Source organism: Denitromonas halophila (assembly GCF_007625155.1).
Lineage (GTDB): Bacteria > Pseudomonadota > Gammaproteobacteria > Burkholderiales > Rhodocyclaceae > Nitrogeniibacter > Nitrogeniibacter halophilus.
In genome coordinates, this window is the sequence record NZ_VMNK01000016.1 from 55,368 (window position 1) to 99,652 (window position 44,285).

At 63.8% G+C, this 44,285-nt stretch carries 44 protein-coding genes, 1 tRNA gene and 1 rRNA gene; 13 read left to right on the top strand and 33 right to left on the bottom strand.

Going from position 1 to position 44,285, the window contains the following annotated elements:
• The first annotated feature begins 56 nt into the window (after positions 1 to 56).
• On the top strand, positions 57 to 350 hold the full coding sequence (locus tag FHP91_RS17255; protein WP_144310772.1) for a GYD domain-containing protein: 294 nt from the start codon (positions 57 to 59) through the stop codon (positions 348 to 350).
• 48 nt (positions 351 to 398) lie between these two features.
• Here the strand turns inward: FHP91_RS17255 and FHP91_RS17260 are convergent, their stop codons facing one another.
• The 14 genes from FHP91_RS17260 to FHP91_RS17325 form a co-directional block, all read right to left on the bottom strand.
• Positions 399 to 647 (bottom strand): DUF2789 domain-containing protein, encoded by a 249-nt coding sequence (locus FHP91_RS17260; protein ID WP_144310773.1) that lies wholly within the window; start codon positions 645 to 647, stop codon positions 399 to 401.
• Between the two features lie 178 nt (positions 648 to 825).
• Positions 826 to 1,452 (bottom strand): PEP-CTERM sorting domain-containing protein, encoded by a 627-nt coding sequence (locus FHP91_RS17265; protein ID WP_144310774.1) that lies wholly within the window; start codon positions 1,450 to 1,452, stop codon positions 826 to 828.
• A gap of 200 nt (positions 1,453 to 1,652) precedes the next feature.
• Positions 1,653 to 1,853 (bottom strand): DNA gyrase inhibitor YacG, encoded by a 201-nt coding sequence (locus tag FHP91_RS17270; RefSeq protein ID WP_144310775.1) that lies wholly within the window; start codon positions 1,851 to 1,853, stop codon positions 1,653 to 1,655.
• Between the two features lie 5 nt (positions 1,854 to 1,858).
• Complete coding sequence (gene zapD / locus FHP91_RS17275; RefSeq protein ID WP_144177713.1) at positions 1,859 to 2,614, bottom strand: cell division protein ZapD; 756 nt, start codon at positions 2,612 to 2,614, stop codon at positions 1,859 to 1,861.
• 70 nt (positions 2,615 to 2,684) lie between these two features.
• Positions 2,685 to 3,341, bottom strand: coding sequence for a dephospho-CoA kinase (gene coaE / locus FHP91_RS17280; RefSeq protein ID WP_144310776.1), 657 nt, complete (start codon positions 3,339 to 3,341; stop codon positions 2,685 to 2,687).
• Positions 3,293 to 4,042, bottom strand: coding sequence for an SPOR domain-containing protein (locus tag FHP91_RS17285; RefSeq protein ID WP_144310777.1), 750 nt, complete (start codon positions 4,040 to 4,042; stop codon positions 3,293 to 3,295). Before FHP91_RS17285 ends, coaE begins: the two co-directional genes overlap by 49 nt.
• A gap of 10 nt (positions 4,043 to 4,052) precedes the next feature.
• Positions 4,053 to 5,420: a TrpB-like pyridoxal phosphate-dependent enzyme gene (locus tag FHP91_RS17290; RefSeq protein WP_144310778.1), complete on the bottom strand. Its 1,368-nt coding sequence runs from the start codon at positions 5,418 to 5,420 to the stop codon at positions 4,053 to 4,055.
• 87 nt (positions 5,421 to 5,507) lie between these two features.
• Entirely contained in the window at positions 5,508 to 6,236 is a 729-nt protein-coding gene (locus FHP91_RS17295) for a type III pantothenate kinase (protein ID WP_144310779.1), read from the bottom strand.
• On the bottom strand, positions 6,233 to 7,054 hold the full coding sequence (locus tag FHP91_RS17300; RefSeq protein ID WP_144310780.1) for a biotin--[acetyl-CoA-carboxylase] ligase: 822 nt from the start codon (positions 7,052 to 7,054) through the stop codon (positions 6,233 to 6,235). The genes FHP91_RS17295 and FHP91_RS17300 overlap by 4 nt, the downstream gene beginning before the upstream one ends.
• A gap of 82 nt (positions 7,055 to 7,136) precedes the next feature.
• Positions 7,137 to 8,567 (bottom strand): nitrogen regulation protein NR(I), encoded by a 1,431-nt coding sequence (gene ntrC, locus FHP91_RS17305; protein ID WP_144310781.1) that lies wholly within the window; start codon positions 8,565 to 8,567, stop codon positions 7,137 to 7,139.
• Between the two features lie 43 nt (positions 8,568 to 8,610).
• A complete protein-coding gene (gene glnL / locus FHP91_RS17310; RefSeq protein ID WP_144310782.1) occupies positions 8,611 to 9,675 on the bottom strand; it encodes a nitrogen regulation protein NR(II) in 1,065 nt (354 codons plus the stop codon).
• 45 nt (positions 9,676 to 9,720) lie between these two features.
• On the bottom strand, positions 9,721 to 10,200 hold the full coding sequence (locus FHP91_RS17315) for a DUF4124 domain-containing protein (protein ID WP_313791162.1): 480 nt from the start codon (positions 10,198 to 10,200) through the stop codon (positions 9,721 to 9,723).
• A 134-nt stretch (positions 10,201 to 10,334) separates the two neighbouring features.
• Positions 10,335 to 11,744, bottom strand: a complete 1,410-nt coding sequence (glnA, locus tag FHP91_RS17320) for a type I glutamate--ammonia ligase (RefSeq protein ID WP_144177743.1) — start codon at positions 11,742 to 11,744, stop codon at positions 10,335 to 10,337.
• Positions 11,745 to 11,930: 186 nt separating this feature from the next.
• Positions 11,931 to 13,109 (bottom strand): cation diffusion facilitator family transporter, encoded by a 1,179-nt coding sequence (locus tag FHP91_RS17325; protein WP_186301608.1) that lies wholly within the window; start codon positions 13,107 to 13,109, stop codon positions 11,931 to 11,933.
• Between the two features lie 49 nt (positions 13,110 to 13,158).
• On the opposite strand from FHP91_RS17325, the gene FHP91_RS17330 reads away from it, so the two are divergent.
• Together FHP91_RS17330 and nadA are read left to right on the top strand one after the other, a co-directional pair.
• On the top strand, positions 13,159 to 13,611 hold the full coding sequence (locus FHP91_RS17330) for a rhodanese-like domain-containing protein (protein WP_144177745.1): 453 nt from the start codon (positions 13,159 to 13,161) through the stop codon (positions 13,609 to 13,611).
• Positions 13,612 to 13,665: 54 nt separating this feature from the next.
• On the top strand, positions 13,666 to 14,766 hold the full coding sequence (nadA, locus tag FHP91_RS17335; RefSeq protein WP_144177747.1) for a quinolinate synthase NadA: 1,101 nt from the start codon (positions 13,666 to 13,668) through the stop codon (positions 14,764 to 14,766).
• Positions 14,767 to 14,834: 68 nt separating this feature from the next.
• On the opposite strand, the gene FHP91_RS17340 is transcribed toward nadA, so the two are convergent.
• From FHP91_RS17340 to FHP91_RS17350, 3 genes are all read right to left on the bottom strand, one after another.
• Positions 14,835 to 16,529, bottom strand: a complete 1,695-nt coding sequence (locus FHP91_RS17340; protein WP_144310784.1) for a methyl-accepting chemotaxis protein — start codon at positions 16,527 to 16,529, stop codon at positions 14,835 to 14,837.
• 123 nt (positions 16,530 to 16,652) lie between these two features.
• The gene (locus FHP91_RS17345) at positions 16,653 to 17,102 is read right to left on the bottom strand and encodes a cupin domain-containing protein (protein ID WP_144310785.1); all 450 of its coding nucleotides are present in this window, start codon (positions 17,100 to 17,102) and stop codon (positions 16,653 to 16,655) included.
• Entirely contained in the window at positions 17,095 to 18,195 is a 1,101-nt protein-coding gene (locus FHP91_RS17350; protein WP_144310786.1) for a RuBisCO large subunit C-terminal-like domain-containing protein, read from the bottom strand. The genes FHP91_RS17345 and FHP91_RS17350 overlap by 8 nt, the downstream gene beginning before the upstream one ends.
• Positions 18,196 to 18,292: 97 nt before the next feature.
• On the opposite strand from FHP91_RS17350, the gene FHP91_RS17355 reads away from it, so the two are divergent.
• Both FHP91_RS17355 and clsB read left to right on the top strand, forming a co-directional pair.
• Positions 18,293 to 19,042, top strand: coding sequence for an endonuclease/exonuclease/phosphatase family protein (locus tag FHP91_RS17355; RefSeq protein ID WP_144310787.1), 750 nt, complete (start codon positions 18,293 to 18,295; stop codon positions 19,040 to 19,042).
• The gene (gene clsB, locus FHP91_RS17360) at positions 19,039 to 20,229 is read left to right on the top strand and encodes a cardiolipin synthase ClsB (RefSeq protein ID WP_144310788.1); all 1,191 of its coding nucleotides are present in this window, start codon (positions 19,039 to 19,041) and stop codon (positions 20,227 to 20,229) included. The genes FHP91_RS17355 and clsB overlap by 4 nt, the downstream gene beginning before the upstream one ends.
• A gap of 8 nt (positions 20,230 to 20,237) precedes the next feature.
• On the opposite strand, the gene FHP91_RS17365 is transcribed toward clsB, so the two are convergent.
• Complete coding sequence (locus FHP91_RS17365) at positions 20,238 to 20,729, bottom strand: CoA-binding protein (RefSeq protein ID WP_144310789.1); 492 nt, start codon at positions 20,727 to 20,729, stop codon at positions 20,238 to 20,240.
• Entirely contained in the window at positions 20,719 to 21,639 is a 921-nt protein-coding gene (gene gluQRS / locus FHP91_RS17370; RefSeq protein WP_144310811.1) for a tRNA glutamyl-Q(34) synthetase GluQRS, read from the bottom strand. The genes FHP91_RS17365 and gluQRS overlap by 11 nt, the downstream gene beginning before the upstream one ends.
• Before the next feature lie 133 nt (positions 21,640 to 21,772).
• On the opposite strand from gluQRS, the gene FHP91_RS17375 reads away from it, so the two are divergent.
• Entirely contained in the window at positions 21,773 to 23,725 is a 1,953-nt protein-coding gene (locus tag FHP91_RS17375; RefSeq protein ID WP_144310790.1) for a sensor domain-containing diguanylate cyclase, read from the top strand.
• 97 nt (positions 23,726 to 23,822) lie between these two features.
• On the opposite strand, the gene ychF is transcribed toward FHP91_RS17375, so the two are convergent.
• The 8 genes from ychF to FHP91_RS17415 all read right to left on the bottom strand — a co-directional run bounded on the left by ychF (position 23,823) and on the right by FHP91_RS17415 (position 30,533).
• Complete coding sequence (gene ychF, locus FHP91_RS17380; RefSeq protein ID WP_144310791.1) at positions 23,823 to 24,914, bottom strand: redox-regulated ATPase YchF; 1,092 nt, start codon at positions 24,912 to 24,914, stop codon at positions 23,823 to 23,825.
• Positions 24,911 to 25,510 (bottom strand): aminoacyl-tRNA hydrolase, encoded by a 600-nt coding sequence (pth, locus tag FHP91_RS17385; RefSeq protein WP_144310792.1) that lies wholly within the window; start codon positions 25,508 to 25,510, stop codon positions 24,911 to 24,913. The genes ychF and pth overlap by 4 nt, the downstream gene beginning before the upstream one ends.
• 32 nt (positions 25,511 to 25,542) lie before the next feature.
• The gene (locus FHP91_RS17390; protein WP_144310793.1) at positions 25,543 to 26,181 is read right to left on the bottom strand and encodes a 50S ribosomal protein L25/general stress protein Ctc; all 639 of its coding nucleotides are present in this window, start codon (positions 26,179 to 26,181) and stop codon (positions 25,543 to 25,545) included.
• 77 nt (positions 26,182 to 26,258) lie between these two features.
• On the bottom strand, positions 26,259 to 27,209 hold the full coding sequence (locus FHP91_RS17395) for a ribose-phosphate pyrophosphokinase (protein ID WP_144177788.1): 951 nt from the start codon (positions 27,207 to 27,209) through the stop codon (positions 26,259 to 26,261).
• Between the two features lie 83 nt (positions 27,210 to 27,292).
• Positions 27,293 to 27,369: transfer RNA gene (locus tag FHP91_RS17400), tRNA-Gln, on the bottom strand.
• 19 nt (positions 27,370 to 27,388) lie between these two features.
• Positions 27,389 to 28,228 carry a 4-(cytidine 5'-diphospho)-2-C-methyl-D-erythritol kinase gene (gene ispE / locus FHP91_RS17405; RefSeq protein ID WP_144310794.1) on the bottom strand — a complete coding sequence of 280 codons (840 nt, stop codon included), beginning with the start codon at positions 28,226 to 28,228 and terminating at the stop codon, positions 27,389 to 27,391.
• Positions 28,225 to 28,791, bottom strand: coding sequence for an outer membrane lipoprotein LolB (locus FHP91_RS17410; RefSeq protein WP_144310795.1), 567 nt, complete (start codon positions 28,789 to 28,791; stop codon positions 28,225 to 28,227). Before FHP91_RS17410 ends, ispE begins: the two co-directional genes overlap by 4 nt.
• On the bottom strand, positions 28,788 to 30,533 hold the full coding sequence (locus tag FHP91_RS17415; protein WP_144310796.1) for a tetratricopeptide repeat protein: 1,746 nt from the start codon (positions 30,531 to 30,533) through the stop codon (positions 28,788 to 28,790). Before FHP91_RS17415 ends, FHP91_RS17410 begins: the two co-directional genes overlap by 4 nt.
• 167 nt (positions 30,534 to 30,700) lie before the next feature.
• Between FHP91_RS17415 and mutM the strand changes: the two genes are divergently transcribed.
• On the top strand, positions 30,701 to 31,513 hold the full coding sequence (gene mutM, locus FHP91_RS17420; RefSeq protein WP_144310797.1) for a bifunctional DNA-formamidopyrimidine glycosylase/DNA-(apurinic or apyrimidinic site) lyase: 813 nt from the start codon (positions 30,701 to 30,703) through the stop codon (positions 31,511 to 31,513).
• Positions 31,514 to 31,653: 140 nt separating this feature from the next.
• Positions 31,654 to 33,609 carry a dynamin family protein gene (locus tag FHP91_RS17425; protein WP_144310798.1) on the top strand — a complete coding sequence of 652 codons (1,956 nt, stop codon included), beginning with the start codon at positions 31,654 to 31,656 and terminating at the stop codon, positions 33,607 to 33,609.
• A 74-nt stretch (positions 33,610 to 33,683) separates the two neighbouring features.
• On the opposite strand, the gene FHP91_RS17430 is transcribed toward FHP91_RS17425, so the two are convergent.
• Genes FHP91_RS17430 through FHP91_RS17450 form a run of 5 tightly spaced genes read right to left on the bottom strand, consistent with a single transcriptional unit; the run spans position 33,684 to position 37,658 of the window.
• Positions 33,684 to 33,935: a YfhL family 4Fe-4S dicluster ferredoxin gene (locus FHP91_RS17430; protein ID WP_144177810.1), complete on the bottom strand. Its 252-nt coding sequence runs from the start codon at positions 33,933 to 33,935 to the stop codon at positions 33,684 to 33,686.
• A gap of 15 nt (positions 33,936 to 33,950) precedes the next feature.
• On the bottom strand, positions 33,951 to 34,442 hold the full coding sequence (coaD, locus tag FHP91_RS17435; protein ID WP_144310799.1) for a pantetheine-phosphate adenylyltransferase: 492 nt from the start codon (positions 34,440 to 34,442) through the stop codon (positions 33,951 to 33,953).
• Positions 34,439 to 34,978, bottom strand: a complete 540-nt coding sequence (gene rsmD / locus FHP91_RS17440) for a 16S rRNA (guanine(966)-N(2))-methyltransferase RsmD (protein WP_144310800.1) — start codon at positions 34,976 to 34,978, stop codon at positions 34,439 to 34,441. The genes coaD and rsmD overlap by 4 nt, the downstream gene beginning before the upstream one ends.
• Complete coding sequence (locus FHP91_RS17445) at positions 34,975 to 36,315, bottom strand: M16 family metallopeptidase (protein WP_144310801.1); 1,341 nt, start codon at positions 36,313 to 36,315, stop codon at positions 34,975 to 34,977. The genes rsmD and FHP91_RS17445 overlap by 4 nt, the downstream gene beginning before the upstream one ends.
• A gap of 11 nt (positions 36,316 to 36,326) precedes the next feature.
• Positions 36,327 to 37,658: a M16 family metallopeptidase gene (locus tag FHP91_RS17450; protein ID WP_144310802.1), complete on the bottom strand. Its 1,332-nt coding sequence runs from the start codon at positions 37,656 to 37,658 to the stop codon at positions 36,327 to 36,329.
• Between the two features lie 231 nt (positions 37,659 to 37,889).
• Here FHP91_RS17450 and ftsY point away from each other — a divergent pair, with 231 nt between their 5' ends.
• From ftsY to FHP91_RS17475, 5 genes are all read left to right on the top strand, one after another.
• Positions 37,890 to 39,011, top strand: a complete 1,122-nt coding sequence (ftsY, locus tag FHP91_RS17455) for a signal recognition particle-docking protein FtsY (protein WP_144310803.1) — start codon at positions 37,890 to 37,892, stop codon at positions 39,009 to 39,011.
• The gene (locus FHP91_RS17460; protein WP_144310804.1) at positions 39,008 to 39,670 is read left to right on the top strand and encodes a cell division ATP-binding protein FtsE; all 663 of its coding nucleotides are present in this window, start codon (positions 39,008 to 39,010) and stop codon (positions 39,668 to 39,670) included. Before ftsY ends, FHP91_RS17460 begins: the two co-directional genes overlap by 4 nt.
• Positions 39,670 to 40,569, top strand: coding sequence for a permease-like cell division protein FtsX (gene ftsX, locus FHP91_RS17465; protein WP_144310812.1), 900 nt, complete (start codon positions 39,670 to 39,672; stop codon positions 40,567 to 40,569). The genes FHP91_RS17460 and ftsX overlap by 1 nt, the downstream gene beginning before the upstream one ends.
• Positions 40,570 to 40,656: 87 nt before the next feature.
• Entirely contained in the window at positions 40,657 to 43,128 is a 2,472-nt protein-coding gene (locus FHP91_RS17470) for a circularly permuted type 2 ATP-grasp protein (RefSeq protein ID WP_144310805.1), read from the top strand.
• A 2-nt stretch (positions 43,129 to 43,130) separates the two neighbouring features.
• Positions 43,131 to 44,093: a transglutaminase family protein gene (locus FHP91_RS17475; protein ID WP_186301610.1), complete on the top strand. Its 963-nt coding sequence runs from the start codon at positions 43,131 to 43,133 to the stop codon at positions 44,091 to 44,093.
• 97 nt (positions 44,094 to 44,190) lie between these two features.
• Here FHP91_RS17475 and rrf read toward each other — a convergent pair.
• Positions 44,191 to 44,285 (bottom strand): 5S ribosomal RNA (gene rrf / locus FHP91_RS21750); the annotation flags it as partial.

Here is a 44,285-nt window from a genome sequence, read left to right on the forward strand (position 1 = left end):
CCACACGGCACACCGGGTGACGAGCACGCGCTGGCCGACATTGGAGGGCACGCAGCATGGCGACCTATATCGCACTATGCACTTTCACCGATCAAGGGATCCGCGCCATCAAGAACTCGGCGGAACGGGCCGACGCCGTCAAGGAGTTGGCCGCGAAGTTTGGCGCGACGATGACACAGCTGTACTGGACGATGGGTCAGTACGACCTGATCGCCACCATCGACGCACCAGACGATGAGTCGGCCACGGCATTTGCCCTGGCCACGGCCTCGGGCGGCAATGTGCGCGTACAAACCCTGCGCGCGTTCTCGCGCACCGAACTGGCGGGCATTACCCGCCGGCTCGACTGACACGCTGATCCCAGGCTTGAGCGGGCGCCGTCCCCCCGCTCAGCAGTGTCAGCTATCCCAGGCGCCTTGCCGCAGACGCGCATTCAGCGTGTCGACAACCTCGGCCCAATCGGCGTCTTCGGCGATCTCCTCACGTAGAAAAGCCGCCTGGGACGGATTCCAGAACGGCGCCGCCGCAAGTGGGATATGCCCGGCCAGTGGGGCGTGACACGCCACAAAGGTGTCGATACTGGCAGCGTCGTTGGGTAAGCCAAGCTGGGCAAACAAGGCGGACAGAGGATGGACTGGGGTTTCCATGAGAAGGTCTCCTTTCGACATGACACAGTGCCACACCCACATAAGTATGCGCCGACACGGCGCTCGAACATACCATCGGCGCCCCCCAACTGGTCACCCCACGCTTTTTCTTAAAGCGTCCATCGCGCGTTGATGGCCAAAAAAAACCGCCTCGAAGGCGGTTTTTTTGACCGAGACATTACGCCTTGCGCTTGCCTCGCACCAGGCCAAGGCCCAGCAGACCGATGCCAAGCAACCCCAAGCTCACGGGCTCGGGCACGCTTGTCGGTGGCATGTCGGCGGTATTGATTAACACGCGCTCAATCACAAAGCCGCTTTGCGCGCCTTGGTTGTGGTTGAAGGAAAAGCTGTTGAAAGGAGTACCAGAGAAGCTGATGGTGCCTTGCCCATCATTTGCCGTCGAAGTAATCGTCGTGCCATCAAAGGTTGTACCACCCTGATTGGTATAGCCAATCGACACGGGACCATTGCTGGTCACAAACCCAAAAAGCGTCTCCACCGGCAAAGAACCAACACTGCTCAGTGCATCAAACTCGATTTCAATGGAGTTGATCATTGTCGAGAAGCTGAGCACGTAGCTGCCGGAGGTATTGTTCCCACCAAGATACAGTCCAGCGAAGGTTCCGCTGGTGATAAACCCGATACTGCCGCCCGTATTGGTGGTCGTCAGCGTCGTGCCCCCCACGGTCACCGGATTGCCGGAGCCCAGATCGGCATCGGAAAAGCTGATCACTGCGGCCTGCGCGACGGCCGAACCGGTCAAGGCCAGCATGGCGACCAGCGCTTTTGTTTTGAATGTTGTCATTTACGATTGCCCCGATATTGAGCGCTTAGCGAACCTAAGCATGGACGATCTCACGCAATATCTACGCCAACAGAACAATTTGATTTAACAACAATCACTTGCGCCAAATTTCAGGCGATTGCCAAGCGCAAAATGTTGCTGATTGTAAATTTATCCGACACTCATATGACACCATGGCGCCGCTTGAAACGGCGACCGCGTTACGCGTCGTCAAGATCTTCCGACATGCCATCCGGCGGCTTGGCGGCCGGAATGCGGTAGCTCTCGGAGGCCCAGGCGCCCATGTCGATCTGGCGGCAGCGCTCGGAGCAGAAGGGGCGGAATTTGTTGTCGGTGCGCCATTCGACAGGCTTGGCGCAGTGGGGGCATTTGACGATGCGGGGGGCGGTATCGCGGGTCATCGGACTCAGAGATTGCACAGCGTGAGTTCGAACTCGACGTCGTTCTCGCACTGGCGGGGTCGGCTGATGGTGTCGGGGCGCATGAAGCGCACGTTGAGCACGTATTTGTTGGCGCTGATTTCGGGCACGGCCTGGGCACCCAGCTGGACGCGGACACGCACCATCTGGATCGGGCGGCCGCCCATGGTCAGCTGGTAGTTGCCGCGACAGGCGGTCTGCATTTCGGGTCGGCCACTGGCGCGCAGCAGGCGTAGCACAATCGCCAGACCGTCGCGGATCGGCAGCATCGGGCGAATCCAGCCTTCGAGGTCGCGCCGGCGCGCTTCGACGTCGCGGTTTTGCCAGTGGTAATACGCGGGCAGGTCGAACTGACAGGCGCCACCGGGGATCGCAGCGCGGCTGCGGATGCCCATGAGCCAGTCGTTTTCGCGCAGGTAGTGGCCGATCTTGCCAGACACCGACAACAGGCCGGCCGTGGCCTGCTCGATTTCGTACAGGGCGCCGCTGAGCGCTTCTTCGGAAATATCGGGGTTGTCGCGGAAGGCGAGCAGCGACTGGCGCTGGCGCTCGAGTTCCTGCAGCAGATCCACCTTGAACTCGGAGCGGCTGGCCACTTCGAGCATTTCGAAGATGGCCGTCAACGTGACGTGATGGTCAATAGGCGATTCACCGCGCAGTGTGTGCGCGATACGGGCAAACAGATCTTCCAGCCGGAGCAGGGTGCGGATGCGCTCGTTGAGTGGGTATTCGAAAGTAATCACCGCATGCGCCTGATGGGTTTGCCAACCTCCTGATAATCCGCGCGATGATAGCACAGGGCCTGCGCCGGCCTCAGGCGCTGGCGAGGCGGAGGTACTGCAAATGCAAGGCGTCGACCTGTTGATGGAGATGGTCGAGATCGCCGCTATTGTCGATCACGTCATCGGCGGCAGCGAGCCGATCGGCCCGCGGCAGCTGCGCCGCCATGATGGCTTCGACTTGCGCGGCGGGCAGACCCGAACGGCGCATGACCCGCGCCACTTGCACCGCCGCCTCGCAATCGACCACGGCGATGCGCTGACAACGCTGGCGATAGGTGCCAGACTCGATCAGCAGCGGCACCACCAGCACCACATAGGGCGTCTCGGCCTCGACGCACTGACGGTCGGACTCCGTGCGGATCATGGGATGCAGGATTGCTTCGAGGCGCTGACGCTCGGCCGGGTGGGCAAACACCAGTGCGCGCATGGCGTCGCGGTCGAGCGCCCCATCGGCGGCGATCACCGCATCGCCAAAGGCCGCGCGAATGGCTGGCAAAGCCGCACCGCCGGGCGCAGTGAGCTGACGGGCGATGAGGTCGGTATCCACGATGGCCGCACCGCGCTCGCCAAAACGATCCGACGCCGCGCTTTTTCCACTGCCGATGCCGCCGGTCAGGCCGACAATCCAGCGCGCAGTGCTCACAGCGCGCAATCCTCGCGGGTGGCACCAGCATAGGCTCCGGCCCATTCCGCCGCGCGCTCGATCAGCGCTTCGGCCGGCCCGCGGATTTCGATGCGGTGGGTGGTGTCGCCCCGCTCTTCGATCGCCACGCCACGCACACCCTTGGCCTGAATGCGACGTACCTGTTCTTTGGCCGACGCCTCCGACTTGAACAAGCCCAGCGAGATGGTTAGCGGCCGGGATCCGTTCTCGCCCACCACAAACAAATCGTTCCAGCCCTTGGCGCGGATCTCGCTGGCGCGGCGCTCGGCCGCGTCTTTGGTGGGATGCGCGGGGATATGCACCCACCAGGAGGTGACATCGGTGGTGGTCTGGTCGCGCGCGGTGAAGTCCGGCTCGCGCAGCGCCTGCCGCGTGAGCCGATCCGCCGCTTCGTCGTCCAGACCGCCAAAGGCCACGCAGGCTTTCGGTACGCTGACCACCGGCGGTGGCGCTTCGACGACGGGCGCCGGTGGCGGTACAGGCGCGGGCGGCGGCACGACGACCGGCGCAGGTGCGGGCGCAGGCGCCGCAGCCGCACGCGCCTCGGCCTGCAAGGCCGCAACCGCGGCGTCATCAAGCACCTGGATCTGCTCGGGCTTGAGCTGATTGGTCACTCGCTCAGGCTCGCTGCGCGTGCCGTCCTGACCAAACCAGCCCTGCCAGGCCGCCAGCGCAATGGCATTGACCAGCACCAGCAAGATGATCAGAAAACGCAGGATCGGCACGCTTGGCTCCTTAACCGACTTTGGGCAGATGCGCCAGCGACGCGGCCACCGCCTCGGCCGGGTACTCGTAGTTTTCGAGTTGGCCTGAGAAGTAGCGGTCGTAGGAGGCCATGTCAAAGTGACCATGGCCCGTCAGGTTGAACAGTATCACCTTGGGCTCGCCGGTCTGCTTGCACACCAGCGCTTCGTCGATGGCCGCACGGATGCCGTGGCAGGATTCTGGCGCCGGGATGATGCCTTCGTGGCGGGCAAACAGCACGCCGGCTTCAAAGGTGGCCAGCTGCGGCACGGCCACGGCTTCGACCAGCTTCTCGTGATACAGCTGCGAGACCAGCGGCGAATCGCCGTGATAGCGCAGGCCACCGGCGTGGATGCCCGGCGGCATGAAGTCGTGGCCCAGCGTGTACATCTTCATCAGCGGCGTAAAACCCGAGGCGTCGCCGTAGTCGTAGGCGTAGGCGCCCTTGGTGAGGGTCGGGCAGGAGGCCGGCTCGACGGCCACGCAACGCAGTTTTTCGGCGCGCTTCTCGCCCGCGATCTGATCGCACAGGAAGGGGAAGGCGATGCCGCCAAAGCTGGAGCCGCCGCCGCAAGGGCCGATGACCACATCCGGGTAGAGGCCGATTTTTTCAAGCTGTTTCTTGGACTCCTGGCCAATCACGGTCTGATGCAGCAGCACATGGTTGAGCACCGAGCCGAGGGTGTACTTGGTATCGGCACGGCCGGCGGCCTCTTCGACCGCTTCGGAAATCGCGATGCCGAGCGAGCCCTGGTTCTCGGGGTCTTTCTCCAGAATGGCGCGGCCAGTCTGGGTTTCGTTCGAGGGGCTGGAGAAAACCTCAGCGCCCCAGGTCTGCATCATCGAGCGGCGGAAGGGCTTCTGCTGGTAGCTCACGTTCACCATGAACACCCGCACATCGATGCCGAACATGCCGCCTGCGAAGGCGATGGACGAACCCCACTGACCGGCGCCGGTCTCGGTGGTCAGCCGCTTGATGCCGGCCTGCTTGTTGTAATAGGCCTGCGGCACGGCGGAGTTGGGTTTGTGTGAGCCGGCCGGCGAGACGCCTTCGTACTTGAAGAAGATCTTGGCCGGGGTGCCCAGCGCCTTTTCGAGACGCACCGCACGCACCAGCGGCGTCGGACGCCAGATTTTATAGATCTCGCGAACTTCATCGGGGATCTCGATCCAGCGCTGCGAGCTCATCTCCTGCTCGATGATCGGATCCGGAAAGATCGCGCTCATCTGCTCGGGCGTGGCGGGCGAGCCGTCTGGCCCCAGCGGCGGCAGCGGCGCATTGGGCATGTCGGCCGCGATGTTGTACCAATGGGTCGGGATGTCCTCTTCGGTCATCAGAATGCGTGTCGGCTCGCTCATCGGCGGTTCTCCATTATGTTTTTGTATTGGCGCCGGGCTGGCCCGACGTTGTCCGTATCCGGCGGGCATCTTAGCCCGTCTGGCGTTTCATCGAAAGCATCCGTGACGCTGTGCCACCGCCACGCCATCGAGCACGAGGTTGTCGATGATCCGCAGCGGCACACCCAGCAGCGGCGCAATCTGCGCCGCCGCCCCGCCATTGAGCAGGCAGCTCGCCCCAGGCAGGTCAGCCACGTGACGATACATCCGCTCGATGGCGCCGGCCTGGGCATGCAGGCACCCCATGGTGATCGCGTCGGCCGTGCAGGTGGGCAGATCAATCACCCGGCCGTCGGCCAGCGGCAGCTGCGCGGTGTTGCCAGCCAGCGCGCGACGCATGAGGTCGACGCCGGGGGCAATCAGCCCGCCGCGAAACACCCCCTCGGCGTCAAGCACGTCAATCGTGGTGGCGGTGCCGGCGGTAACCACCAAGCACGGCGCCGCGCCATGGTCTTGCGCGCCGATCAGCGCGGCCCAGCGGTCGGCGCCCAGTTGGGCGGGGTTCACATAGCTGTTGCGCACGCCGCAGGCCTCGCGTGTGGGCGTCAGCCACTGGGGGGCATGGCCCCACGGTGCGAGCGATTCGGCCACCCGGTGACGCAAGGCAGGCGACACCACCGAGGCGCCAAACACACCGTCGATCTGGCCTGGCGGCGGCAGCACGACGTCAAAAACCCAGGCCTCGTCATGCGCAAAAGCGCCCTGCGCCAGCCATTGATCGGCCTCGCGCAAGCCCCATTTGAGGCGGGTGTTGCCCACGTCCAGCAGCAGGATCATCCGGCGGCTCGCAAGCTCACGTCGCCGGCCAGCACGCGGCGCAGGCCGGTGTCTGTCTGCAGGCGCAAGGCGCCGTCGACATCGACGCCGAGGCAGATACCTTCAAGGCTGTCGGTTTCACCGATCAGCCGCACCGGCAGGTCGGCATAGGCGTTGCGCTGATTCCACGCGCCCTGAAAGGCCGCGAAACCGCTGTTGGCATAGGTATCGAACAGACTGCGCTGCACGCGCAACAAGTCAGCCAGCAGCGCTTCGCGACTGGGCAGCTCATCAATCACCTGATCGAGCGCGGTGACATCGCTGCGCCCGGGGATGCTCGCCTCGCCCGGCAAGGACAGGTTCAGCCCGATGCCGACCACCGCCGCGACCTGCCGCGCCGAGGCCAGCTCGACCAGAATGCCGCCGAGCTTTCGCCCGTGCACCTGAATATCGTTAGGCCATTTGAGTTCGACACCGGCCACGCCAGCGTTTTCCAGCACCGTGGCCACGGCGATTCCGGCCACCAGCGAGAGCCCGGCCGGCACCGGCGCGCCCACGGGGAAGCGCCACATCGCCGAGAAGGTCAGGCTCGCGCCCGACCAGGCCTGCCACTGCCGGCCCCGGCGACCACGGCCGGCGGTCTGCAGTTCGCAGGCGACCACCGGCACCCGGCCGTCGTCGGCGGGCGCACGCTGGATCAGCACGGAATTGGTGGAGTCGCACTCGGCGCGCAGATCGAGCGCAAAGGCGTCAGCGTCTGGCCCCAGGTGGGTACGCAGCGTATCAATATCGAGCGGTGAAGGCGCAGTAGCGGGCACGGGTCGGGAGGCAGCAGTCATAAAACTGCATTATGTCCCAATCGTCGGCCGCCGACAGTCCACCGGCCACGGCCGGCGGTGGGTGCGGCATGAATGGTCCGACTCAGTCGGCCGATGAGGCGGCGGGAGCGTCCTCGCGCGGGCCGTCGAGGCCGAGCTCCTGGATCTTGCGCGTGATGGTGTTGCGACCGATACCCAGCAACTGGGCAGCCTCGATCCGGCGCCCGCCGGTGGTCTCCAGCGCGCGCTCGATGAGGGTGCGCTCGAAGGCCCGGGTGAGCTGCTCGAAGACCTCGCCCGGCACGGCCGCCAGCAAGCGATCGGCTTCACGCCCGAGCGCGCTGCACCAGTCGCCGCCGCCCACTTCGTGCGCCGCGGCTTCGCGGAACTCGACCGGTAGATCGGCCACTTCCACCAGCTGGCCGGGCGCCATCACCGTCAGCCAATGGCACAGGTTTTCGAGCTGTCGGACATTACCGGGGAAGACCTGGGTTTGCAGGTGCTGAAGCGCAGCGCTGGAGATGCGCTTGGTCTCGACATCAAGCTCGCGTGCGCTCTTTTTGAGAAAGTGCTGCACCAACAGGGGAATGTCTTCGCGACGCTCGCGCAGCGGCGGCAGGCGCAGACGGATGACGTTGAGCCGGTGATAGAGGTCTTCGCGAAACAGGCCGTCCTTGACCCGTTCATCCAGGTCCTGGTGGGTTGCTGCGATCACCCGCACATTGGCGCGGATCGGCTGATGGCCGCCGACGCGGTAGAAGTTGCCATCGGAGAGCACGCGCAACAGCCGGGTTTGCAACTCGGCCGGCATATCACCGATCTCGTCCAGAAACAGGGTGCCGCCATCGGCCTGCTCGAAGCGGCCCCGACGCTGCGTGGCCGCACCGGTGAAGGCACCGCGCTCATGGCCAAAGAGCTCGGACTCCAGCAGGTCGCGCGGAATAGCGGCAGTGTTGATGGCAATGAAGGGCGCGTCGCGGCGCGGGCTGTGCCGGTGCAAGGCGCGGGCCACCAGCTCCTTGCCGGAGCCCGACTCACCGTTGATGAGCACCGTGGCATGCGACTGGGCCAACCGGCCGATGGCGCGGAACACCTCCTGCATTGATGGCGCCTGGCCGAGGATTTCGGGGGTCAACACCGATTCATCGGTGTCAACCACCTGCTCTTCGCCCTGCTCCACCGCCCGCCGCACCAGGCTCAGGGCCTGTTCGAGATCAAAGGGCTTGGGCAGGTACTCGAAGGCGCCGCCCTGGAAGGCCGATACCGCGCTATCGAGGTCGGAATAGGCGGTCATGATGATGACCGGCAGATCCGGAAAGCGGGCCTTGGCTTTTTCGAGCAGACTCAGACCGGATTCGCCCGGCATGCGGATGTCGGACACCAGCACCTTGGGCGGACGGCTGAGCGCTTCGAGCGCTTCGCCCGCCTCCACCGCGGATTCGAAACTACGGTGGGTGATGTTCTCCCGCGCCAAGGCTTTTTCAAGCACCCAGCGGATGGAGCGATCATCATCAACGATCCAGACGGTTTCCATATTTATGTATGCACTATTTTGGTGCGAGCTGCACAAAGGCGGTTCATTGACGGTCCGCAATCGGCAACAGCAAGGTGAAACAAGTACGTCCGGGGACGCTATCGACTTCAATCATGCCGTGGTGCTGCTCAACAAAGCCTTGCGCCAACGACAGCCCCAGTCCGCTCCCTCCGTCTCGGCCCGATACCAGGGGATAGAAGATCTGGTCACGAATTTCTTCAGGAATCCCCGGGCCGTTGTCGATCACTTGCAATTCGAGTGCCAGTTTGTGCCGGCGCTTGGCTAGGGTGACCTGGCGGGCGGCGCGGGTGCGCAAAATGATCTCGCCCTCGCCCTCCACGGCTTGCGCGGCGTTGCGCACGATATTGAGGACGGTTTGAATGAGTTGCTCACGATCTCCGGTCAGGTCGGGCAGGCTGGTGTCGTAATCGCGCCGCACGATCACGCCAGGAAATTCAGCCAGGATCAGCCGCCGGACACGTTCGAGAACATCATGGAAATTGAGCGGCGCCGGGCGCATGACCGCGTGCGTGCCGAGCAGCCGCTTCATCAGCGCCTGCAGCCGATCGGCCTCGGCAATGATGACCTGGGTGTATTCCTTGAGCTGCGGATCGTCCAGCTCGCCTTCGAGCAACTGCGCAGAGCCGCGAATGCCGCCCAGTGGGTTCTTGATTTCATGCGCCAGATTGCGGATCAACTCGCGATTGGCCTGCTGCTGCTGCAGCAGCACCTCTTCGCGTGTGACACGCAGCTGCGCTTCGATCGGCCGGAACTCCAGCAGCAAACGAACCCCCGGCGCCTCGACCGGACTGACCGTGCAGTCGACCTCGATCGTGCACTCGCGACCGGGCGGCACGATGCGCAGATCCTTACCGGTGTAGCTCCAGTTGTTGTTGAGGGCGTTGTAGAGCGCTGGCGCCAGGCCGGGCGGCTCGCCCAGCAAGGCGCCCAGCGAGCGACCGGCATGACGACGGGCGCTGACGCCGAAGAGGTTTTCGGAACCTGCGTTGAGGTAGCGAACGATGAGCTTTTCATCGACCAGCACCACAGCGGTCGACAACAGGTCGAGACCGGCAAACTGATTGTTTCGGGTGGCGTCTTGAGTCATATGCAGGAAGTCAGAGCAATTAACGCGCCACTTCCTGCGGCGCGATCAACGCAGATTGGAAAGTTCTTTTTTCAAGGCCTCAATGTTGCGCTCATGCTGCGCAACGGCGTCCTGGAACGGCTTGAGGCGGTCGAGCTTCTTCTGGTAGTTGCGTTCATTGCCGTAACGCACCGCGTCGGCTTCGTCCAGCGCCTTGCGGGCCGCTTCGAGTGACGCCTCTTCGGTCGCCAGTTCGGTTTCGAGCAACTTGCGGCGATCGGCATCGCGTGCGCGCTGATCGTCGGACGACACTTTAGGGAAGCTCCCGCTCGACGGTGACGCGGCCGGCGCCTTGCCGGTCGAGGTGCCCGGCACCGAAGATACCGGCAGATCCCGGCTCAGACGCTCACAGTCTTTGGCGTCGCGCGAATTGGTGTAGGTCACCCGCTTCTGACCGGTGGCCGGATCGGTCTCGACGCATTTATAGACATCGGCCAGCGCCAGCGGGCTGATCAGCGCAGCGGCAAGCACAAGAACACATTTCATTGGCATGTCCATACGATTTGTTGGATGGCCCAGTGTAGCAACCCGCGCGGCGGTTTGCTTCGCCTCCGGCCCCCAAAAAGAAAAAAGGACGGGGCATGCCCCGTCCTTTTACAACGCATCAGCCGAAATTCGGCTTACAGACTGTAGTACAGATCGAATTCGACCGGGTGCGTGGTGATACGCAGACGGTCCACTTCTTCCGACTTCAGTGCGATGTAGGCATCGATAAAGTCATTGGAGAACACACCGCCACGGGTCAGGAACTCACGATCCTTGTCGAGGTATTCCAGTGCCTGATCAAGACTGGTACACACGGTCGGGATCAGTGCATCCTCTTCCGGCGGCAGGTCGTACAGGTTCTTGTCGGCGGCGTCGCCCGGGTGAATCTTGTTCTGGATACCGTCCAGGCCGGCCATCAGCAGCGCGGCGAAGCACAGGTACGGGTTGGCCATCGGATCCGGGAAACGGGCTTCGATACGGCGGCCCTTCGGGTTGGCGACGTACGGAATGCGGATCGACGCGGAGCGGTTGCGGGCCGAGTAAGCCAGCTTGGTCGGCGCTTCGTAGTGGGGCACGAGACGCTTGTACGAGTTGGTCGCCGGGTTGGTGATGGCGTTCAGCGCGCGAGCGTGCTTGATGATGCCGCCGATGTAGTACAGGGCCATGTCGGACAGACCGGCGTAGCCGTTGCCGGCGAACAGGTTCTGGCCGTCTTTCCAGATCGACTGGTGCACATGCATACCGGAGCCGTTGTCACCAACGATGGGCTTGGGCATGAAAGTGGCGGTCTTGCCGTACTGATGGGCCACGTTGTGCACGATGTACTTGAGCAGCTGGGTCCAGTCAGCACGCTGGGTCAGGGTGCTGAACTTGGTACCGATTTCGCACTGACCTGCGTTGGCCACTTCGTGGTGATGCACTTCGACCGGCACGCCGCAGGCTTCGAGGGCCAGGCACATGGCGGCACGGATATCGTTCAGGCTATCGACCGGCGGGACGGGGAAGTAACCGCCCTTGACACGCGGACGGTGACCGGTGTTGCCACCTTCAAACTTGTCGGCGGTCGACCAGGCGGCCTCTTCGGAGACGATCTTGCTGTAGACGCCGGACATGTCGACCGACCATTCCACTGCGTCAAAAATGAAGAACTCGGGTTCCGGACCGAAGTAGGCGGTGTCACCAATGCCGGAGCTCTTCAGATAGGCCTCGGCGCGCTTGGCGATCGAACGCGGGTCGCGGTCGTAGCCCTTGCCGTCGGACGGCTCGATCACGTCGCAAGCCAGCACCAGCGTGGTTTCGTCGTAGAACGGGTCAATGTAGGCAGAGGACGCTTCCGGCATGAGGATCATGTCGGAGGCCTGGATGCCTTTCCAACCGGCGATGGACGAACCATCGAAGGGATGACCATGCTCGAAGTGATCGAGCTCAAAGGCGGACACCGGCACGGTCACGTGCTGTTCCTTGCCGCGGGTATCGGTGAAACGGAAGTCAACGAAGCGCGCTTCGTTGTCTTCGATCATCTTCATGACATTCTCAGGACTCATGGTCACTCCTAGCGTGGTGAGGCGAATTAGACAAAACCTGCCATGACTGGCAAATCAACGGGGTTTTTCTTAGCAGATATCATGCCACGACTTACCCCACGAAACGACGACCCTTTTCGCCCCAATTCGGGGCCAAGCCGGAACGTCAGCGCACCGAAATGGTGCCTCAATTTCTGTTCTGCACCATTACTGTGCAACCAACCCATGCAAGCGCACAGCCCGAATTTCCGGGTGAGTGGGCAAGTGCGCCTTCAGGCGGGCATTCAGCTGCGCGACCCGTCCGTCAGTGGAAAGCCAGTCCAGTGGAAAAAACAATTCAAGCTCAACCCGGCCACCAAGGTGGTGGACCAGCATGCGTTTCGGCGCGGGCGTTTCATCGCCCAGCAGTCCCGGCAGCCAGCCGGCCAGCGTCTGACGATCGGGCATCGGCCCAACGGGGATCACCGGAACATCGAGATCGTCCTCGGCATCGATGTGCACCAGCACATCCTGTACGTTGGCGTGCTGCCGGCACACCCGCAGTCGCACCGCCTCGGCAATGGCGTGCCCCTCGGACACACTGATGCGCGGATCCACCAGCACATGCGCGTCGCACAAAATACGATGCGCCATGCGCCGGGTGCGCAGGTCGTGCACGCCACGCGCGCCGGGGGTGGCCGCGATGGTGTCACGAATCTTGTTCACCACCTCTTCCGACACCGCCGTATCCACCAGCTCGCGAATCGCGGCCGCGGCCAGCATGACACCCATGCGCAAAATCATGAAACCGACCAGCGCAGCCGCCAGCGGCTCGACAAATCGGTAGCCGAGCAAGCCGCCACCGATGCCGATCGCCACCACCAGCGAGGAGGCCGCGTCGGTGCGGGCATGCCAGGCATTGGCCTCGAGCATGCGCGAATCGAGCCGGCGACTGGCCGCGAGCGTAAATCGGAACAAGGCTTCTTTGGCCACCAGGGTGCCCAGCGCCATCCACAACGCGATGGGATGCAGCGGCGGCAAGGCATCGGCGCCCTGAATACGGACACCGGCGCTCCACAAAAAGCCGCAACCGACCACCACAAGCACCAGCCCGAGGAACATCGACACCACGGTCTCGATGCGATCGTGGCCGTAGGGATGGTTGGCGTCGGCCGGGTCCGCACCTTTGCGCGCCGCCAGCAGCACCAGGCCGTCGGTCAGCAGATCCGACAGCGTGTGCATGGCATCGGCCACCAGACTGAAGGCGTTGGAAAAAAGGCCAACAATCAGCTGGAACACGGTCAGCGTCAGGTTGGTCGCCATGGCGACGAGCGTGACCTGCTGGGCTTGGCGCGAGCGCTGGGCGTCGTCAATCGGCATGGGGGTGGGCTTGGCTTCGCCAGTCATGGCTGAACGGGTATACTTGCGAGTCCGCCATTCTAGCCGGATCGCCGCCATGGGCACACTCACCGATATTCTTTCGCTGGCGCAACAACGTGCCCGCGACCTGAACCTCCCCTACGCTGGCGCCCTCACGCCAACCGAAGCGCACCAGGTGTGGCAAGCCGCCCCCGGCGCACGTCTGGTCGATGTGCGTACCCGCGCCGAGTGGGACTGGGTCGGGCGGATTCCCGACGCGGCCGAAATCGAGTGGATGAGCTACCCTGGCAACCAACCCAATCCGCACTTCCTGACCGAACTGAAACGCCAGATCGATCCGGAGGCGGTGGTGCTGTTCATCTGCCGCAGCGGCCAACGCTCAAGCAAGGCGGCAACGGTGGCCACCGAGGCCGGCTACTCGAACAGCTACAACGTGCTCGAAGGCTTCGAAGGTGACAAGGATGCCCGCGGCCGCCGCAATGCCATCGGCGGCTGGCGCAAGGCCGGCCTGCCCTGGCAGCAGGGCTGAGAACCGATTCCCCCGCACACTGTCTGATACGCGTACCTGACCACAAGGAAGGACATGGAAGTCGCTACCATCAATTTCGACCGCTTCAACGCCCTCAAGGACGAGGACGCCCACGCGCGCATCCGCGCGGCCCGCGCCAAGCTGGGCGACAAGGCCGTGCTGCTGTGTCATCACTACCAGCGCGCCGACGTCTATCAATACGCCGACCTCACCGGCGACTCGCTCAAGCTGGCCAAGCTGGCCTCCGAGACCAGTGCCGAGTACATCGTGTTCTGCGGCGTGCACTTCATGGCCGAGGTGGCTGACATCCTGTCCAGCGACCAGCAGATCGCGATCCTGCCCGACCTCGCCGCGGGCTGTTCGATGGCCGACATGGCCAATCTGGCCAAGGTCGAGCGCTGCTGGCGCGAGCTGACCGAGGTGCTCGGCAATCCGGACGAGCTCATCACACCGGTCACCTACATCAACTCGGCCGCCGACCTGAAGGCCTTCTGCGGCGAGCACGGCGGCATCGTGTGCACCTCGACCAACGCACCGACCATCCTCGACTGGTCGTTCAAGCAGCGCGAGAAGGTGCTGTTCTTCCCCGACCAGCACCTCGGCCGCTGGACGGGCTACAAGCAGGACATCCCGCTCGACGAAATGCTGGTCTGGGACCCGGACCAGGAATACGGCGGCCTCACCCCCGAGCAGATCAAGAAGGCCCGCATCCTGCTGTGGAAAGGCCACTGCTCGGTGCACCAGATGTTCCAGGAGAGCCACATCCGCCGCTGGCGCATGCAGCACCCGGACGGGTTCGTCATCTCCCACCCCGAGAGCAACCTCGAGGTATGCAAGAACTCCGATTACGTCGGCTCGACCGAATACATCATCAAGACCATCAAGGCCGGCCCCGATGGCTCGCGCTGGCTGGTGGGCACCGAGCTGAATCTGGTCAATCGCCTGGCCGAAGAAGAAAAGGCCCGCGGCACCATCGTCGAATTCATGGCGCCGACCGTGTGCATGTGCTCGACCATGCAGCGCATCGACCCGCAGCACCTGGCCTGGACGCTGGAAAACCTGGTCGCAGGCAAGGTGGTCAATCGCATCTCGGTACCGCCGCACGAGGCCGAGATGGCCAAGGTCGCGCTGGAGCGGATGCTCTCGGTGTCCTGAGCCCGCGTTACACCAACAACAACGGCGCCTGAATCGGCGCCGTTTTTGTTGTCTGTTGGGCTTAGACCTTAGACCTGGAAGCGGTCCACCGAGGCTTTCAGGTCGGTCGATAGCTGACGCAGCGATTCAGCCGCTTCAGCCGTGCGCGCCACAGCCGCCGCATTTTCGTCGGTCGCGCGTGCGATCTGCTCCACGTGCTGCGCAATGGTATGGCTCGCGCAGGTCTGCTCTTTCACCGACCCCGAAATCTCGGTCATCCCCTGTGCTGCCCGGGTAGCCGATTCGCCGGTCGCCGCCATGATGCCGTTCATGCTGTCCAGATGCACCTTGCCGGCATCCAGCGCGGCCGTGCCCTGGGCCACCGCGCTCTCCACCGACTTGGACTGATCCGCCAGCGAGGCAGTCACGCGATCAATCTCGTGCGCGGCCTTGGCCGATTTCTCGGCCAGCTTGCGCACTTCATCGGCCACCACCGCAAAACCACGGCCCTGCTCACCGGCCCGAGCGGCTTCGATGGCGGCATTCAGCGCGAGCAGATTGGTCTGCTCAGCGATTTCGGTCACCTGCCCGGTCATGTTCTCGATGCTGCGCGTGCGGGCCACGAACTCGGTCACCGACTCGGCAATCGCATGCACCGCCGCTTCGGTACGCACCAACTCCGATGACAGCTCCGCCAGCGTCTTCTGCCCCTGCCTGGCCTGAGACAGATTGTCGCCCGCCAGCCCCGTTACGTCGCTGGCATGGTCGGCCACGGTGCTGACGCTGACCGACATTTCCTCCATCGCCGCCGCGGTTTCGGCCGCCGCATCGGCTTGCGCCGTCGACGCCGCATGCACTTGCTCGGCCGCCGTACTCAAGCGCTGTGCGGAGCCATCCACCGCTTCGGCATTGCTGCGCACGCCGCGAATGATCTCGTTCAGCGAGTCGAGCAGATGATTGAAACTGTCCGATATCCGCGCCAGCTCGCCGGTACCCTCGGGCGCCCGTACCCGCAGGTCACAATTGACCTGCACCTGATGCGCCGCATCGCTGAGCGCTGCAGCACTCATCGACACCCGTCGCGCCACGAACCAGGCCAGCACCGCGACCAGCAGGCCGCCGCCAAGAATCAGCGCCATGACCTGGCCGACACCACCGTTGATCTCGTTGGCGATGCCGTCGATGGGCACCGTCACACCGATCACGCCGCGCAGATCACCCACCTTCCAGTCGTTCTTCGGGGTTTCCGGGTGGCTGTTGTGGCAGCCCACGCAGCCCTCGGCCATCAGGTCGCCCACGGCATAGCGCAGCGACAGCCGACCATTGATGGTTTCAACGCGGCTGAACGGTGTTTTGGGACTCTTGTCCAGCGCATCCAGCGCCGCCTGCTCAAACGCGTCATAGCGCTCCGTCTTGGCGCGATGCGGAAACGGGAAGCGACTGTAGAGCCGCACCTGCATGCCCTCGTGATCCCGCGCGATGCTCTCGCCCAGGGTTTTGACCAGGGTCGCGGGCAGCGGCAACACATTGTTGTGATCGAGAAAATCGTAGTTCAGCGTGGCGCCGGCGGTGCGGGCGCGGGGCACGATTTCCTTGGTGTAGAACGCACGCAGCGAAATGATCTGGTCGGCCACGGCCGACGCAGTATTGATGCCGGCCGCGGTCGCAGTGTCGCTGCGCATCTGGTTCAACAACAGCATGACCGCCGCCATCACCACCAACCCACTGACGACCACCGGAAGCAGAAACTGGCGGGCCAGCCCCATTCGATTGAACCATTGCATGACGCCACCCGATGCCCCAGGACGGGGCCTTAAGAACGATGCCCTTCCTTACGACGGCGCTGCCGCCGACTTGATGGCACTCACCCTATTCGGGCCAACTTTGTGTCGAAAAATTGACAGTGGTCAACTGCGAATGAAGGCCGCGCGCTTCGGGTCTTGTTTGAGCGCCGCCAGATCCTCCGCCGTGGGCAGTTGCGGGCGATCACGCTCGGCGTTAACCATGCACAAGAACCCGAGCGGCTCGGTACCGTTGGCGCGAAACTGGTGCCAGGTCCAGGCCGGGATATGCACCAAGTCATGCGGGCCGATCGACTGAACGCGCTCGCCCACCAGGCAGGCGCCCCGCCCCCGCAACACCATCACCGCATGCGCGTGTTCGTGCCGCTCGAGGGTGGAATGCCCCTCGGCCGCCACCTCGAAATAGCGCAGCTCACACCCCAGATCGTCCGCCTGAAACAAGCGCTGACGCGTCACATCCTTGAAAGGTGCAGCACCCTCAGCCTTGTAGGCCAGTACCTCGACAGCGTCCCAGCGGTAGCCGGGCAGCGCCCGCCGAATCGGCCGCTCATCCATGCTTCACTCCTTCGGCCGCCACGGCCTCGACAAAGCCCCGCATCGCCCGTGCCGGGTCCTGGGCCGCCAACAAGGCGCCGCCGACCAGCAAGACCACGTCCTCGCCATAGCTGGCGCACATCTCCCCCACCCGCTCGGGCGTCATGCCCCCAGCCGGCACCGGCAAGGCCGGCGCATGCTTGCCAAGTGGCATGGACAGAGCGGCGGCGATTTGCTGGCAGCTTGCCACGTCATAGCTGAAGCGCCCGCCGTGGTTGGGGAAGATCACCATATCGGCCCCGATCAAGCGAAACAGCGTACCAAACAGCAATGCCGGATCAATGCGCAGGCCGCCGCCCAGCGCGGGGTGGGCCAACACCGGCACATCAAGTTCATCGCGCACCAGTTCAACCACCTGCGACACGCCCAGCACCAGCGGACACAGCATCACCGCACCCACGCCGGCCGACCGGCAAATGGCGAGCTGGCCCTGCACGGCCCGCGGCCCGCCCGACAGGTTCGGCGCATACACACAGCGCCCGCCGGTGTCACGGTTGGCCGCATCCACCGCCGCCTGAATCGCCGGCACCCGCTCGGCAAAGGGCGCGCTGACCGGGTCGGCCAACCCGTGGTCGTCCTTGATCAGATGAAAGCCCGCCCGCGCCTGCTGGCCAGCCAGCGCGGCCAGCGCGGCCACCGAACTGCCAACCGGTTTGAGCGCGGTGCAGGTGATTGCGCCGCGCGGCACGCCGAGGCGCTCGCGTACACCGGCCACACCAAAACGTGGTCCCGGCAAATCGGGCAGGCCATCCGGCCAGGCCACGTCGAGCACACTCACATCGGGCTGCAGCGAGGCATTGCCAAACAACATGTTGAGCAGCTGGCCGGCGTCATCGCCCACCGTCTCCAGCGCCAGCGCAATACACGCCCGGAAGTGATCCGGCCCATCGGGCCCGATCGCAATCACCTTGCCCATCACCGCCTCGCGCACCCGCACGTCGCGCACGGCAGCGGCCGGACACTCCACGCTTTGCTCACGGGCCAGCGCCTCGGCGCGCGCGTCAATATCGTCGGCCGAGGCCGCAATCCGGTAAGTGACATGCATCCATTTCATGGGAGTCTGGTATACCTTTTCATTCTGAGTCTTCGATCGGTGCTACATCGACCACCCCCCGGATTATGCCGTCTTTGGCCGGGAGCCTCCGACTGTCATGAACTTGCGTATTTGCACCTACAACATCCACAAAGGCTTCTCGCAGTTCAATCGCCGCATGGTGATTCACGAGTTGCGCGACCGGCTGCGCCAGCTTGAAGTCGACATCGTCTTTCTTCAAGAGGTGCAGGGCCTGCATTTTCGCCACGCCACGCGCCACCCGGACTGGCCGGTCGAGCCGCAGCATGAGTTCCTCGCGCGCGACATCTGGCCGGCCAGCGCATACGGCGGCAACGCGATCTACGACCACGGCCACCATGGCAACGCGATCCTCAGCCGCTACCCGATTCTGAGCAGCCACAACCAGGATGTGTCGGACCACCGCTTCGAGCGCCGCGGCCTGCTCCACTGCGAAATTTCACCGGGACCGGACCGGCCAACCATCCACTGTGTTTGCGTGCATCTGGGCCTGATGGCCGGCAGCCGGCGCCGGCAGATGGACGCCCTCGCCCGGCGTATGGAAGCGCTCGCCGGCAATGACGCACCGCTGCTGATCGCGGGCGATTTCAACGACTGGCGCAATCATGCCGAAGATCTGCTGGTCGAGCGACTCGGCGTGCGCGAAGCCTTTGCTGGCGCGGACGGCACACCAGCGCGCAGCTTTCCGAGTCGCCTGCCACTGTTCCGACTCGATCGTATTTATGTGCGCGGGCTCGAGGTCAGCGCCAGTCAGGTGCACTTCGGCCAGCCCTGGTCGCGTATCTCTGACCACGCGGCGCTCACCGCCGATCTGGCTTGGCCGGCATGATTCCGCGCGAGTTGTGGCCGCACTTCAGCGAGGGCAACGCCATCACGCTGCTCGAGACCGGCGCCGAATTTTTTCCGGCCCTGGCCTTGGCCATCGACCACGCACGCAAGGAAGTGTTTCTGGAGACCTACATCTTTCGCCACGACCGCATCGGTGAATTGATCACCGACGCCCTGGTACGGGCCGCCGAGCGCGGTGTGGTGGTCAGTCTGCTGGTCGATGGGTTTGGCAGCCGCGACTTTGTCGCCAGCCATATGAACCTGCTGGTCGACAAAGGCGTGCGCATGCTGGTGTATCGGCGCGAGGTCGGCCGGTTGCTGCTGCGTCGCCACCGCCTGCGACGCCTGCACCGCAAGCTGGCGACCATCGACGGGCGAATTGCGTTTGTGGGCGGCATCAACATCATCGACGATCACAACACCGCGCTGCCCGACCACCCGCGCCACGACTACGCAATCCGGATCGAAGGTCCGCTGCTGCAGCCGATACACGACAGCGCCCGCCGCCTGTGGGAGCTTGTCGCCTGGGCCAGCTTTCGCCAGCGCCTGCGCCTCAAGGACACGCTCGAGCCGCGCACCGATGCCGCCGGCAAGATCAGCGCCGCCTTTGTCATTCGCGACAACCTGCGCCACCGGCGCGACATCGAAACCGCCTATCTCGACGCCATTGCCAACGCCACCGACGAGATCGTGATCGCCAACGCCTATTTCCTGCCCGGCCGTCGGGTGCGCAAGGCACTGACCGGCGCGGCGGATCGCGGCGTGCGCGTCATCATCCTGCTGCAAGGCCGCGTCGAATACGCGCTGCAGCATTACGCCACCAAAGCCCTCTACCCCGCCCTGCTACGCCACGGGGTCCGGATTTTTGAATATCACCGCAGTTTCCTGCACGCCAAGGTCGCGGTCATCGACGGCCACTGGGCCACCGTAGGCTCCAGCAACTTCGACCCGTTCAGCCTGTTGCTGGCGCGGGAGGGCAACGTCATCATTCGTGACGACGGTTTTGCCCGACGGCTTCGCGAGCGCCTGGATCACGCGATAAGCACCGGCGCGACCGAACTGGAGCCCAGCCGTTGGCGCCACAAATCGCTGTTCAAGCGCGGCCTGCACTGGATCGCCTACGCCCTGGTGCGCTTTGCGGTGGGGCTGTCGGGCTACGGCGGCGACCGCGACACGGCGGAGCGCTGATCCACCGGCTAGCGCCGGTCAGTATCGCCGCGCGGCGGCGGCACGGGGCGCTTGCTTGAAATCACCCCGGTATTGACCCCGAACCAGCCCAGACCGCCGAACAGCCGAGCGTATTCGATCTTTACGCAACGATCCATCACCACCTCAAGGCCCGCTGCTTCGGCGCGCGCCACGGCCTCGTGGTTGATCACCCCGAGTTGCAGCCACAGACTGCGCGCGCCGATGGCGATCGCATCATCCACAATCGGCTGCAGGTCTTCGGGTTTGCGGAAGCAATCGACCATGTCCACCGGGCCGGGGATGTCCCGCAGGCTCGGATAGCAGGTCTGCCCCAGCACCGTGTCATAGGCCGGGTTGACCGGAATGATGGTGTAGCCGCGCTGCTGCATGTATTGCGCGGCGAAAAAACTGGGTCGATTCCATTTGGCCGACAAGCCGACCACCGCAATCGTCCGTGTTTGCGCCAACACGCGGCGCAGGCCATCGGCGTCATCGATCATAGTCACTCCTTGCATTGACCGCAGGGCGGCGAGGTACGGCATTCATCGACCAGTGAGCCTGCGCCCACGCCCAGATTTGCGCAAGCGGCGCGCCGCGCAAATCCACAGGTGGCGACTGCCCCAGGCACACCAGCGCATCGAACAGCACCTGCGTATCGGGCAACTCATCGACTGCACGGGCGAGCGACTGCTTCGACAACTTCTGCCCCGCGGCGTCCACCACCACCGGCAGATGCGCATAGCGCGGCGTCGGCAACTTCAGCGCCTGCTGGAGCGCAATCTGTCGCGCGGTAGAGGGTAGCAGATCAATGCCGCGCACCACCTCGGTCACGCCCGCCGCCGCATCATCGAGCACCACCGCCAGTTGATAGGCAAACAGCCCATCGGCGCGCCGCAGCACAAAATCGCCCACATCGGCCAGCACGTCTTCGGCCATCGGCCCTTGCACGTCGTCATCAAAACGCACCACGCCCGGCGATACGCGAAAACGCCACGCCCGCGCCGACTGTCCCGGCAGCAGACCCGCACGACAGGTGCCTGGGTAGCGGGCCGAGCCATCTGCCGCGCGCGGCGCGTCGGCCAGCATCTTGCGCGTACAGGCGCAGCCATACACCCTCCCATGATCACGCAGCGACTGCAGCGCGTCGGCATACGCCTCGAGCCGCGCATGCTGCCACACGATGGGGCCGTCCCACTCGAAGCCCAAACGCGCGAGCGTGACGATAATGCCCTCGGCCGCATCAGGCATCGAGCGCGGCGCATCCACATCCTCAATGCGCAACAACCAACGCCCACCTGCCGCGCGCACGGACAAATAACTGCCAACCGCGGCCACTACCGAACCAAAATGCAGGGGGCCGCTCGGGGAGGGCGCAAACCGGCCGATCAGTAGCGACGACGGGGGATTCATCATGGCCGACATCCTAAACCAAGGCAGCGGAGGGAGCACCTGACAAACCACCTATCACCTATGGTCAATACACAGGCGAGCCCGATACGTCGATAATCAGTCGTTGCACTCCCTTTGGATTCGGGTGGTCTGCATGGAAGCATCACTTCGCCAGCACAGACAAAAACGTGCGCGCGCACAGGATTTAGCGCGGCGCGCGCACGCCGAATCCCTGCGTCTGCTGGCGGTCAACGTCCGGGCCGGCATCCTCGCCCTGCTCGCCGGCACCTTTGGCACCCTGATATGGCTGTGGCCCGCCACCGACCCCTTGCTGCTGCTCGCCTGGGGCGCTGCCATGGTCATCGGCATCTTCACTTCGGCCCGCCTGGTTCGCGCCAGTGCCACCTGGCCTCAGCTGGGCGAGTCGCTGCGCCGGCTCGAATGGTGTTTCGCGGCCAACGCCTTCTTCGTCGGCGCGTTGTGGGGCGCCCTCCCGCTACTCGGTAACGACACCCCCAATAGTGGCGCTCAGACGCTGGTCATCATGCTGCTGGGCATCGTCGCGCTCGGCGGCACGGGCATCTGCGCCCCCAGCCGACTGGTCTTTTTCGCCTTCATCATTCCGGGAGTTGGCCCGCTCATCGCCACACTGGCCGCCGACCCGCCCATGGCGCTGCCTCAAGCCGCCATCGCCACTGGCGTCTTCGCCGCGATGCTTGGCGCACTCCACGAACTGTTTCACCTGACACTCACCTCGACCGTCGCACAGCGACTCAGCAGCGACACCCTCGCCGAAGAGCAACGCGTCATTCTCGACAGCGCCAGCGAAGCCATCCTGTTCACCCGCGGCGAGCGCCTGATCAAATGCAATCGCCGCTTCGCCAACATGGTCGGGGAGTCCGAAGACCGGCTCAGTGGCCGCCCCTTGTGGCAATGGCTGGCCGACCCCGCGGAATGGCATCGCAACGCCGACCGGGCACGCAACGCCCTGGCCAGTGGCCTCACCTTTCGCACAAAAATTCGCCTGCGCCGATCCAGCGGCGAATTGCTATGGGTCGAGTTTACCGCCGAGGCGGTCGACGCCGAACACCTCGACAAAGGCGTGGTCTGGCTTGGCCAGGATCTGACCTCGCGCTTGCGCTCCGAGGCCACGCTCCACGAATCCGAAGCACGCTATCGCCAACTCATCACGCTCACCTCGGACTGGTACTGGGAGTGGGATGACAAGCTGCGCTTCACCCATGTCAGCGGCCCTGGCCTGGAGCGGGCCCAGCTCGGGCCCGCCGCTTACGGCCGGACCCTCGGCGCGCTGCATCATATTTCCGGCGTCAGCGCCGAGCGCTGGTCCGCGCTTCAGCAACAGATCGAGCGCCACGAACCGTTCCGCGACTTCATCTGGCATGGCAGCCAGGACGCACAAGACGTGCGCTGGTTCTCGATGAGTGGCAACCCCACCTTCGACACCCAGGGCAATTTCGCGGGCTATCATGGCATCGGCTCCGAAGTGACCGAACAGATGCGTGGCTCGGAGCAGTTCCGGCAGCTGGCCTATCACGACACGCTCACCGGGCTGCCCAACCGTCGACTGCTCGACGATCGCCTGCACCTGGCCATCGCCCAGGCCTCACGCCGCGACCAGCGCTTGGCGGTGATGGTTATCGACCTCGACAACTTCAAGATCATCAACGACACCGCCGGCCACGCCATCGGCGATGTGGTGCTGGTGGCGGTCGCGCGACGGCTTCAGGGGGCCATTCGCGCCAGCGACACCGTCGCGCGGCTGGGCGGCGACGAATTCGTTGCCATCCTGCCCGACATCGAAGACATCGCGGCCGCCCGCATGGTGGCCGAAAAAATCACCGAGGCGCTGGCACAACCGATTGCGGCCGGTGATCGACAGTATCTGCTCGGCGGCAGCGTCGGAGTGGCCATCTCCCCCGACGACGGCACCAACTCCCGGACCTTGCTGGCACGGGCTGACGGCGCCATGTATGAGGCCAAACGACAAGGCGGCAGTCGCCATGTGATCCACAACGCGGCGGCGCCCACCCAGCACACTGGCGCAAGTACCCGGCCCGTGGCACGTCCTGCCAGAACGGCAAACTAGATGACGGCCGGCGCCGGCATCGGTACCGGAGCAGATAACAAAAAGCCCCGACGATCGGGGCTTTTTATCGGGTAGCGCCGGAACGGCGCGCTGAACGTCAAACGTTGAACAGGAAGTTCAGGACATCGCCATCCTGCACCACGTAGTCCTTGCCTTCAGCGCGCATCTTGCCCGCCTCCTTGGCGCCCTGCTCGCCACCGCAGGCAATGAAGTCTTCGTAGGCAATGGTCTGGGCGCGGATGAAGCCGCGTTCGAAGTCAGTGTGAATGACGCCCGCCGCCTGAGGTGCGGTATCGCCGACATGGATGGTCCATGCCCGCACTTCCTTTACTCCGGCAGTGAAGTAGGTTTGCAGACCAAGCAAGCGGTAGCCGGCGCGAATCAGCCGGTTCAGCCCCGGCTCTTCAAGGCCGAGATCTTCCAGGAAGGCCAGACGGTCTTCGTCGTCCAGGTCGGCCAGTTCTTGCTCGATCTTGGCGCAAACCGCCACCACCGGCGCGCCCTCGCCTTCGGCGAGTGCTTTCAGGCGATCAAGGTGCGGGTTGTTCTCAAAGCCATCTTCGAGCACGTTGGCGACATACATGGCCGGCTTGATCGTCAGCAGGCACAGCGGGCGAATCAGATCGATCTCGTCGGCCGACAGCCCCATCGTGCGCACCGTGCGCCCCTCATTCAGGTGCGGAAGCAGGCGTTCGAGCACCTCGACCAGTTTTTTGGCGTCTTTGTCGCCTGCGCGCGCTTTCTTGTTCTCGCGATGCAGCGCCTTCTCGACAGCCGACATGTCGGCCAGCGCCAATTCGGTGACGATGGTTTCCATGTCGGCGATCGGGTCCACCCGGCCGGACACGTGCACCACGTTCTCGTCATCGAAGCAGCGGACCACGTTCACAATGGCGTCGGTCTCGCGAATATTGGCCAGAAACTGATTGCCCAGGCCTTCGCCCTTCGACGCACCCGCCACCAGCCCGGCGATATCCACAAACTCAACAATCGCCGGCTGCACGCGCTGCGGCTTGACGATGCCCGACAAGGCGCCCAGGCGCGGATCGGGCACTTCAACGATGCCGACGTTCGGCTCGATGGTACAGAAGGGGTAGTTTTCCGCAGCGATGCCCGATTTGGTCAGCGCGTTGAAGAGGGTGGACTTGCCCACATTGGGCAGTCCGACAATGCCGCACTTCAAACTCATGGTGTCGCTTCCTTGCCGCGCGCGGGGCGCGCATTGATCTTCTGTGTGGCCACTTCAAAAGCGCCACGTGCAATATCCGGCCAGGCCGACAGTGCCCGCGCCATGGCGGTGTCGATGGCCTCGTGTTCTTCCTTGCGCGGGGGCTTCAGCACATAACTGACCACGGCGTTGCGATCGCCCGGATGTCCGATCCCGAGGCGCAAACGCCAGAAGTCCTGCGTCCCGCAATGGCTGGTGATGTCCTTGAGCCCGTTGTGGCCGCCCAGGCCACCGCCGAATTTGAGTCGAGCCTGTCCGGGGGGGATATCGAGTTCGTCGTGGATGACCAGAATCTCGTCCGGCGCAATCCGATAGAAGCGAGCCACGGCCCCGACCGACTGGCCGGATCGATTCATGAAGGTGTCGGGCATCAATAGCCACACCCCCTCCGGCCCTTTCCCCACCTGGCCATGAAACCGGCTTTCCCGCGTCAAGCGGACGCCCATCATATCGGCCAGGCGCTCACAAAACCAAAACCCGGCGTTGTGCCGGGTTTCGGTATATTCGGCCCCGGGATTCCCGAGGCCGACGATCAGGCGCGGAGGCTTTGAACTCATGCGTCAATCCAATCCTGTCACGCCCAAGGGCTTCACTCTTCGGCCGCGTCCCCGCCGCCAACCTCAGCTTCGCCGCCTTCCGCTTCTTCGGTGTCGGCTTCCTTGACCTGCGGCGACAGGATGGTGACAACGACCTGATCCGGGTGACCGTGATCGATCACCTCCACACCTTCGGGCAGCTTCAACTGAGCGATGGTGATCGAATCGCCGAGATTCATGCCCGTCAGGTCGACTTCGATGAATTCCGGCAGATTGCGCGGCAGGGTGGACACTTCCACGTCGGTCAGGATGTGCGAGGCGATACCATTCTGGAGCTTCAGGCCCGGCGCAGCGTCTTCGTTGGTGAAGTGCAAAGGCACCTTCATGGTGATGGCCACGCCGGTCTTGATGCGCATGAAGTCCATGTGCAGCACGAGCTGCTTGTACGGGTGCCACTGGGCATCACGCAGCACTGCGCGCTCGACCGTGCCATCGACATCAATGCTCAGGATCGACGCGTGGAAGGCTTCTTTGTGCAGCAGGTGATACATCTGGTTGTGATCCAGGGTGACGCTCACTGCGTCCTGATCCGCACCAAAAAGAATGGCCGGCACCTGACCAGCACGACGCAGGCGGCGGCTCGCACTCGATCCCTGCTCGACGCGCTTGGCGGCTTTGATAACGATATCCATGACAACTCCACTTAAAGACAGGCCCATCCGCGACCAGACGGGCCAAAAAACCTGACGGCAACGCCGTCAGGGAAAAATCAATCCATGAACAAGGAGCTGACAGACTCCTCGTTGCTGATACGCAGCATGGTGTCGGCCAGCAGCGAGGCCACCGATACCTGACGAATACGGCTACAGGCGCGCGCATCATCGCGCAGCGGGATGGTGTCGGTGACCACCAGCTCATCGAGCTCGGAATCGTTGATCCGCGAAATTGCGGCGCCCGACAGCACCGCGTGGGTGCAGTAGGCCAGCACCCGCTTGGCGCCGTTTTCCTTGAGCGCACCAGCCGCCTTGCACAAGGTGCCGGCGGTATCGACGATGTCGTCCATGATCACGCAGGTGCGGTCCTTGACCTCACCGATGATGTTCATGACTTCGGACACGTTGGCTTTGGGACGGCGTTTGTCGATGATCGCCAGATCGCATTCCATGCGCTTGGCAAAGGCACGCGCACGCACCACACCGCCCACATCGGGCGACACCACCATCAGGTCGGAATACTTTTGCTTGTCCAGATCGGCCAGCAGCACCGGCGCCGCGTAGATGTTGTCCACCGCGATGTCGAAGAAACCCTGGATCTGGTCGGCGTGCAAGTCCATGGTCAGCAAGCGCTGCACACCCACGGCCTGCAGCATGTTGGCCACCACCTTGGCGGTGATGGGCACGCGGGCCGAACGGGGGCGGCGATCCTGGCGGGCATAGCCGAAATACGGGATGGCGGCGGTGATACGACCCGCCGACGCGCGCTTGAGCGCATCGACCAGGATCACCATCTCCATCAGATTGTCGTTGGTCGGCACGCAGGTCGGCTGCAGGACGAATACATCCTTGCCTCGCACGTTTTCCAACAGCTCGACGTTGACCTCGCCGTCGGAAAACCGGCCTACCGTCGCCGAGCCGAGCGCCATGCCCAATCGACGAACCACATCCGAGGCAAGTTTCGGGTTGGCGTTGCCGGTAAAGACCATCAGGCTGCCGTGAGCCATACTGCTTCTCCGATGACAATCAGATTCAGATCGTGGTCGCAAAAACACGTCGGGCAGGCATCAAGCCTGCCCGACGTCAATGCTGGCTGGGGAGGAAGGATTCGAACCCTCGAATGCCGGAATCAAAATCCGGTGCCTTAACCAACTTGGCGACTCCCCAATTAATCGTTTCGCGCCGATCACACCGCCCAGTCGTACAGTGGGTGCCGTTGAAGGCTACTCACCGCCCACGCCTGCCACCGTTCGGGGCACTGCGCAACAACCTGTCGGGCCTGTGCTTCAGTCTCCATGGAGGCAAAAACACAAGCTCCCGAACCGGTCATCCGCGCCGCTGCGTGGTGATTCAACCAGTCGATCGCATCAGCGACCTGCGGGTACCGATGACACACTACTGGCTGCAAATCATTGCGAGTGGTGTGTATCGCGAAGTCCGGCATTTTGATGATTTCCGTCGAACGCGTCAACTCCTTCGCACAAAAGATTTCAGCGGTCGGCACCGACGCGCCTGGTGCGATCACCACATACCATGACGGCGGCAAGCACATGGGCGTCAAAGTCTCGCCAACCCCTTCGGCAAACGCATCGCGCCCAAAGATGAAAAACGGCACATCGGCGCCCAGTTCAAGCCCCAGCGCTTGCAGCCGTGCGCGCGACCAGTCAAGCCGCCACAACCGGTTGAGCGCCAACAAGGTGGTCGCGGCATCGGAACTGCCGCCGCCCAGCCCCCCGCCCATTGGCAGCACTTTGTCGACATGGATCTCGACGCCGGCGGACACCCCCGCCGCCGCCTGCAGTCGCCGCGCCGCGCGCACCACCAGATCCTGCTCGGCTGGCACGCCGGGCACATCGGTCATTCGCAAAATCTGGCCATCGTCGCGACAACGAAACTGCAGTTGATCGCCCCAATCAAGCAAGCGAAAGGCCGTCTGCAGCAAATGGTAGCCATCAGGTCGGCGACCGACGACATGCAAAAACAGGTTGAGTTTGGCGGGCGCCAGCGCGCTCAGGGTGTCGCTCATTGCCACTGTTCGACCAGCAATTTCAAACTCACATCGCCGCGGGTCACCTCCACCAGGCGCGGCGCGGCGTTGAAGTTCTCGCCGGCATAGGTGCGATAACGCACCTCCCAGCCCTGCTCGACAACTCGCTGCGGTCGACCGACCGGATCGCGCTCACGAACATCGTCTACCTGCGTGACGCCCGCCTGCAACCAGCGCGGCAAAAGCGCCACCGGCACATCGGCGCCAAGCATGCGCGCGAGCAGCTCGTCCAGCGGGGCAACATGCCGACCGCCGTCCGCCATTTGCAGCACGGCCACGCCGCCCGAAGACGCAAGCTCGGCCACCATCTGCCCTAGCGGTGAAAAGAACTGCCAGTGATCCTGCCCGGCCGCGTGTCGCCACGAGAAGCGGCCGTGCACGGCCTCTTCGCCGCGCTGGGCGGCGAGGCGTCCGGCCACATTGAAGCTTGCCAGCACGGGCCGCGACAACATGGATGCGGGCGGCGGCAAGGTCGGCTCAACGAGCGTGGCGCATCCAGCGATCATCAACGCCGCAATGCCCCCCAGGATGACGCGAATCACAAGCCAAATCGGCGCATGACCGCCTTCAGAGCGCTGCTGTCAGGATGCTTGGCGGCCGCAGCCTGCCAGGTTTCGCGGGCCGTTTTCTGGTCACCAAGTGACCAGAGCACCTCTCCCAGATGCGCGGCGATTTCGGGGTCGGCCCGGAGCGTGTAGGCTTTTTCAAGAATTGACCGAGCATCGGCCAGATGCCCCTGCCGGAAGCGGACCCAGCCCAGGCTATCCATAATGAACGGATCCCCCGGCGACAGTTCAACCGCCTTGCGAATCAATTGCTCCGCCTCATCCAGCCGCAGACTGCGATCAGCGAGCGAGTAGCCCAGCGCGTTGTAGGCATGTGCATAGTCGGGCTTAAGCGCGATCAGCTTGCGCAAGCGGCCCTCCATGGCTTCGATACGCCCGAGGCGCTCGAGCAGCATGGCCGACTCATAGAGCAGGTCGGCATTGTCGGGGGCGCCTTGCAGACCGTCATCGGCCACCTGCAGCGCGGTATCCAGCTGGCCCGCGTCGCGCAGCATTTGCGCTTCAAGCAAAAGGTAGTTCAATCGCTCGTCGGGGTTGCTGCCGAGCGCCTGCAGCCGTGCCCGCGCCTCGTCCACGGCGCCGCCCTGCGACAACATGCGTGCAATCTGAAGTTGCGCACGCTCCCGTCGCGGCGACTGCGCCACCGCGTCATAATGGGCCAGCGCGCCGGCCTGATCGCCGCGCGCCTCCAACACCTGCCCCAGCGCCATCTGGATGGCGTCTTTGTCCGGGTAGCCGTCGCCTTGCAAGTGTTCAAGATGTTGCTCGGCCGCTGCCAGATCCTGCACTTCGAGGGCAATCATGGCCGCCGCATAGCGCGATGACTGATCATCAGGCTCCTGCACCAGAACCGCCTCAAAGGCCTGACGCGCCTGCACATAGTCTTTGACGCTGACCAGCGCCCGCCCGTAGGCGCGACGCGCGGCGAGGCTATCGGGATTCTGTTCGAGATAGGTCGCCAAGGTTTTGGCCGCAAGCGCCGGGTTGGTGCCATGCTGGATCTGCGCCTTGAGCAACAGCGGCTGATCCCACGCTGGCCGCAGGCGAATCGCCTCGTCAAGCGCCCTCAGGCTGGCCGCTTCATCGCGCGCAGCAAAGGCCGAGTGCGCGCGGGCGAAATGGGCTTCGGCGTAATCCAGATAGGGTTCGGTGACACGCTCGACAATCTGGCGCACCGCGGCCTTGTCCGGCATGCGAGACAGCACACGATTCAGGCTGAGCAAGTCGCCCGGCAAGCGCGCGCCGGAAGTGGCCAGCGCCTCAGCCAGGCGCATGGCAATTTGTTTATTGGAGACATTGCCGCCTCCCATCGTGCCGGCCAGCACCCGCTTGGCATCGGTCGACTCGGGGTCAAGCTCTACCCACACGGCGGCGGCCTGCTGCGCCGCGTCAAGACGGCGCGCATAGAGCGCCACCTCGGTCGCACGCTGTGCCACACGCACATCTCGCGTGAGCTGCACCAGCTCCAGATAGACCGGAACCGCCACATCGACGCGGCCACGGGCGCCCGCGATCTCAGCCAGCAGGACGCCATACAAGACCTGCGGCAACAGAACTTGGCCAGGCATCCCCACCTGCGGCAACACGTCCGCGGCCACGGGCTCAGGCAGCGGCTCGGTCGCAGCGGCCTGCGCCGACACCACACTGGGCGCAAAGCCGGCCGCCATGAGCATGGCGAGGCGAAGCAGGGGCCGACGAAGCGTCGAGGTCAAAGACATGGTGGATCCCGAAAATCAATGAATGAAGCGCATTGCCGCCTAAAAGGCTGCGCACTCCGGGTTGGAGCGCATTTTTTACGGCTGGTTCGCGGGATGTTAGCAGCTTCGGGCGTCTGGGCAAGCCGCGGCGAGCGCCTACAATGCGATATCGCAATCAGGACACGACAATGCCGGAACTTCCCGAAGTCGAAACCACCCGACGCGGCCTGGCGCCGCATCTGGTCGGCCATGCCGTTCGCCGCGTCACGGTGCGATGCCCGACACTGCGCCGCCCCGTCCCGCCGACGCTCGCCGGCCAGCTGACCGGGCAAACGCTGCGCAACATCACGCGGCGCGCAAAGTACCTGTTGTTCGGCTTCGACACGGGCGTGCTCCTCGCGCACCTTGGCATGTCTGGCAGCCTGCGGCTGGTCGCGCCCAGCGCGGCGCCGGAAAAGCACGACCATATCGACCTCGACTTTGGCCATCTGTGCCTGCGCTACCGCGATCCGCGGCGGTTCGGCATGCTGCTGTGGCTGGACGACACCGCCGCCGACAACCCGCTACGCCACCTCGGCATCGAGCCGCTGGACGACGCTTTTGACGGCCAGTGGTTGCATAGCGCAACACGCAAACGCACAACACCCATCAAAACCTGGTTGATGGACAATCACAACGTGGTCGGCATCGGCAACATCTATGCCGCCGAAAGCCTGTTTCGCGCCCGCATCCATCCGCTCACACCGGCCGGTCGCCTCGGACCAACGCGCTGCGCCCGACTCGTAGACTGTGTTCGCGACACGCTCACAGCGGCCATCGCCGCCGGCGGCAGCAGCTTGCGCGACTTTGTGGGTGGCGACGGCAAACCCGGATACTTTCAACAGCAGTATTTTGTCTATGGCCGCGACGGCGCGCCTTGTCGCATCTGCGCCAGACCCATCGTGAAAATCACCCAGGCACAGCGCTCGACCTTCTTCTGCGCCCACTGCCAGCGCCGCTGACGACCGTTCGTCGCACGCCGACGACCACCCACACACCACGCTCAATTCGGGTTTGGCCTGTGCTTGGCCGGGCGCTATGCTAATAGCTTGCAATAGGCTTGGCCAATGTGCCGATTCCGGCGAGACAGACAGGGCCCCACATGGCACTTATCGATCAGTTTTCTCAATACAGCCAGTGGCGCACGGACGCCGCGCGCACGGTCGGACAACTTCGCCACTGGCTCAGCCAGAACGAAATCGGCGACGCACAGGGCGACCTGCGGCTGCAATACGTGCTTGACCGCCTGGGCGAAGACAAACTCACCGTCGCCTTTGTGGCGGAATTCTCACGCGGCAAGTCCGAGCTGATCAACGCCCTGTTTTTTTCCGACTACGGCGACCGGGTCCTGCCCTCCAGCGCCGGGCGCACCACCATGTGCCCGACCGAGTTGCAGTGGTCAGAAGGTGACACGCCGCAGATCCGCCTGCTCCCCATCGAGTCCCGCCGTGAGCACACCACGGTCGGCGAACTCAAGCGCTTCCCCGACATGTGGACGCAGTACCCGCTCGACACCAGTTCCGCTCACGCTCTCCAGGCGGCCATGGCGCGCGTCGGCGAAACCCGGTTGGTCAGCGCGGAAGACGCCGAGGCCCTGGGCTTTGCCATCGACCCGCAAGGCGAGGCTGGCTTGCAGCCGGACGACACCGGGCAGGTCGAAATTCCGTGCTGGCGTCACGCCATCATCCACTTCCGTCACCCGCTGCTCGAGCAGGGCCTGGTCATTCTTGACACCCCGGGCCTGAATGCGATCGGCGCCGAGCCCGAGCTCACGCTGTCGTTATTGCCTAATGCGCACGCCGTTCTGTTCATCCTGGCCGCCGATACGGGCGTCACCCAGAGCGACCTGTCCGTCTGGCGCGAATACGTCAACGCAGGGCAACGTCGCGACGGCCGATTGGTCGTCCTCAACAAGATCGACAGCCTGTGGGACGGCCTGCGTGACGAAGCGCGCATCAAGGCCGAGCTCGACCGTCAGGTCCAGGCCGTAGCGCGCAACCTGTCACTCAAGCCCGAATACATCTTCCCCATGTCGGCGCAAAAAGCGCTGCTGGCACGCATCCAGGGCGACAAGGCGCTGCTTGAGCGCAGCCAGGTCGCAAAACTCGAGGACGCGCTGACCGACCAGCTCCTGCCGGCCAAGCAACAAATCGTCCGTAACGCCACGCTCGCCGAAACCGACGACCTGGTCTCGCACGCCGACAGCCTGATGGCCTCGCGCCTGACCGGTGTGCGTGAACAGCTCAACGAACTGACCGAACTACGCGGCAAGAACCAGAGCGTCATCGAATACATGATGCGCAAGATCCGCTCCGAAAAAGCCGAGTTCGAAGACGGCCTGAAAAAGTACTACGCCGTTCGTAGCGTGTTCACCAACCTCACCAACAACCTGCTCGGCCACTTGGGCCTCGACGCCCTGCGCGACGAAACCCGTCGCACCCGCGAAGCCATGCTCGATTCAAGCTTCTCGCGCGGGCTGCGCGACGCGATGGTCGACTTCTTCAAGCATCTGCGCAGCAACCTGCGCAAGTCCTCAGATGAAGTCGAAGAAATCTCCGGCATGCTCAACGCGATGTACAAGCGCTTCTCCGTCGAGCACGGGCTCAAGCTCGCGCCGCCATCGGCCTTCTCGACCTCGCGCTACGAGCGGGAAATCGACCGGCTCGAACAAGCCTTCAACCATCAACTCAACACGCCGCTGACGCTGCTCACCACCGAAAAACACACCCTGACGCAGAAGTTTTTCGAAACCATCGCCGTTCAGGCGAGGCGCACCTTTGAGCTGGCCAACCGCGATGTTGAACACTGGCTGCGCGCCGTCATGTCGCCGCTCGAAACCCAGGTGCGCGAATACCAGTTGCAGCTCAAGCGTCGCCTCGAAAGCGTCAAGCGCATTCACCAGGCGACCGACACGCTCGAAGACCGCATTGTCGAACTGCAGCAACACGAAGACGTGCTCATCAAGCTGCGCACCGATCTGGATGCCGTCGCCTCTGACGTGCGAAAGGCGCTGGGCGGCGACGCGCCAGCGCTCCACGCGAACGCCAAAGCGGCTTGATCATAGCGCGGCGTGGACGGAAAAAAGCGAGGCAGCGTGCCTCGCTTTTTTCTTGACCGGACGCGCCGGCCCGATCAGCTCTTGCTGGTGAGCTTGACGAATTTTTCCATCAGCTGATCGTGAGTCTCCGGACGGTCCGGATCCAGCGGGATACAGTCGACCGGGCACACCTGCTGGCACTGCGGCTCATCGAAGTGGCCCACGCACTCGGTGCACTTATCGGGGTCGATCTCATAGATCTCGTCCCCTTGGTAAATCGCGTTGTTCGGGCACTCCGGCTCACACACGTCGCAGTTGATGCATTCGTCGGTAATAATCAGGGCCATGACTCAATCCTCTCCTTATGGCTTCCGTTCAAGCTTCAACCGAAGCTGTTCCAAGACGCTTGGTTGAACAAACTGACTGACATCGCCCCCGAGGCGCGCAATCTCACGCACCATGGTGGCGGAAATAAACATGTACTCTTCATCCGGCGTCAGAAACACGGTTTCGACATCCGGAAAGAGCTTGCGGTTCATGCCCGCCATCTGGAATTCGTACTCGAAGTCCGAGACCGCCCGCAAGCCGCGCAGAATAACGCGTGCGCCTCTCGCGCGCACAAAATCCATCAACAACCCATCAAAACCGACCACTTCGACGTTGTCATAGCTGCCCAACACACCTTGCGCAAGCGCGACCCGCTCTTCGAGCGAAAAGATCGGCCCTTTACCGGCACTGGCGGCGACGGCCACCACGACATTGCGAAACAGCAAGGACGCACGTCGGACCAGATCTTCATGACCGCGCGTGAGCGGATCGAAGGTTCCCGGGTAGATCACCGTCCCGTCTATCATTCCGCTCGTCTCCGCATCAACTGGTAGCACACTTGCCCGACCTTTCCTGATCGTTCGACATCGCAATCGGCCAGCGACTCAACCGGCGTCTCTGCCTCGACATAAATCCAGCCATCCGGTCGCAGCAGATGGGAAATCATCGGCTCGACACGCGTCAGCCAACCCTTGTGATAGGGCGGATCCAGAAACACCAGATCGTAGGCTTGACGTACGGACGCCGCAAATTTTACCGCATCGCCGCGAAACACACCTACTTGCGTTGCACCGAGTGCCTTCACATGCTGCTGCAATACCGCAAAAGCGCGCGGATCGAGCTCCACCAGATCCACCTGCGCCGCCCCGCGGGACGCCGCTTCCAGCCCCATGGCGCCGGTGCCGGCAAACAGGTCCAGACAGCGCCAACCCGTCAGGTCCTGGCCCAGCCAGTTGAACACGGTTTCACGCACGCGGTCGGGTGTCGGCCGCAGGCCGGGCACCTGCGCAACCGACAGCTGACGCGAGCGCCACTGCCCACCGACAATGCGCAGGCGGCTCACCGGGCAGGTGCAGCGCCGGATGCCGCCGCGGTGGTATCACCCTCGCCGCCAACGATCACGGTCACCAGATGCTCGGGCAGCACACGCCGCTGGAAGGCATCGCGGACCTGTTCAACGGTGAGCTCAGACACCGCGCGTGGGTACTGCTCCAGCCAATCGGCCGGCAAGCCGTAGAAACCGATCACGCCGACATAGCCGAGCAGCTTGGCGTTGGAATCCAGACGCAGCCCAAAACCGTTGACGATATTGCCTTTGGCGGCGTCCAGCTCTTCCTGGGTCGGCCCCTCGGCGATGAACTGCTGCAGGGTATCGCGCACCACGGCAATCGCATCGTCAGCCTGCTGACCGCGGGTTTGCAGACCGATCCGGAACGGCCCGGCCACGCGCTGCGGCTCGAAATAGCTGTACACGCTGTAGGCATAACCGCGTTTTTCACGAACCTCTTTCATCAGTCGGGACACAAATCCGCCGCCACCGAGCACATAGTTGCCAGCGACCAGTGCGTAGTAATCCGGGTCGTCCCGGGTCAAGCCCGGCATGCCGATCAACACATGGGACTGTGCGGCCGGATGCGCCACCCGAACCACCGCGCGCTCGCGCAGCGGGGGTGCCGGCAAGGCCGCCGGCGCTCCGCCCTTGGCGAGCCCCTCGGTCAGCCGCACCGCAATCGCCTCAGCCTCGGCCCGGCTCAGATCTCCCACAATGCTCACATGCGCCGCGGCGGCCGTGTAGTGCTGACGATGAAACGCCACCACATCGTCTCGGGTCAGGCCGTTCAGACTGGCTTCGCTGGTGGTGCGACCATAGGGGTGATCGCCATACACCGCCTCGCCAAACGCACGCTCTACCAAATAGCCCGGCTGCGTCTGCGCCTCTTTGAGCCCGGCAATGGCCCGCGCCCGCTCACGCTCAAACACTGCCTGCGGGTAGGCCGGTTGCTGGATCACCTCGGCCAGCAGATCGATCGCGGCCACGCGCTCGGTCGCGTTTGACAAGGTCCGCAGTGTCACGCTGGCGCGATCGGTCTCGGCGCCTGCGCCAAAGCGCGCGCCCAGATCGGCGAAGCGATCGGCCAGCGCATTCTCGTCTCGCTGCCGGGTGCCCGCGTCGAGCAGGCTGGCGGTGAGTCCGGCCAGACCGCTCTTGGCGGCGGGGGCGTAAGCGCTGCCGGCGGCAAAGTCGACCTGAATGTCGACAATTGGCAGCGCATGGGTTTCAACAAACGCCACCCGAGCGCCCGTCGACGCCACCCATTGCTGAATATCAACGCCGGCCGATACAGCGCTCGTGGAAAGCGCCAGGCAGGCGGCCAGTAAAGTACGAGTCATCGCGCGCATGTTCAGGGCCCTCAATGACGCGTCTTGACGGAGGGGCGACGCGCCATCTCCGTCGCAATCGGCAAGGGCTCAAGCGCCACCACCGTCATCTGATCTTTAGAGAAATACCGTTGTGCGACCGATTTCACATCCTCGGCGCTGACCTTGCGAATGCCTTCAAGCAAGGTCGCCTCGTCCTTCCATGACAAGCCCACCGCGGCCAGACCGCCGATTTCCATCGCCTGCCCCATCAAGGAGTCGCGCTGATACACCCGGCTCGCGACAGCCTGCGTCTTGACACGGGCAAGTTCATGCTCGGCCACGCCTTCGGTCTGAATCCGCGACAGCTCGCCGATCAGCGCGGCTTCGACCTCCGCCAGCGTCTTGCCCGGCGCCGGTGCGCCATCCAGATAAAACAGGGAGGGGCCCCGCGCGATGCCGTCATAGCCCGCACCCGCCGTCTGGGCCACCTGCCTGTCGCGCACGAGCGTGCGGGACAGGCGCGCGCCATCGTAGCCATCGAGCACCGCGGCGAGCACTTGCAGGGCGTACACGTCGGCATCCTTGGCCGGATCACGCAGGGTCGGCGTCGGCCAGGCGATCGCCACATAGGGCAACTCGGCCGGCGCGCGCACCACACTTCGCCGAACACCGCGCTGCGGCGGCTCTTCGACCACCGGACGCGAGGGCAACTGCGCCGCCGGGACTTGGCCATAGGTGCTCGCCGCCTGCTTGAATACCACTTGGTGATCCACATCGCCGACCACCACCAGCGTCGCGTTATTGGGGGCATACCAGTCGCGATACCAGCGACGCGCATCCTCCGGCGTCATCCGGTCGAGGTCAGTCATCCAGCCGATCACCGGCCGCTGATACGGGTGCGCATGAAACGCCGTGGCCATCAACTCCTCATGAACCAGCGAGCGCGCCTTGTCCTCGGTACGCAGCCGGCGCTCTTCCTTGACGACCTCGATCTCTTTGGCAAAAGCCTCATCGGTGAGCTGAAGATTGTGCATGCGATCGGCCTCAAGCGTCATCATCCGCTCGAGCTGACCCGCCGGCACTTGCTGGAAATAAGCGGTGTAGTCGTAGCTGGTAAAGGCATTGTCGCGTCCGCCCACGCCGGCGACGATCTTGTTGAATTCGCCTGGCCCAACGGTGTCCGTGCCCTTGAACATCATGTGCTCCAGCACATGCGCCACGCCGGAAGTACCCGCCACCTCGTCCATCGCGCCGGCGTCGTACCACACCATATGCACCACGGAGGGGGCGCGCCGATCCTCCTTGACGACCACCCGCATGCCGTTGTCCAGCCGGGTTTCGAAGGGATTGGCCTGGGCCACGGGCGCGCTGAAGGCAGTCATCAGCGCCAAGGCGCCGACCGCCGGCCAGGGCCGCCCACCACGAGGGGCCGCGATTGTCTCGTCACGCCCAAAGGCCGCGCGATCACACCACCGTTTCCACAATCTCATGCACGCATCCTGCATCTGATAAAATTCGGCCTTCGCCCGGCTCCGAACCGGCGGGCCATCTTAGCCGCTCGCAGCTTGCGCTGCCAGCAGCCCCGGCAAACAACTTCTGTGACCTGAGCCGCCATGTTTGGTTTCTTCAAAAAATCGCCCGCCAAAAGCGACGCCCCTCCGGACACCCCGGCAAATGCCGATGCGGTCGTCGACAATGACGTCCCAACCGAAATCGGGCCCGAGCCTGTCGCGCCCCCGCCAGCGGTGCCCGAGGCCGTCGTGGCGGCCCAATCGGAGCCCGCCCAGCGCCCGACAAAAAGCTCCTGGAGCGATCGCCTCAAGGCCGGCCTGGCGCGCACGCGCAAGCAACTGGGCGGCGGCCTGGCACACATGTTTGGCCTGCGCAAGATCGACGAGGCGCTGCTCGAAGACATCGAAAGCACGCTGTTGATGGCCGATTGCGGCATCGAGGCCACCACGCACCTGATCGACGCCCTGCGCAAACGCTGGAAGCGCGACAAACTTGAAACCGCCGATCAACTCCAGGCCGTGCTAGTCGACGAACTGACCACCCTGCTCACCCCCCTCGAAGCCCCGCTGACCGCCGACACGCACACGCCGTTCATCATCATGGTGGCCGGCGTCAATGGTTCGGGCAAAACCACCTCCATCGGCAAACTGGCCCATTGGTATCAAAGCCAAGGCAAAAAGGTGCTGCTCGCTGCGGGCGACACCTTCCGGGCCGCGGCGCGCGAGCAACTCATCACCTGGGGCGAGCGCAACGGGGTCGACGTGATCGCGCAGCAAAGCGGCGATGCGGCGGCGGTGATGTTCGACGCAGTTAACGCGGCGCGCGCACGTGGCGCCAATGTTCTGCTGGCTGACACCGCCGGCCGCCTGCCGACGCAAATGCATCTGATGGAAGAGATCGCCAAGGTTCGCCGCGTCATCGCCAAGGCCGACGGCACCGCCCCACACGAAGTGCTCCTGGTGCTCGATGCCAACATCGGTCAGAACGCGCTGGCGCAGGTCAAGGCTTTTGACGCCGCGGTGGGCGTCACCGGGCTGGTCATCACCAAGCTCGACGGCACCGCCAAGGGCGGCATTCTGGCCGCCATCGCCCGCCAGTGCCCGAAGCCCCTGCGCTTCATCGGCGTCGGCGAAGGCATTGACGACCTGCGCCCCTTCAAGGCGCGCGAGTTTGTCGATGCACTGTTTGCCAAGTCGGAATCCATCAAGTCTCGCGCCGAATGATCGTCTTCGAGCAAGTCTCCAAACGCTACCCGGGCGGGCACGAGGCGCTGTCCGAGGTCAGCTTTGAACTGCGCCACGGCGAACTCGTGGTGCTGTCTGGCCACTCGGGCGCCGGCAAGAGCACGCTGCTCAAGATGATCCCGGTGCTCGAGCGACCCACTTCAGGCCGCGTGCTGATCAACAACCAGGACGTCAGCCATCTGCCGCGCGCCGGCATTCCGTATCTGCGCCGCAGCCTGGGCCTGATGCTGCAAGACAACCGCCTGCTTTACGACCGCAACGTGTTCGACAACATCGTGCTGCCACTGGTCATCGGCGGCATGGCGCCCAAAGACGCGGCGCGCCGGGTGCACGCTGCGCTTGAGCGTGTCGGCCTGGGCGGGCGTGACCAGGAAATGCCGATCGGCCTCTCCGGCGGCGAGCAGCAGCGCGTCGCCATTGCCCGGGCCATCGTCAAGCGGCCATCCATCCTGATCGCCGACGAACCCACCGCCCACCTCGACGCCGCCTATGCGCACGAGATCGCCGAATTGTTCCAGTCCTTCAAATCAGTGGGCGTCACCGTCATTGTGTGCACCCATGACCCGGCCCTGTTTGCCGAGACCCGCCCGCGCCGTCTGGTGCTGCGCCAGGGACACCTGATCGAGGGGGCCGAATGATGGGCGCCTGGTCGTACCAACACCGCAAAGCCATCGCCCATGCGCTCGGGCGCCTGCTGCATCAGCCGCTGGGCACGCTGCTGTCGGCGTTGGTGGTCGGCATTGCGCTGGCGCTGCCGGCCGGCGGATTCGTGCTGGTCGACAACGTCGCCTCGCTGGCGCGTGGCGTCACCGGCAGCCCGGAAATCAGCCTGTATTTATCGCTCGACGCCACCGACGCCGACGTCACGGAGGTGGAGTCGCGTCTGCGCAAGCAAGACAATCTGTCGGGCGTGCAGTTCGTCTCGCGTGATGTCGCGCTCAAGCAACTCGCCGACAACGGCCTGGCCGATGTGCTCGACGGTCTGGAGCGCAATCCACTCCCGCACGCGTTCATCGTCACGCCGCGCCAGGAAGACCCGGCGCTGTTCGAACAACTCCACCAAACCTTCGCCGCATGGCCCAAGGTCGATCACGTCCAACTAGACGCAGCCTGGGTGCAGCGCATGCACAGCCTGCTGTCATTGGTCGAGCTCGGCGTCAGCTTGCTGGCGGTGTTGCTTGGCGCTGCGCTGGTGATCATCACCTTCAACACCATTCGCCTGCAAATTCTTACCCAACGGGCCGAGATCGATGTCACCCGTCTGCTCGGCGCCACAGACGCCTTCATCCGCCGCCCCTTCTACTGGCTGGGATGCCTGCAAGGCCTGCTCGGTGGTCTGGTGGCCTGGACCATCGTCACGGCCAGCATCTCACTGCTGCGGGGCTCGGTCGAATCGCTGGCGCAAGCCTATGGCGCCGTGTTTGCGCTCAACGGTCCGAACCCGACACAAGTTACCGGCCTGCTGGTGGTCGCCATCGCACTCGGCTGGCTAGGCACCGCACTGTCCGTGCGACGCCACTTGCGCGAGAGCGAATAGCCCCGGCAACGACACACTTGGCGAGCCTCAAGCGCACCATTCAGGGGCGCCGCATGCGATTATGTGACCCCAACGCCCACACTCGCCATGTCGACACTTCTCAGCACCTACTCATCCCCGGCGGGCCGCCACGACGAACTGCTTGATGCCAGCGGCAATGTTCGCCTTCAGTGGCGGCCACTGGTTGCGCGGCTGGACGCACTTGGCCTGGACGGGGTCAGCGCCCGCGCCCAGCTCGTATCGGACTCCATCTTCGCCGACGGTATTTCGTACAACGTTCACGCCGAAGACCATGAAGCGCCACATGCATGGGAACTCGATCCGCTCCCCTTGGTCATTGCGCCCGATGAATGGAAATACCTCGCCTCGGCCGTTGCGCAGCGTGCATCGGTACTCAACGCCATGCTCGGCGACCTCTACGGTCCGCAGCATCTCCTCGCCGAAGGCCTGCTGCCCTCCGCGCTCGTTTTCGGCCAACCCAGCTTCAAATGGCCCTGTGTCGGCATCCGCCCGCCCGGCGATGTGTTCCTGAACACCTATGCGGTCGACGTCGCCCGTGGCCCCGATGGCAAGTGGTGGGCGATTGCCGATCACACGCAAAGCCCGGCGGGTGCCGGATACAGCCTCCAGAACCGGATCATCCTGTCCAAGACTTTTCCGGACGCATTTCGGCAACTGCAAGTCCACCCGCTGGCCGATTTTTTCCGCACGCTTCTCGACGGGTTCTCGCGTCTAGCGCCAACCGACGGCGAACCGCCGCTTATCGTGTTGCTCACCCCGGGACCGGGCTACGAGAGCTATTTCGAACACGCCTTCCTGGCCCGTTATCTGGGCTATCCGCTGGTGGAAGGTCGCGATCTCACCGTGCGCGACAACACTGTTTACCTCAAAACGCTACGCGGCCTACGCCGGGTTCACGGCATCTTTCGGCGACTCCAGAGTGATCTGTGCGATCCGCTTGAATTGCGCGCCGATTCGGCGGTAGGGGTGCCTGGCTTACTCGCCGCGGCGCGCGCCGGGCGCGTGCTGATCAGCAATGCCCTGGGCAGCGGCGTCCTCGAATCCGGCGCGATCTTCGGGTTTTTGCCAGGCATTACCGAACGTCTGCTGGGCAAACCGCTGGCCATGCCATCCGTCGCCAGCTGGTGGTGCGGCGAAGCCGCCGCGCTGGACCACGCCATCGAACACCTCAACGACCTGGTCATCAAACCCGCATATTCCGATATGGGTCAGCCCGCCGTATTCGGCCACAACCTCAAAGGTACCGAGCGCGACGAAATGATCGCCAAGCTTCGCGCGCAACCCCATGCCTACGTTGCACAAGAATGGATTCCGATGTCACAGGCGCCCATATGGGGTGGCGATGGACTCCAGGCGCGCACGGTCGGCCTGCGCCTGTTTGCCGTCGCGACCGGCAATGGCTACACCGTCATGCCTGGCGCGCTCGGGCGCGTAGCCGCCAGCCCCCATCAGGAAGTCCTTTCTATGCCGCGCGGCGGGATCTCCAAGGACGTCTGGGTTCGTGCCAGCGGCCCGGTTCGACGCGTCAGCCTGCTAAAGCGGCGCCTTGGCGTGATCGACCTGGTCTGTGGCGGCTCGGACGTGCCATCACGCGTTGGCGACAACCTGTTCTGGCTGGGTCGCTACACCGAGCGCAGCGAAGCCACGGCTCGCCTGCTTCGCGCCACGCTCAGTCGACTTTCGACGGGCGACAACGACGACGAGTCATGCCTGCCTGACCTGCTCGCCGCCTGCCATCACATGGATATTCTTGCGCAAGCGCCAGAGCCTGACGCAACCGATGACGCAATCGAAAAAGTCGTTATTGCAGCGGTGTGCGACCCCTTGCAGATCGGCTCCCTGGCCAACATGTCTCAGCAACTCGTCTATAGCGCTGGCCAGGTTCGAGAGCGCATGTCCTCCGACAACTGGCATGCGCTGAACCGGATGTCCCGTCTGTTCGAGCAACCCGTCCAGTCCGTCGGTCAAGCGCTTGCCGCCGTTGACCGCACCATGCTCGACTGCATTTCACTGGCTGGCTTTGCCCTCGACGACATGACGCGCGACGAAGGCTGGCGCTTCCTTATTCTCGGCCGTCGCATCGAGCGACTCTACCGGCTCGCAGCCCTGATTGACGTCGCCCTGAGTTTCGAAGATGACGCCCGCGAACGTAGCCTGGAGTGGCTACTGGAAGCCACCAACGCCATCGTCACCTACCGTGCCCGTTACCGACGATCGCCAGAAGTGCTGCCTGTTCTGCACCTTCTCATTTTTGACGACACGAACCCGCACGCGGTGATATTTCAAATCAATCAACTCGATGTCGAACTCGACCGCATCAGTCGTGACGTCGGCCACGCCCGCGTCGACGCACTCAGCGTCATGCGCGCAGCGCTGCACCAATTTGATCTCACCCGCTTTGAAGCCGAGGACACGCGTGACGCCTGCCAGGCACTCGCGGCGGTGCTTGCAAAGATTGCTGACGACACCTCGGACCTATCCGAAAACCTGCACGAACGCTATTTCACCCATACCGCGCCAGACGTCCGGAAACACTGAGCATGAGCGCCGTCCGATATCATCTGCTGCACGACACTATCTATCGCTACACCCATCCGGTCAGCGAGTCACGCCAGATGATCCGCCTGTCACCCCGCGCCCTCAAAGGCCAGCGCAGCCTCTCGCACCGCCTGCTGATCGATCCCGAGCCTTCCCGGGCTGAAGACTGGACCGACAGCTTCGGCAATCGGGTTCGCACCATCGACCTCGAAAGCAGCCACGAACACCTACTCATCCGTGCCGAGTCCTGGGTCGAATTGACGCCACCAGTAAATGCGTCATTTGACGAGAGCCCCCCATGGGAGCAGGTTCGAGACACCTTGGCCTATCGAGCAGGACGCCCGCTCACGCCCGAAATCCTGGAGGCGAGTCCCTTCTGCTTCGAGTCGCCCAACATCAGGCTAAAACGGGAGTTCGCCGCATACGCACTTGAGATTTTTACCCCAGGGCAGCCGTTGCTGGCCTGCGTCAAACACCTGATGGCACGGATTTTCAGCGAGTTCACCTTCGATCCCGAAGCCACGGACGTCGCCACCCCAGTTACCGAAGTATTCGCAAAACGGCGAGGCGTCTGCCAAGACCTCAGTCATGTCATGATCTCTTGCCTACGCTCGATTGGCCTTGCTTCCCGATACGTCAGCGGCTATCTGCTGACATTGCCGCCCCCAGGGAAGCCGCGACTCATCGGCGCAGACGCCACCCACGCCTGGGTCTCTGTCTTCTGCCCCGGCATAGGCTGGTTCGACTTCGACCCCACCAACAACACAACACCGCAGCTTGAACACATTACCGTCGGTTGGGGCCGAGATTTCGCCGACGTTTCTCCCGTCCGGGGCGTCATCCTCGGCGCGGGCAGCCACTCCCTCGACATTTCCGTTACTGTCGTCCCGGAAGCCGAATTTTCACTGATCTACGAAAACGGCACATCCTTTGATCGCGCGCTGCATCAGCATCTGAGCGAGTGAATGATGGATTTGAAGCGGATTTGGTTTGTGTAATTATTTTGATGGATCAAGTAAAAAACCCCGCAATCGTTTGATTGCGGGGTTTTTCTTTTGGTTAGTCTGACGATGACCTACTTTCACACCCGTATGGGCACTATCATCGGCGCTGTTCCGTTTCACGGTCCTGTTCGGGATGGGAAGGGGTGGTTCCAG

Excerpts from the sequence above, each read along its gene's own strand:
- FHP91_RS17255 (WP_144310772.1), top strand. The coding sequence starts at position 57 with ATGGCGACCTATATCGCACTATGCACTTTCACCGATCAAGGGATCCGC.
- FHP91_RS17260 (WP_144310773.1), bottom strand. The coding sequence starts at position 647 with ATGGAAACCCCAGTCCATCCTCTGTCCGCCTTGTTTGCCCAGCTTGGC.
- FHP91_RS17265 (WP_144310774.1), bottom strand. The coding sequence starts at position 1,452 with ATGACAACATTCAAAACAAAAGCGCTGGTCGCCATGCTGGCCTTGACC.
- FHP91_RS17270 (WP_144310775.1), bottom strand. The coding sequence starts at position 1,853 with ATGACCCGCGATACCGCCCCCCGCATCGTCAAATGCCCCCACTGCGCC.
- coaE (WP_144310776.1), bottom strand. The coding sequence starts at position 3,341 with ATGGGCCGGAGCCTATGCTGGTGCCACCCGCGAGGATTGCGCGCTGTG.
- FHP91_RS17290 (WP_144310778.1), bottom strand. The coding sequence starts at position 5,420 with ATGAGCGAGCCGACACGCATTCTGATGACCGAAGAGGACATCCCGACC.
- FHP91_RS17295 (WP_144310779.1), bottom strand. The coding sequence starts at position 6,236 with ATGATCCTGCTGCTGGACGTGGGCAACACCCGCCTCAAATGGGGCTTG.
- FHP91_RS17300 (WP_144310780.1), bottom strand. The coding sequence starts at position 7,054 with ATGACTGCTGCCTCCCGACCCGTGCCCGCTACTGCGCCTTCACCGCTC.
- ntrC (WP_144310781.1), bottom strand. The coding sequence starts at position 8,567 with ATGGAAACCGTCTGGATCGTTGATGATGATCGCTCCATCCGCTGGGTG.
- glnL (WP_144310782.1), bottom strand. The coding sequence starts at position 9,675 with ATGACTCAAGACGCCACCCGAAACAATCAGTTTGCCGGTCTCGACCTG.
- FHP91_RS17315 (WP_313791162.1), bottom strand. The coding sequence starts at position 10,200 with ATGAAATGTGTTCTTGTGCTTGCCGCTGCGCTGATCAGCCCGCTGGCG.
- glnA (WP_144177743.1), bottom strand. The coding sequence starts at position 11,744 with ATGAGTCCTGAGAATGTCATGAAGATGATCGAAGACAACGAAGCGCGC.
- FHP91_RS17325 (WP_186301608.1), bottom strand. The coding sequence starts at position 13,109 with ATGACTGGCGAAGCCAAGCCCACCCCCATGCCGATTGACGACGCCCAG.
- FHP91_RS17330 (WP_144177745.1), top strand. The coding sequence starts at position 13,159 with ATGGGCACACTCACCGATATTCTTTCGCTGGCGCAACAACGTGCCCGC.
- nadA (WP_144177747.1), top strand. The coding sequence starts at position 13,666 with ATGGAAGTCGCTACCATCAATTTCGACCGCTTCAACGCCCTCAAGGAC.
- FHP91_RS17340 (WP_144310784.1), bottom strand. The coding sequence starts at position 16,529 with ATGCAATGGTTCAATCGAATGGGGCTGGCCCGCCAGTTTCTGCTTCCG.
- FHP91_RS17345 (WP_144310785.1), bottom strand. The coding sequence starts at position 17,102 with ATGGATGAGCGGCCGATTCGGCGGGCGCTGCCCGGCTACCGCTGGGAC.
- FHP91_RS17350 (WP_144310786.1), bottom strand. The coding sequence starts at position 18,195 with ATGAAATGGATGCATGTCACTTACCGGATTGCGGCCTCGGCCGACGAT.
- FHP91_RS17355 (WP_144310787.1), top strand. The coding sequence starts at position 18,293 with ATGAACTTGCGTATTTGCACCTACAACATCCACAAAGGCTTCTCGCAG.
- clsB (WP_144310788.1), top strand. The coding sequence starts at position 19,039 with ATGATTCCGCGCGAGTTGTGGCCGCACTTCAGCGAGGGCAACGCCATC.
- FHP91_RS17365 (WP_144310789.1), bottom strand. The coding sequence starts at position 20,729 with ATGATCGATGACGCCGATGGCCTGCGCCGCGTGTTGGCGCAAACACGG.
- gluQRS (WP_144310811.1), bottom strand. The coding sequence starts at position 21,639 with ATGAATCCCCCGTCGTCGCTACTGATCGGCCGGTTTGCGCCCTCCCCG.
- FHP91_RS17375 (WP_144310790.1), top strand. The coding sequence starts at position 21,773 with ATGGAAGCATCACTTCGCCAGCACAGACAAAAACGTGCGCGCGCACAG.
- ychF (WP_144310791.1), bottom strand. The coding sequence starts at position 24,914 with ATGAGTTTGAAGTGCGGCATTGTCGGACTGCCCAATGTGGGCAAGTCC.
- pth (WP_144310792.1), bottom strand. The coding sequence starts at position 25,510 with ATGAGTTCAAAGCCTCCGCGCCTGATCGTCGGCCTCGGGAATCCCGGG.
- FHP91_RS17390 (WP_144310793.1), bottom strand. The coding sequence starts at position 26,181 with ATGGATATCGTTATCAAAGCCGCCAAGCGCGTCGAGCAGGGATCGAGT.
- FHP91_RS17395 (WP_144177788.1), bottom strand. The coding sequence starts at position 27,209 with ATGGCTCACGGCAGCCTGATGGTCTTTACCGGCAACGCCAACCCGAAA.
- ispE (WP_144310794.1), bottom strand. The coding sequence starts at position 28,228 with ATGAGCGACACCCTGAGCGCGCTGGCGCCCGCCAAACTCAACCTGTTT.
- FHP91_RS17415 (WP_144310796.1), bottom strand. The coding sequence starts at position 30,533 with ATGTCTTTGACCTCGACGCTTCGTCGGCCCCTGCTTCGCCTCGCCATG.
- mutM (WP_144310797.1), top strand. The coding sequence starts at position 30,701 with ATGCCGGAACTTCCCGAAGTCGAAACCACCCGACGCGGCCTGGCGCCG.
- FHP91_RS17425 (WP_144310798.1), top strand. The coding sequence starts at position 31,654 with ATGGCACTTATCGATCAGTTTTCTCAATACAGCCAGTGGCGCACGGAC.
- FHP91_RS17430 (WP_144177810.1), bottom strand. The coding sequence starts at position 33,935 with ATGGCCCTGATTATTACCGACGAATGCATCAACTGCGACGTGTGTGAG.
- coaD (WP_144310799.1), bottom strand. The coding sequence starts at position 34,442 with ATGATAGACGGGACGGTGATCTACCCGGGAACCTTCGATCCGCTCACG.
- FHP91_RS17445 (WP_144310801.1), bottom strand. The coding sequence starts at position 36,315 with ATGCGCGCGATGACTCGTACTTTACTGGCCGCCTGCCTGGCGCTTTCC.
- FHP91_RS17450 (WP_144310802.1), bottom strand. The coding sequence starts at position 37,658 with ATGACTGCCTTCAGCGCGCCCGTGGCCCAGGCCAATCCCTTCGAAACC.
- ftsY (WP_144310803.1), top strand. The coding sequence starts at position 37,890 with ATGTTTGGTTTCTTCAAAAAATCGCCCGCCAAAAGCGACGCCCCTCCG.
- FHP91_RS17460 (WP_144310804.1), top strand. The coding sequence starts at position 39,008 with ATGATCGTCTTCGAGCAAGTCTCCAAACGCTACCCGGGCGGGCACGAG.
- ftsX (WP_144310812.1), top strand. The coding sequence starts at position 39,670 with ATGGGCGCCTGGTCGTACCAACACCGCAAAGCCATCGCCCATGCGCTC.
- FHP91_RS17470 (WP_144310805.1), top strand. The coding sequence starts at position 40,657 with ATGTCGACACTTCTCAGCACCTACTCATCCCCGGCGGGCCGCCACGAC.
- FHP91_RS17475 (WP_186301610.1), top strand. The coding sequence starts at position 43,131 with ATGAGCGCCGTCCGATATCATCTGCTGCACGACACTATCTATCGCTAC.